This is a genomic window from Streptomyces sp. NPDC002896 (assembly GCF_040295225.1).
Lineage (GTDB): Bacteria > Actinomycetota > Actinomycetes > Streptomycetales > Streptomycetaceae > Streptomyces.
On sequence record NZ_JBEOVA010000039.1, the window covers coordinates 1 to 54304 of the forward strand.

The 54304-nt window shown below is 69.1% G+C and carries 56 protein-coding genes and 6 pseudogenes (1 of these 62 cut by a window edge); 35 read left to right on the forward strand and 27 right to left on the reverse strand.

Going from position 1 to position 54304, the window contains the following annotated elements:
- Positions 1 to 84: pseudogene (locus ABT009_RS40290) on the forward strand (transposase); the annotation flags it as partial.
- Between the two features lie 172 nt (positions 85 to 256).
- Positions 257 to 652: a hypothetical protein gene (locus ABT009_RS40295; protein WP_351306460.1), complete on the forward strand. Its 396-nt coding sequence runs from the start codon at positions 257 to 259 to the stop codon at positions 650 to 652.
- Between the two features lie 535 nt (positions 653 to 1187).
- Here ABT009_RS40295 and ABT009_RS40300 read toward each other — a convergent pair.
- A complete protein-coding gene (locus tag ABT009_RS40300; protein WP_351306462.1) occupies positions 1188 to 1316 on the reverse strand; it encodes a hypothetical protein in 129 nt (42 codons plus the stop codon).
- Positions 1313 to 1486, reverse strand: coding sequence for a hypothetical protein (locus ABT009_RS40305; RefSeq protein ID WP_502990055.1), 174 nt, complete (start codon positions 1484 to 1486; stop codon positions 1313 to 1315). Before ABT009_RS40305 ends, ABT009_RS40300 begins: the two co-directional genes overlap by 4 nt.
- Before the next feature lie 329 nt (positions 1487 to 1815).
- On the opposite strand from ABT009_RS40305, the gene ABT009_RS40310 reads away from it, so the two are divergent.
- The 5 genes from ABT009_RS40310 to ABT009_RS40330 all read left to right on the forward strand — a co-directional run bounded on the left by ABT009_RS40310 (position 1816) and on the right by ABT009_RS40330 (position 4367).
- Entirely contained in the window at positions 1816 to 2853 is a 1038-nt protein-coding gene (locus tag ABT009_RS40310) for a DNA-binding protein (protein WP_351306466.1), read from the forward strand.
- Complete coding sequence (locus ABT009_RS40315; RefSeq protein ID WP_351306468.1) at positions 2850 to 3380, forward strand: flavoprotein; 531 nt, start codon at positions 2850 to 2852, stop codon at positions 3378 to 3380. The genes ABT009_RS40310 and ABT009_RS40315 overlap by 4 nt, the downstream gene beginning before the upstream one ends.
- A gap of 134 nt (positions 3381 to 3514) precedes the next feature.
- Positions 3515 to 3889, forward strand: coding sequence for a hypothetical protein (locus ABT009_RS40320; protein WP_351306469.1), 375 nt, complete (start codon positions 3515 to 3517; stop codon positions 3887 to 3889).
- An 86-nt stretch (positions 3890 to 3975) separates the two neighbouring features.
- Complete coding sequence (locus ABT009_RS40325) at positions 3976 to 4158, forward strand: hypothetical protein (RefSeq protein ID WP_351306471.1); 183 nt, start codon at positions 3976 to 3978, stop codon at positions 4156 to 4158.
- An 80-nt stretch (positions 4159 to 4238) separates the two neighbouring features.
- Entirely contained in the window at positions 4239 to 4367 is a 129-nt protein-coding gene (locus tag ABT009_RS40330) for a hypothetical protein (RefSeq protein WP_502990056.1), read from the forward strand.
- A gap of 59 nt (positions 4368 to 4426) precedes the next feature.
- Here the strand turns inward: ABT009_RS40330 and ABT009_RS40335 are convergent, their stop codons facing one another.
- Positions 4427 to 5086, reverse strand: coding sequence for a response regulator (locus ABT009_RS40335; RefSeq protein ID WP_351306473.1), 660 nt, complete (start codon positions 5084 to 5086; stop codon positions 4427 to 4429).
- A 2-nt stretch (positions 5087 to 5088) separates the two neighbouring features.
- Positions 5089 to 6036, reverse strand: coding sequence for a HAMP domain-containing sensor histidine kinase (locus ABT009_RS40340; protein WP_351306475.1), 948 nt, complete (start codon positions 6034 to 6036; stop codon positions 5089 to 5091).
- A gap of 276 nt (positions 6037 to 6312) precedes the next feature.
- Here ABT009_RS40340 and ABT009_RS40345 point away from each other — a divergent pair, with 276 nt between their 5' ends.
- The 3 genes from ABT009_RS40345 (at position 6313) to ABT009_RS40355 (ending at position 9520) form a co-directional block, all read left to right on the forward strand.
- On the forward strand, positions 6313 to 6723 hold the full coding sequence (locus ABT009_RS40345) for a DUF3040 domain-containing protein (protein WP_351306477.1): 411 nt from the start codon (positions 6313 to 6315) through the stop codon (positions 6721 to 6723).
- Positions 6724 to 6726: 3 nt separating this feature from the next.
- Complete coding sequence (locus ABT009_RS40350; RefSeq protein WP_351306479.1) at positions 6727 to 8043, forward strand: cation:proton antiporter; 1317 nt, start codon at positions 6727 to 6729, stop codon at positions 8041 to 8043.
- A gap of 244 nt (positions 8044 to 8287) precedes the next feature.
- Positions 8288 to 9520: a PP2C family protein-serine/threonine phosphatase gene (locus ABT009_RS40355; RefSeq protein ID WP_351306558.1), complete on the forward strand. Its 1233-nt coding sequence runs from the start codon at positions 8288 to 8290 to the stop codon at positions 9518 to 9520.
- 27 nt (positions 9521 to 9547) lie between these two features.
- Here the strand turns inward: ABT009_RS40355 and ABT009_RS40360 are convergent, their stop codons facing one another.
- Both ABT009_RS40360 and ABT009_RS40365 read right to left on the reverse strand, forming a co-directional pair.
- The gene (locus tag ABT009_RS40360) at positions 9548 to 10027 is read right to left on the reverse strand and encodes a universal stress protein (RefSeq protein WP_351306480.1); all 480 of its coding nucleotides are present in this window, start codon (positions 10025 to 10027) and stop codon (positions 9548 to 9550) included.
- Between the two features lie 56 nt (positions 10028 to 10083).
- Positions 10084 to 11091: a PP2C family protein-serine/threonine phosphatase gene (locus ABT009_RS40365; RefSeq protein WP_351306482.1), complete on the reverse strand. Its 1008-nt coding sequence runs from the start codon at positions 11089 to 11091 to the stop codon at positions 10084 to 10086.
- A gap of 523 nt (positions 11092 to 11614) precedes the next feature.
- On the opposite strand from ABT009_RS40365, the gene ABT009_RS40370 reads away from it, so the two are divergent.
- Together ABT009_RS40370 and ABT009_RS40375 are read left to right on the forward strand one after the other, a co-directional pair.
- On the forward strand, positions 11615 to 12106 hold the full coding sequence (locus ABT009_RS40370; protein ID WP_502990057.1) for a TraR/DksA family transcriptional regulator: 492 nt from the start codon (positions 11615 to 11617) through the stop codon (positions 12104 to 12106).
- A gap of 439 nt (positions 12107 to 12545) precedes the next feature.
- Positions 12546 to 12929, forward strand: coding sequence for a DinB family protein (locus tag ABT009_RS40375; protein ID WP_351306484.1), 384 nt, complete (start codon positions 12546 to 12548; stop codon positions 12927 to 12929).
- Positions 12930 to 13040: 111 nt separating this feature from the next.
- Here ABT009_RS40375 and ABT009_RS40380 read toward each other — a convergent pair whose 3' ends face one another.
- Both ABT009_RS40380 and merB read right to left on the reverse strand, forming a co-directional pair.
- On the reverse strand, positions 13041 to 13505 hold the full coding sequence (locus ABT009_RS40380) for a DUF5990 family protein (protein ID WP_351306485.1): 465 nt from the start codon (positions 13503 to 13505) through the stop codon (positions 13041 to 13043).
- Between the two features lie 8 nt (positions 13506 to 13513).
- On the reverse strand, positions 13514 to 14515 hold the full coding sequence (merB, locus tag ABT009_RS40385; protein ID WP_351306487.1) for an organomercurial lyase: 1002 nt from the start codon (positions 14513 to 14515) through the stop codon (positions 13514 to 13516).
- Between the two features lie 62 nt (positions 14516 to 14577).
- Here merB and ABT009_RS40390 point away from each other — a divergent pair, with 62 nt between their 5' ends.
- Entirely contained in the window at positions 14578 to 14985 is a 408-nt protein-coding gene (locus ABT009_RS40390) for a heavy metal-responsive transcriptional regulator (RefSeq protein WP_351306489.1), read from the forward strand.
- A gap of 395 nt (positions 14986 to 15380) precedes the next feature.
- Here the strand turns inward: ABT009_RS40390 and ABT009_RS40395 are convergent, their stop codons facing one another.
- Together ABT009_RS40395 and ABT009_RS40400 are read right to left on the reverse strand one after the other, a co-directional pair.
- A complete protein-coding gene (locus ABT009_RS40395) occupies positions 15381 to 16490 on the reverse strand; it encodes an FAD-dependent oxidoreductase (protein ID WP_351306491.1) in 1110 nt (369 codons plus the stop codon).
- A 346-nt stretch (positions 16491 to 16836) separates the two neighbouring features.
- A complete protein-coding gene (locus ABT009_RS40400; RefSeq protein ID WP_351306493.1) occupies positions 16837 to 17787 on the reverse strand; it encodes a Clp protease N-terminal domain-containing protein in 951 nt (316 codons plus the stop codon).
- Positions 17788 to 17876: 89 nt separating this feature from the next.
- Here ABT009_RS40400 and ABT009_RS40405 point away from each other — a divergent pair, with 89 nt between their 5' ends.
- A complete protein-coding gene (locus ABT009_RS40405; protein WP_252841671.1) occupies positions 17877 to 18236 on the forward strand; it encodes a hypothetical protein in 360 nt (119 codons plus the stop codon).
- Positions 18237 to 18609: 373 nt separating this feature from the next.
- Here the strand turns inward: ABT009_RS40405 and ABT009_RS47590 are convergent, their stop codons facing one another.
- A complete protein-coding gene (locus ABT009_RS47590) occupies positions 18610 to 19284 on the reverse strand; it encodes a GbsR/MarR family transcriptional regulator (RefSeq protein WP_502990058.1) in 675 nt (224 codons plus the stop codon).
- Positions 19285 to 19465: 181 nt separating this feature from the next.
- On the opposite strand from ABT009_RS47590, the gene ABT009_RS40420 reads away from it, so the two are divergent.
- Positions 19466 to 20656 (forward strand): cytochrome P450, encoded by a 1191-nt coding sequence (locus tag ABT009_RS40420; RefSeq protein WP_351306495.1) that lies wholly within the window; start codon positions 19466 to 19468, stop codon positions 20654 to 20656.
- 1002 nt (positions 20657 to 21658) lie between these two features.
- Here ABT009_RS40420 and ABT009_RS40425 read toward each other — a convergent pair.
- Positions 21659 to 22390 (reverse strand): GbsR/MarR family transcriptional regulator, encoded by a 732-nt coding sequence (locus ABT009_RS40425; RefSeq protein WP_351306497.1) that lies wholly within the window; start codon positions 22388 to 22390, stop codon positions 21659 to 21661.
- 251 nt (positions 22391 to 22641) lie between these two features.
- On the opposite strand from ABT009_RS40425, the gene ABT009_RS40430 reads away from it, so the two are divergent.
- Genes ABT009_RS40430 through ABT009_RS40440 form a run of 3 tightly spaced genes read left to right on the forward strand, consistent with a single transcriptional unit; the run spans position 22642 to position 25094 of the window.
- Positions 22642 to 23307, forward strand: a complete 666-nt coding sequence (locus tag ABT009_RS40430) for a DUF4097 family beta strand repeat-containing protein (protein WP_351306563.1) — start codon at positions 22642 to 22644, stop codon at positions 23305 to 23307.
- Between the two features lie 27 nt (positions 23308 to 23334).
- Positions 23335 to 24312, forward strand: a complete 978-nt coding sequence (locus tag ABT009_RS40435; protein ID WP_351306499.1) for an ATP-binding cassette domain-containing protein — start codon at positions 23335 to 23337, stop codon at positions 24310 to 24312.
- Positions 24309 to 25094: an ABC transporter permease gene (locus ABT009_RS40440; protein WP_351306500.1), complete on the forward strand. Its 786-nt coding sequence runs from the start codon at positions 24309 to 24311 to the stop codon at positions 25092 to 25094. The genes ABT009_RS40435 and ABT009_RS40440 overlap by 4 nt, the downstream gene beginning before the upstream one ends.
- On the opposite strand, the pseudogene ABT009_RS40445 reads toward ABT009_RS40440, so the two are convergent.
- Positions 25075 to 25306 (reverse strand): annotated as a pseudogene (locus ABT009_RS40445) (hypothetical protein); the annotation flags it as partial. The gene ABT009_RS40440 and the pseudogene ABT009_RS40445 sit on opposite strands and share 20 nt — an antisense overlap.
- Before the next feature lie 87 nt (positions 25307 to 25393).
- Between ABT009_RS40445 and ABT009_RS40450 the strand changes: the two are divergent.
- Together ABT009_RS40450 and ABT009_RS40455 are read left to right on the forward strand one after the other, a co-directional pair.
- The gene (locus ABT009_RS40450) at positions 25394 to 26530 is read left to right on the forward strand and encodes a beta propeller repeat protein (RefSeq protein WP_351306502.1); all 1137 of its coding nucleotides are present in this window, start codon (positions 25394 to 25396) and stop codon (positions 26528 to 26530) included.
- 143 nt (positions 26531 to 26673) lie between these two features.
- Complete coding sequence (locus tag ABT009_RS40455; protein WP_351306503.1) at positions 26674 to 26814, forward strand: hypothetical protein; 141 nt, start codon at positions 26674 to 26676, stop codon at positions 26812 to 26814.
- A gap of 48 nt (positions 26815 to 26862) precedes the next feature.
- On the opposite strand, the gene ABT009_RS40460 is transcribed toward ABT009_RS40455, so the two are convergent.
- The gene (locus tag ABT009_RS40460; protein WP_351306504.1) at positions 26863 to 27558 is read right to left on the reverse strand and encodes a class I SAM-dependent methyltransferase; all 696 of its coding nucleotides are present in this window, start codon (positions 27556 to 27558) and stop codon (positions 26863 to 26865) included.
- A 435-nt stretch (positions 27559 to 27993) separates the two neighbouring features.
- On the opposite strand from ABT009_RS40460, the gene ABT009_RS40465 reads away from it, so the two are divergent.
- Positions 27994 to 28659 carry an ArsR/SmtB family transcription factor gene (locus ABT009_RS40465; protein ID WP_351306506.1) on the forward strand — a complete coding sequence of 222 codons (666 nt, stop codon included), beginning with the start codon at positions 27994 to 27996 and terminating at the stop codon, positions 28657 to 28659.
- Positions 28656 to 29993, forward strand: a complete 1338-nt coding sequence (locus ABT009_RS40470) for an MFS transporter (RefSeq protein WP_351306508.1) — start codon at positions 28656 to 28658, stop codon at positions 29991 to 29993. Before ABT009_RS40465 ends, ABT009_RS40470 begins: the two co-directional genes overlap by 4 nt.
- A 61-nt stretch (positions 29994 to 30054) precedes the next feature.
- On the opposite strand, the gene ABT009_RS40475 is transcribed toward ABT009_RS40470, so the two are convergent.
- Positions 30055 to 30255: a hypothetical protein gene (locus ABT009_RS40475; RefSeq protein ID WP_351306510.1), complete on the reverse strand. Its 201-nt coding sequence runs from the start codon at positions 30253 to 30255 to the stop codon at positions 30055 to 30057.
- 2 nt (positions 30256 to 30257) lie between these two features.
- Here ABT009_RS40475 and ABT009_RS47595 point away from each other — a divergent pair.
- Positions 30258 to 30374 (forward strand): annotated as a pseudogene (locus tag ABT009_RS47595) (RNA polymerase subunit sigma-70); the annotation flags it as partial.
- 678 nt (positions 30375 to 31052) lie between these two features.
- Here the strand turns inward: ABT009_RS47595 and ABT009_RS40480 are convergent.
- From ABT009_RS40480 to ABT009_RS47600, 3 genes and pseudogenes are all read right to left on the reverse strand, one after another.
- The gene (locus tag ABT009_RS40480) at positions 31053 to 31274 is read right to left on the reverse strand and encodes a helix-turn-helix domain-containing protein (protein WP_010981499.1); all 222 of its coding nucleotides are present in this window, start codon (positions 31272 to 31274) and stop codon (positions 31053 to 31055) included.
- Positions 31274 to 31759, reverse strand: coding sequence for a DUF2975 domain-containing protein (locus ABT009_RS40485; protein WP_351306512.1), 486 nt, complete (start codon positions 31757 to 31759; stop codon positions 31274 to 31276). Before ABT009_RS40485 ends, ABT009_RS40480 begins: the two co-directional genes overlap by 1 nt.
- A gap of 114 nt (positions 31760 to 31873) precedes the next feature.
- A pseudogene (locus ABT009_RS47600) lies at positions 31874 to 32137 on the reverse strand (hypothetical protein); the annotation flags it as partial.
- Positions 32138 to 32346: 209 nt separating this feature from the next.
- Between ABT009_RS47600 and ABT009_RS40490 the strand changes: the two are divergent.
- Positions 32347 to 33078 (forward strand): DUF7873 family protein, encoded by a 732-nt coding sequence (locus ABT009_RS40490; protein WP_351306514.1) that lies wholly within the window; start codon positions 32347 to 32349, stop codon positions 33076 to 33078.
- A gap of 997 nt (positions 33079 to 34075) precedes the next feature.
- Here the strand turns inward: ABT009_RS40490 and ABT009_RS40495 are convergent.
- The 3 genes from ABT009_RS40495 to ABT009_RS40505 form a co-directional block, all read right to left on the reverse strand.
- On the reverse strand, positions 34076 to 34336 hold the full coding sequence (locus tag ABT009_RS40495; RefSeq protein ID WP_351306516.1) for a hypothetical protein: 261 nt from the start codon (positions 34334 to 34336) through the stop codon (positions 34076 to 34078).
- A gap of 278 nt (positions 34337 to 34614) precedes the next feature.
- On the reverse strand, positions 34615 to 36033 hold the full coding sequence (locus ABT009_RS40500) for an MFS transporter (protein ID WP_351306518.1): 1419 nt from the start codon (positions 36031 to 36033) through the stop codon (positions 34615 to 34617).
- A 145-nt stretch (positions 36034 to 36178) separates the two neighbouring features.
- The gene (locus ABT009_RS40505) at positions 36179 to 37411 is read right to left on the reverse strand and encodes a M20 metallopeptidase family protein (protein ID WP_351306520.1); all 1233 of its coding nucleotides are present in this window, start codon (positions 37409 to 37411) and stop codon (positions 36179 to 36181) included.
- A gap of 154 nt (positions 37412 to 37565) precedes the next feature.
- On the opposite strand from ABT009_RS40505, the pseudogene ABT009_RS40510 reads away from it, so the two are divergent.
- Together ABT009_RS40510 and ABT009_RS40515 are read left to right on the forward strand one after the other, a co-directional pair.
- Positions 37566 to 37922, forward strand: a pseudogene (locus ABT009_RS40510) (Lrp/AsnC family transcriptional regulator); the annotation flags it as partial.
- Between the two features lie 175 nt (positions 37923 to 38097).
- Positions 38098 to 38586, forward strand: coding sequence for an Lrp/AsnC family transcriptional regulator (locus tag ABT009_RS40515; RefSeq protein WP_351306522.1), 489 nt, complete (start codon positions 38098 to 38100; stop codon positions 38584 to 38586).
- A 446-nt stretch (positions 38587 to 39032) separates the two neighbouring features.
- On the opposite strand, the gene ABT009_RS40520 is transcribed toward ABT009_RS40515, so the two are convergent.
- Positions 39033 to 39188 carry a hypothetical protein gene (locus tag ABT009_RS40520; RefSeq protein WP_351306565.1) on the reverse strand — a complete coding sequence of 52 codons (156 nt, stop codon included), beginning with the start codon at positions 39186 to 39188 and terminating at the stop codon, positions 39033 to 39035.
- A 68-nt stretch (positions 39189 to 39256) separates the two neighbouring features.
- Between ABT009_RS40520 and ABT009_RS40525 the strand changes: the two genes are divergently transcribed.
- Positions 39257 to 39421, forward strand: coding sequence for a hypothetical protein (locus ABT009_RS40525; RefSeq protein WP_351306567.1), 165 nt, complete (start codon positions 39257 to 39259; stop codon positions 39419 to 39421).
- A gap of 39 nt (positions 39422 to 39460) precedes the next feature.
- Here the strand turns inward: ABT009_RS40525 and ABT009_RS40530 are convergent, their stop codons facing one another.
- On the reverse strand, positions 39461 to 41806 hold the full coding sequence (locus ABT009_RS40530; RefSeq protein ID WP_351306524.1) for an ABC transporter permease: 2346 nt from the start codon (positions 41804 to 41806) through the stop codon (positions 39461 to 39463).
- Complete coding sequence (locus ABT009_RS40535) at positions 41803 to 42495, reverse strand: ABC transporter ATP-binding protein (RefSeq protein WP_351306526.1); 693 nt, start codon at positions 42493 to 42495, stop codon at positions 41803 to 41805. Before ABT009_RS40535 ends, ABT009_RS40530 begins: the two co-directional genes overlap by 4 nt.
- 206 nt (positions 42496 to 42701) lie before the next feature.
- Here ABT009_RS40535 and ABT009_RS40540 point away from each other — a divergent pair, with 206 nt between their 5' ends.
- From ABT009_RS40540 to ABT009_RS40560, 5 genes are all read left to right on the forward strand, one after another.
- Entirely contained in the window at positions 42702 to 43997 is a 1296-nt protein-coding gene (locus ABT009_RS40540) for a sensor histidine kinase (protein WP_351306528.1), read from the forward strand.
- Entirely contained in the window at positions 43994 to 44707 is a 714-nt protein-coding gene (locus ABT009_RS40545) for a response regulator (protein WP_351306530.1), read from the forward strand. Before ABT009_RS40540 ends, ABT009_RS40545 begins: the two co-directional genes overlap by 4 nt.
- Positions 44708 to 44815: 108 nt before the next feature.
- Positions 44816 to 44965 carry a hypothetical protein gene (locus tag ABT009_RS40550; RefSeq protein ID WP_502990059.1) on the forward strand — a complete coding sequence of 50 codons (150 nt, stop codon included), beginning with the start codon at positions 44816 to 44818 and terminating at the stop codon, positions 44963 to 44965.
- 248 nt (positions 44966 to 45213) lie between these two features.
- Positions 45214 to 45438 (forward strand): hypothetical protein, encoded by a 225-nt coding sequence (locus tag ABT009_RS40555; RefSeq protein WP_351306532.1) that lies wholly within the window; start codon positions 45214 to 45216, stop codon positions 45436 to 45438.
- A 486-nt stretch (positions 45439 to 45924) separates the two neighbouring features.
- Positions 45925 to 47676: a SpoIIE family protein phosphatase gene (locus tag ABT009_RS40560; RefSeq protein ID WP_351306534.1), complete on the forward strand. Its 1752-nt coding sequence runs from the start codon at positions 45925 to 45927 to the stop codon at positions 47674 to 47676.
- A 243-nt stretch (positions 47677 to 47919) separates the two neighbouring features.
- Here ABT009_RS40560 and ABT009_RS40565 read toward each other — a convergent pair whose 3' ends face one another.
- Positions 47920 to 48420, reverse strand: a complete 501-nt coding sequence (locus tag ABT009_RS40565) for a DUF1203 domain-containing protein (RefSeq protein WP_351306536.1) — start codon at positions 48418 to 48420, stop codon at positions 47920 to 47922.
- A 624-nt stretch (positions 48421 to 49044) separates the two neighbouring features.
- Between ABT009_RS40565 and ABT009_RS40570 the strand changes: the two genes are divergently transcribed.
- Complete coding sequence (locus tag ABT009_RS40570; protein ID WP_351306538.1) at positions 49045 to 49722, forward strand: DUF5701 family protein; 678 nt, start codon at positions 49045 to 49047, stop codon at positions 49720 to 49722.
- Positions 49723 to 49732: 10 nt separating this feature from the next.
- On the opposite strand, the pseudogene ABT009_RS40575 reads toward ABT009_RS40570, so the two are convergent.
- Positions 49733 to 50026 (reverse strand): annotated as a pseudogene (locus ABT009_RS40575) (IS5/IS1182 family transposase); the annotation flags it as partial.
- A 673-nt stretch (positions 50027 to 50699) separates the two neighbouring features.
- On the opposite strand from ABT009_RS40575, the gene ABT009_RS40580 reads away from it, so the two are divergent.
- Positions 50700 to 51677: a hypothetical protein gene (locus tag ABT009_RS40580; RefSeq protein WP_351306540.1), complete on the forward strand. Its 978-nt coding sequence runs from the start codon at positions 50700 to 50702 to the stop codon at positions 51675 to 51677.
- Positions 51678 to 51801: 124 nt separating this feature from the next.
- Here the strand turns inward: ABT009_RS40580 and ABT009_RS40585 are convergent, their stop codons facing one another.
- Complete coding sequence (locus ABT009_RS40585; protein ID WP_351306542.1) at positions 51802 to 53742, reverse strand: pentapeptide repeat-containing protein; 1941 nt, start codon at positions 53740 to 53742, stop codon at positions 51802 to 51804.
- A gap of 373 nt (positions 53743 to 54115) precedes the next feature.
- On the opposite strand from ABT009_RS40585, the gene ABT009_RS40590 reads away from it, so the two are divergent.
- On the forward strand, positions 54116 to 54304 hold the start of the coding sequence (locus tag ABT009_RS40590; protein WP_351306544.1) for a hypothetical protein. 243 nt of this gene lie beyond the right edge of the window; 189 of the gene's 432 nt are visible here — the first part of the coding sequence; its start codon is at positions 54116 to 54118; its stop codon lies beyond the right edge, outside the window.

The following is a 54304-nucleotide window of genomic DNA, read 5'->3' on the forward strand; positions in this document are numbered from 1 at the left end:
ATCCGCCGCTACATCATCTGGCGGAACAAGCACGCCGCCGACGAGCGGCTCCGCGAGGTCATCGACAGGGCGAACGTTGCTTGATGCGGCACTAGTGAGGGCGGCGAAGTTGCACGCCGCCAAGCGGTGGCTCCCGTTCACCCTGCCGAGAACAGCCCGTCAGTGCCAAGCCCGCGGGGTGTGTGGCCCGCGCGCTCGTCAGGTTCTCGACGGCCCCGTCGATCGGTGGGTCGCCGCGATCTGCGAGGGTGGTCTGGTGCTTCTGACTCCTGAGAAAACGCTGTTCGTTCGAGGCTCTACCCCTGTGCTCCTGCTGGCTGACGTGCCCATCCACGACGTCCTGCCGGTTCTGAACGCGCCCGACGGGGCGGTGCCTAGGTGCGAGGGGTGGAGCATCGTCTCCAAGCTCACCCTGTGTGTCGTGGACGGTCCCGGGGAGGCTGGACTCGTCGTCCCCGCCGTCGGCGCGGCGGTGCTCGACGGCGAGGGCGGGATCAGCCGCCCGGGGGATATGGCCGACTGGTGTGCGGACACCGAGCAAGCCGGTGGCGCGGTCGTCTTGTCTCTCGACCAGCTGCCCGAGGTACTTGATTGGGCCCGCTTGCTGGGCTCGGGCTCCGCTCGCGGCGGCTTCGTGCCAAGCCTGGCCTGAGTCGCCCCGGCTGGCTCGGCGGGAGCAGCGGCTGCCTATGCGCGATGCATCCGCCAGCCGTACCTGCCAGGACGCACGTGCCTTGCTACTTGCGCTGTTCAGCCTCGAGCGTCGCCAGCAGCACGGCAAGTGCTGTCTAGCTGTCTGAGGCCTTGCCGTGAGCCACAACCGGGACGTCCGTTGCGCCGCACTCCGTCAGCCCCAGGACGCTGGCGAGTTCATCACGCGCCTGATCGCCTCCGATCCTCCTCGGGTTTGTAGTCAGCTCGTGGATGCGGGCCGTGCGGCCGTCGGCGCGCTCGTCGACGAGGCCACGACCCCGATGTCGCCGAGGCCGCGCTCGTCGCTGGACTGGGTGGCATACGCGACGTGCAGGCAGTCGAGGGGGGAGAGCCCTCTCCCTGGTGCCGAACGCCTGTCGAGTCCCGGGGAGAGGGTCTTGCGGCCCGGCGCTCGGCCCTTCCTGAGGCCGGGCGCGGCGGGGGCCTTTTCGGTGACCGCCCCGTCGGCGTAGGGGTGGCCACCTGCTCAGGGGTCAGCGGCGTTGGCGGCAGCCGTCGCGGTGGCTGTAGTTGATCACCGGAGGGCCGGACGGCCGGTCGTGGACGTGTGTCCGGTACGGCTCGTCGGGCTTGATGCCCTTCTGGCAGCGGCAGCAGATCATGATGGCAGCGCCTCCCGGTTGAGCGCGCACGTAGGGCAGGCGCGGGGGAACCAGAAGATGCGGCCGTCGAGGCGCCTGACGGCTTGGGGGCCGAGGTCGACCGCGGTCCCGTTGTTGAGCGTCACGGCGCACCATACGCACGCGGTGCCGCGTACCTGCTGTTCGCTCAAGCCCTTCACTTCGGGCAATTCCTGGACTGGCATGCTGCCCCCGGCATCTCCGTGTTCGACGGTGTACGCACCGTAGGGCGCGGTACAACAGACAGGGGCACGCAAAGTGCGTGCCTCGTCGTGGGAGTTGCGATGGACACTGGGCGCATCGGCCGCAGGATCGCCTACTGGCGCGAGCGCCGTGGCTTCACTCAGGCGGACTTCGGACGGCTCATGGGCCAGTCGAAGCGCTGGGTGCAGGACTTCGAGGGTGCAAACGCCAGGCAGATCCCAGGCTTTCGGTGCTCGAGAGGGCGGCCGACGTCCTGCGCATCTCTCTGGAGCAACTCTTGATCGATGGCCCGCCCGACCAGCCTCCGGCCACCGGGGCACCTGCCGAAGTCCTCGCCGTGGTGGACGCCATGTACCGCCACGACTCGCTCGCCGGCATCGTCCATCCCGACGAGGAACCGCCGCCCCTCGCGGAGCTGCGGCGCAGACTCACGTACTGCTGCGAAGCGTTCCAGGCCTGCCACTACGCCACGCTGGGCAGGCAGCTGCCCGACCTGATCGTTCACACACAGCAAGCTGCAGCGAGCAGCGCCGTGGATCGAGAGTGCGAGGCTCAAGGGCTGCTCTCGCGCGTGTTCCAGCTGACCGCGTCGTTCCTTCACAAGTACGGGGAGGACGCTGCCGTGCAGGCGGCAGTGGTCGCGGACCGCGCTCTGTCCGCGGCCGAGCGGTCTGCAGACCCTGTGCAGATCGGCGCGGCTTCCCGCAGGGTGGCCAAAAGCCTCGTCTGTCAGAACCGTCCGCAGGCCGCCGTGGACTTCGCCACCGCAGCGGCCCGCCGGTTAAGTGATGACCTGACCACACGCGGCCCGCTGGGTCTATCCACGCTGGGCATGCTGTACCTCAACGCCGCGATCGCCGCCGCCGCGCAGCAGCGCTCTACCGCCGCGGTGAACGCAGCGACCGGATACGTCGACGAGGCCGGTGACGTCGCGGAGCAGCAGGGCCGCGACCTGAACGAGGACTGGACGATGTTCGGGCCGACCAATGTCGACCTGTACCGGGTGGACGTACTGGTGCGGTTCGAGGACGGCTGGTCGGCACTCGACGCTGCCGACGCAGTGGACGACGGGGCCCTCGCGGAAATGACTCGGGAGCGCCGAGCCCAGCACCACATTGCGAAGGCACGCGCCGCGCTCTTGACACGACGCAAGGACGCAGCCATAAGCGAGCTCATCGAGGCGGAGCGGCTCGCCGAGGAAGAGGTCCATGGCAGGCAGAGCGTCGTCCGCCTGATCCAGGACCTGGTAGGGGCAACGCCGGTACCGAGCAGCCAGTTGCGTGGACTTGCCGAGCGGTGTGGACTCCGGGCATGACTCAAGTGCTCTATCTCATCGCATGCGCTGCAGGCCCTACCCAGTACATCGACGACGGCGTCCGCCAGGCGCAGGACGCAGGCTGGGACACCTGCCTCATCCTCACCCCATCCGCCAAGCGCTGGTGGGCCGAACGGATAGGCGAGCTCGAGGAGTTGACGGGACACGCGGTGCGCTCCCAGTACAAGCTGCCGTGGGAGAGCGACGCCCTACCGAAGGCTGACGCCATGCTGGTGGCGCCGCTCTCATGTACGAGCCTCAACAAGTGGGGCGCTGGGATCGCGGACACGCTCGCAATAGGGCTGGTCTCGGAGGGAGTGAACATGGGCGTGCCAGTGGTAGCGATGCCGTACTTCAACCAGGCACAGGGCACACAGCCGGCCGTCCCCCGTAGTGTCGCGGCGCTACGAGAGCAGGGCGTGCGAGTCCTGGACGGTCCAGACGGATACGAGTCACATCCGCCGAAGCAGGGGAACCCTGCTGGCTTCCCATGGCACCGGGCGCTGGCGGCGCTGCCGAAGGAATGAGCTTCCGCCAGGAACGACGAAGGGCCCCCACCCGCCCGACCCGCGCTCAGTGACGGGTGGGCGGAGGGAGCGGGCGCACACGTATCCGCGGCGGCAGACTTCCTCGAGCAGACACGGCAGACGGGAGCGTGAGCGTGGACGGGCGCGACTGGAACGCAGGGACGCGGCGGGACTCTGTGGGCGGCAACCTTTACATCGAGATCGACGATGAGCAGACCGGCTGCCTCTTCTCCGAATGGGATCCCGACGACGTGGCGGTCCTCGATGCGGCCGTCGGACATCACCCCACCTGGCCAGTGCAAATCGATATCTCCGGACGGATCGACGGCACGGCAGAGGTTCACCAACTGGTCGAACTGCTGCTTGAGCATGGAGGCGTGGCGACCGACGACTATTTGGCCCGCCCCTGGACCTTGCAGGAGATCAAGTCTGGAGCAGCGAACGACGGTCTGCGCTTCTTTGACTTTCGTGCCTACCACGAACTCAACCGCGAGCAAGAATTTTCCTGACTCGACCACCGCGTAACGGCAAGTTTAGAGAAGCCTGCGTTCGCTGTTCTCTCCTTCGCCCCGGTCGCGCCCAGCCTGGGCGGCTGGTGGAGATCCGGGTCAATCTCGTTGACCGAATTGCCGAGGCGGAAAGGGAGGGCTGGCTTGGTGAGCTCGAAGGGCTCCGCGTCAGCCTGGCCGGCGCCGAGTCCAAGATCAGCCAGATCGACACCGCGCCCTTCGGCGGACCGGTGAATCTCGGTCTGCCAACTCGGTGGAAGGAACGGTGACGCGTGTCGGCGTGCTTGAGAAAGTGCTCCGAGGCCGAGAGGGCGCTGTTGCACGTCCCCCCGAACAGTAAGGGGCAGCATTGGCCGCCTATCGAGCGTGGGGCTACCGCAAGATCGGCGAGGAGAGGCCATGGGAGGGACCGGACCTCTATGACGCCATGCTGCTCGACCTGCTCGAGTTCGGGTCAGGCGCCGCGTCATCACGGTGATGAGTGCCCAGTTCAGGTGGGCTTCCGAGTACTGAGGAAGGCGTTCGCAGAGGGACGGGCTATGGCTCGATGAGTCCGGAGCGGATGGCGTAACGGGTGAGTTCGAGGCGGTCTTTGAGGCCGAGTTTCTGTAGCAGGTTGGCGCGGTGGCGTTCGACGGTCTTGATGCTGATGAGGAGCATGTCGGCGATCTGCTGTGAGGTGTGGCCTTCGGCGACGAGTTTGAGGACTTCCTCTTCGCGGTCGGTGATGGCCCGCTCGGGCAGGGGCTCGCCGTGCCGGGATCGGTCGAGGTAGTTGCGGATGAGGGCGTTGACGGCGCCGGGGTAGAGGAAGGGCTCGCCGCGCATGGTGGCGCGGCAGGCTTCGACGAGGTCGCGGTCGGCGACGGATTTCAGGACGTAGCCGGAGGCGCCGGCCGCGAGGGCTTCGAAGAAGTACTGCTCGTTGTCGTACATCGTCAGCATCAGGAGGCGGATGTCGGGCTGTGTGCGGGATAGCTCGCGGGCGGCCTGCAGGCCGGTCATGCGGGGCATGGCGATGTCGAGGATCGCCAGGTCCGGGTGGTGGGCCAGGGCGGCTTCGAGGGCTTCGGCGCCGTTGCCCGCTTCGGCGACCACGGTCAGGTCGGGCTCGGCGTCGAGGATGAGGCGCACTCCGCGGCGGACCAGTTGGTGGTCGTCGGCGAGCAGGATGCGGGTTTCGGTCGCCTCGGGCATGGTCAGTGGCTCCCTTGGTGGATGGGGACGACGAGACGTACCTCGGTGCCCCTGTCGGGGCTGGGGCCGAGGATGAGGTCGGCGCCGATGAGCAGGGTGCGTTCGCGCATGCCGCTGATGCCGGCCCCTTCGGGAGCGTCGTGGATGCCGTGGCCGTCGTCGCGGACGCTCAGTTCCACGCCGGCGGCGGTGTGGTTGAGGGTGAGGTCGACGAGGCGGGCGCCTGAGTGGCGGGCGGCGTTGGTCAGGCTTTCCTGAGCGACGCGGTAGAGGACGAGTTCGGTGTCCCGGCTCAGGGGCGGCAGGTCGGCGTCGATGTGGTGGCGTACGGTCAGGGAGGGGCTGGCGAACTCGCCGGTGAGGGCTTTGAGGGCGCTGGTCAGTCCGAGTTCTTCCAGGACGCCGGGGCGCAGGCGGCGGGCGATGCGGCGGATTTCGTCGAGGCTGGCGCGGGTGGTCTCCTGCACCTGGTGGAGTTCGTCGCGTACGGCGGGCGGTGCGTGGTCGGCGACGCGTTTGAGTTCGAGCAGGACGGCGGTAAGGGTCTGGCCGACCTCGTCGTGGAGTTCCTGGGCGATGCGGTGACGTTCGGCTTCCTGCGCGGACAGGGCACGGGCGGCGCTGGTGGCGCGTTCGGCCTCCAGCCGGTCAAGCATGGCGTTGAAGGCCGTGATCAGTTCGGCGACCTCGCCGTGACCGCCGACGGCCGGTCGCGTTCCCGGGCGCAGCAGGTCGGTGGTGGTCATGGCACGGGTGAGGCGTTGCAGCGGGGCAAGGCCGATGCGCAGCAGCACGCCATTGGCGATCAGCATCGCGGCTAGTCCGGCGGTGAGGATGGCGGCCTCGGTGAGCAGGACAGGGGTGGAGACGGTGACCGGTCCCAGCAGCAGGGCGGTCGCTGCGGTCAGTACCACGGCGTTGAGCAGGAAGATCCGCCAGAACAGGGGCATCGACACCGCCTCCATCCCGTTGGTCTGCCAGCGGCTGTGACCGGCCCGGCTCACACACCGGCGTCACGTGTCCTGGCTGCTGGCGAGGGGTCTTCGGTCTTCATGGTCAGCCTGCGGGGTGCGGTGCGCTGGTGTCCATCGGTGTCGGCACCCACGTGCCAGCCGGTTGTGGGGTCGGGCACCTGCGGAAATGGGTGCTGGGCCCGATGGTGATGCCGCAAGGCTGCGTGTGACGGTGTCATTGCCCCGACTTACCGGTTTCCGGAAGGAGGAGTCATGACGCAGCCCGACACCAATCCGCTGCACGCCCTTGAGGCGCAGATACAGCGAAGCGACCCTCATTTCGCCCGCGGTCTGCAAACAGGGCGCCCGCGCCAGCCGCGCGAATACCAGCGACGCCGTGGCCCGGCCTGGGCGCTGCTGGCGCTGTCGTTGGCGATGCTGGTCATGGGCATGGTGCTGCCGCAGGGTCTGCTCCTCGCATCGGGACTGGTCACCGCAGGGGTGGCGTTGTATCTGCTCGCGCCGCCGTACGACCTGGACCGCCCCGATCTTCCCTTACGCGCGCCGACGCATCCCCACCCCGGCAGCGATCATCAGTGCCTGCCAGGCTCGGGAACAAAGGAGGACTATCGGCTCCCGTCGGTTGCGACACGCTACGCCCACCCACGCTGCGGAAGGTGGTGACTCGTGGGACATGCTGACACTCTGCTCGCCATGGGCGGCGCCTTCCTGGCCGCCGCCGTCTTCGCCCGTCTCGGCAGGCGGATCGGCCTGCCGACCATCCCACTGTTCATGCTCGCCGGCATCCTGCTCGGCCCTCACACCCCGGGCCTGGTCCTGGTCGAGGACGCGCACGACTTCGAGATGCTCTCCGCGCTCGGGCTGGTGCTCCTGCTGTTCTACTTGGGCCTGGAGTTCCACCTCGACGACCTCAAAAGGGGCGGCCGGCGCCTGCTGGCCGCCGGCGGGATCTACCTCCTGCTGAACGTCGGTGCGGGCCTGGGATTCGGGTTCGCCCTGGGCTGGGGCGCGCGGGAGGCCCTGGTTCTTGCCGGTGTCCTGGGCATCTCCTCCTCGGCGATCGTCACCAAGGTCCTCGTCGACCTCGGCCGCATCGCCCGCCCCGAGACCCGCCTGATCCTGGGCGTCACCGTCGTCGAAGACATCTTCCTCGCGCTGTACCTCGCCGCGCTTCAGCCCGTCATCAGCGGCGCCCAGGGCATCGTGGAAACGATCCTCCAGGCGGCCAAAGCGTTCGGATTCCTGATGGTGCTGGCCATCGCAGCCCGCTACGGCACTCGCCTGATCGGGCGCCTGATCGCGGTCCGCGACAACGAACTGCTGGTCATCAGCTTCCTCGGCGCCGCGATCCTCATCGCCGGCGTCTCCGAGGTCCTCGGTGTAGTCGACGCGATCGGCGCCTTCATGGTCGGCCTCATCCTCGCCGGAACCCCCTCCGGGCCGCGGATCCGCGAACTGGTCCATCCGCTGCGCGACGCCTTCGCCGCGATCTTCTTCTTCGCCTTCGGCCTGGCCATCAACCCGGCAGACATCGCCTCCGTCGTCGTGCCCGTCGCCGCCGCAGCAGCACTGACCATCGCCATGAACGTGGCCGCGGGACTGTTCGCAGCACGCCTGTATCACTACGGCCCTCAACCCACCGCGAACATCGCCACCACGCTCCTGGGACGCGGCGAGTTCGCGCTGATCCTGGCCGCCATGGCCGCCAGCGCCGGACTCGACGGCCGCCTCGCCCCGTTCATCGCCAGCTACGTCCTCGTCCTCGCCGTCCTCAGCCCCATCGTCGCCGCGCGCGCGCACCTGCTCGCCCGCGCCCTGAAGGCCGCACACTCCCTCCTGCCCGGAGGCCGAGCCCGCCACCCCACGGCCGCCATCCCGCACGCCGACCCGGCACCGGACGCGCCCGAGGCCACCACCTCTCGTCCCGCCGGCGACATCACCCCGTCGGAGTCGTCCGCCCTCTCTGCGGAAGCGAAGCGATAGCCCCGGCCCAGAAACGGGCCATGCCGCCCGCCGGCTGGCCACACGCAGGCGCCTGGACCGAACGGGTGACGGGCTTGGCGCTCAGGCTTTCAACATTGACGCGTATCCGGGTCACACCCCGGGTTGTTTCGTCCGCGCCCACGCCTGGCGGCTGCGGTGCCCTGGGGTGCTGACCTGCCCGGAGCGCCGCTGGTGCTTATCGTGAAAGAGCACATGTGATCGGCATGGCGTCGCGGGCAGGTGGATCGTGAACGCATCCGAGATCGACTACGAGGCGGTGTTCCAGGCGCTGCCGAGCGCGGTGGCCCTGTTCACCACCGACCTGGTGTACGCCGACGTCAACGAGGCGTTCTTGAGCAGCATGGGGCGTACCCGTGACCAGGTGGTAGGCCGCTACCTGTTTGATGCCTTCCCCGACGACCCCAAGGACCCCGCCGTGACCGGCATGCGCACGCTGCAGGCGTCGCTGCGGTGGGTGGCTGCCACCGGGGAGCGTGACGCCATGACGCTGCACCGCTACGACGTGGAGTACCCGGACCGGCCCGGGGTGTGGGAGGAGCGGTACTGGAGTCCGGTCAACGTCCCCGTCTTCGGCCCGGACGGGCGGGTGGCGCTGCTGCTGCACCGGGAGGAGGACATCACCGAGCTGATCCGCACCCGCAGTGGCCGAGGCAGCGGCGACCGGGCGACGATACTGGAAGCCGAGCTGTACACCCGGGCCCGGGAAATGCAGGAGGTCAACGAAAGGCTGCGCGAGGCCCATGCCCGCGAACGCGAAGTCGCCCTGAGCCTGCAAGAGGCGATGCTGCCCGCCCCCGGTCCGCTGAGTCACCACCGCGCGGCAGTACGCTACCGCCCGGCGGTCGGGGCCCTGAACGTGTGTGGGGACTGGTACGACCTCGTCGACCTGCCTGGCGACCGCATCGCGGTGGCCGTCGGCGACGTCGTCGGCCACGGTCTGGCCGCCGCCGGCGTCATGGGTCAGCTGCGCAGCGCCCTCAGCGCCGCTTCCCGCGTCGCCCACGGCCCCGCCCAGGCCCTGGACGTCCTCGGCCTGTACGCCCGCTCGGTCGACGGCGCGGAGTCGACCACGGCGGTCCTGTCCGTCATCGACGCCACCAACCGCACCATCGCCTACAGCAGCGCCGGCCACCCTCCACCAGCCCTGCTGCACGCCGACGGCACCGTGGACTTCCTCGACCAGGCCACCGACCCCCCGCTCGGCGCCCGACCCGACCACATCCCCCGCCCCCAGGCCGAGACCACGTTCACCGAGGGGGCCACCCTTGTGCTGTACACCGACGGGCTGATCGAACGACGCCGCGAGGACATCGATGCCGGCCTGACCAGGCTTGCCGACTCCCTCACCCGCCACCAGAGCGCCGACCCCGAAACGCTCGCCGACGCCCTCCTGGCCGACCTGACCCCACCTGCCGGTGCCACCGACGACACCGCCCTGGTCGTCCTCCGCCCGTGACAGAAGCCGCCACCACAGGCCCTCACTTCACGACGGCTGGTCCGGCCGCTCGGCCGGTACGACGACGACCGGGAGATGGGCGTGATGCACGACCTCGGTGCTGGTGGAGCCCAGGGTGAGGCGCCCCCATACGCCTGAGCCGCGGCTGCCGACCACCAGGAGGCAGGCGTCATTGCTGGCGTCCAGCAGGACCTGCGACGGGCGGCCCCGTTCGACTCTGATCTCTACGTCCACCGGTGCGCCGCCGACCTGCTCCCGCGCCTCCTGAAGCGTCTTGGTAACCGCCTCCAACGTGGCGTCGCGCAGCTGCGTGTCCAGATCGTAGAAACCCGAAGCGGCAGGCCACTCGAAACCGCTGTACCGGGCGGCGAAGTCGTACGCGCATACGGCGCGGAGCCCGGTACCGCGTAGTTGTGACTCCTGAAGGGCGAAGCATACGGCCCGCCCGGAGCCGGGGGAGCCGTCGGTGCCGACCACGATCGGTGCGGGAGGGGCGGCGTTCGTCATTGAGGATGCCTCCAAACCGTGTCGTGTTGTGTGCTCCCTATGCGGGAGGCACCTGCTCAGGCTGCCCTGCGGACCACGAGCGCGGTGATGTCGTCCCGAAGCTGCCCTGCGGTGTGGGAGCTGAGGTCGTCGACCAGGTTGCTGGCGAGCTCCCATGGGGAGCCATCCGCCCAGGCCCGCAGGCGCTCTTCGAGGGGATAGAAATCACCGGTGATGCTGCGGGCCCCGGTGACGCCGTCACTGCAGGCAACAAGGGTCGCGCCGGATGGGAATGGGAACCAGGCGACGATCCTGGGTAGCGCAGCGAGGTCCGCAAGACCAAGTGGCACGCCCGGGTCGCCGAGCGGCACGGGGCTCACCGGTCCGGCATTCAACAGGTAGGGCGGAGGATGCCCGCAGTTGACGGCCTGCGTCTCGGTCGAATCGTCGATCCCCAGGATCAGAGCGGTGACGAACCGCTCAGGTTCGCCGATCTGTTCCGCGAAGGTGTTGTGCCGGACGACTGCTCTCTCCAGGTCATCCACGAGTGCCGTGAGCGTCGGCTCACGCAGGGCAGCCTCTCGGAACGCTCCGAGCGCGGCGAAGGCGGCTCCGATCGCCGGCAGCCCCCTGCCCTGGACATCGCCGAAAAGCAGCCGCGTACCGTACGGCGAAGCCACCGCTTCGTAAATGTCTCCGCCTACCAGCCGGTCCTCCTCCACCGGCAGGTACACGCCGTCGACGATCACCCGGTCGGTGAGAATCGGCAGGGGCCGCAGCACCTGTCGCTGGAGGGCGACAGCCGTGGACCGCACTCGGCTCAGTTCCCGCTCACGGCGGATCCGCCAGTGGCAGGTCAGGACGCACAACACGCCAAGCACTGCGGCCAGCACCATGATGATCACGTAGTTGTACCAGGAGGGGAGCGGCCGGTAGATCAGTACTCCCGTGATGACGATCAACACCCAGCCCACTGCGTAGACGGTCTGGCGCACGGTGCCGACCGCCGCAGGGAAGGCGGGCAGCAGGATCAGCAGGGGGACGAGCCGCACCGTGCGGTCGTCGATCACCATCTCCAGTGCCACGATCGGCACTGTCAACGCGGCGATATACGCCATCGGGGCCTTGACCGTGCTTGTGGGCGATGGCTCGGCCTTGCTCTCGGTACGCGACCTCTGCGGCGCGTCGGGCGCCCGGAACGACACACGCCGACGAATCACATATCCAGGCTCCCGCAGGCCACCCGCCCGGGCAAACTCCGGGCATGCGCGGCTTGCGAGCACCATCTCCTGCCGTTCGTCTCGTCGGCACGGCCCACATCGGCTACCTCGCCTGCCAGTGCATTCCGGGCCTGTCGAAACTCGCCCGCGTCCCCCACGCCGGGGCCCAACCGCCGCTTCTTCTCTGGCGCCTACATCTTCGGGCCTGCCGTAAATGGGTGCTGCCGCCGATGGCCCCCCGTGACCGGGCCGAGCAGGGTGGGAGCCATGAACCACACAGCTCATCCAACGCCCCGGTCGCAGGCAGCCGTGGCCCGCAGCCCACCACCACTACAGACATCCCGCGGCCGCTCCCGGACACCGACCTCCTGGAAAGGACTGCATCCCCATGTCGCTCGATACCGCCCGACCCGAATCCCGCCCCAAACGTCTTATGGGGCATGAGGCCCGCCAGCGTCGTGCGCATGACTCGCGACTTCTCCAGCTCGCTCGCGCAAAGCATGAAGAAGTGAACAGTCAGGTCATCGGCGTCGACAACGCGGGCCTGAGCCCCGAGAACCTTGCCGCGTTGCGCGAGAGCCTGCACGAGCAGCGCCTCTTCCGTCAGGAGCAGCTGCAGCAGATCGGAGGGACCTCGCAGGCACGGGCAGACCAGGTGCGCGGGCAGCAGTCCGCTTCGCAGATCGAGGTCCACATCAAGCTCGCCGCCGCCGCGCGCATGGTCCTCGCCGAGGTGGAAGCGGCATTGCAGCGCATCGATCAGGGCCGGTACGGCAGGTGCCAGCTGTGTACACGGCCCATCGCTCTGGACCGGCTGCGCATCGTGCCGCAAGCCAGCTACTGCACCCGCTGTCAGCAGGTCAGAGAGGCAGGACGGTGACCAACATGGATACGAAAGCCGCCTCCGTGCGCCGCTCCAAGGTATGGCCGGCGTGCTGGCTGCGCCCGGGAAGCGCACTCGAATTGGGCAGCCACCGTAGCCGGGCCTGGACCGGGCCGCGAATCATCCTCGACGTTCCCACCGTGACCTTTCCGGGTACCGGAGCCGCCTACCCCATTCAGCGGACAGGGTTTGAAGTTGTCCGTTGTCCGCAGAGAATCGCCCTTCAAGTCTGGTACCGGATGCCACTGCGAGCGACATCATGAAGCAGCCGCTCCACGGACTGTGGCCAGGAGGAACGTATGGACAGAGAGCTCGTCCACGCAGAACTGCGGCAGGCCAGTGCTGCGTTCCACCAGTTTTTGGAGTCGGCCACTGCCGCGGACTTGCGTCGCCGGAGCGAGGGACCCGTTGGACCAACGAGCAGCTGCTCTACCACATGCTGTTCGGCTACATCGTCGTGCTGGCCTTGCTTCCGTTGGTGCGCCTGTTCGGTCGCCTTCCGGCGGGAGCAAGCCGTGCGTGGGCGCGTTTGCTGAACGCTGCCACCCGCCCCTTCGATGTGATCAACTACCTTGGAGCCGTGGGTGGCGCCCGGTTCTGCAACCATCGGCGCATGGGGGCGAAGCTCGATCGGACGCTTGCGGCCCTTCATCGCCATGTGGATGCCGAGCCGGACGCGAAGTTGGCACGGACGATGGCGTTTCCGACGGGGTGGGATCCGTTCTTCAAGGACGTGATGACCCTCGAAGAGGTGTATCGCTACCCGACCCAGCACTTTGACTTCCACCGCGCCCAGCTCACTCTGGGGGCTCAGCCCTGACGTGCACGCCCTGTCCCCGGCAGACACGGCAGTGTCCGACGACTCCGCGCAGGCGATGGCCGTGCGACCCGCGGGGCGGCCCAGCGTTGGCCGTCCGGGTTGATCGGGGTTCTAGTCGCCGATTGCGGCGGTCCAGGTGATGGCCGGGGGCACGACCCGTGCGCACAGGGGGTTGCCGCATGCGTCGGTGAGGCCGAGGCGCCCTACGAGCAGTCCGGATTGCGTGGCTGCGGTGAGGGTTTCGGCGGGGATGACGTCGAGCATGAGCTTGGCACGGCGGAACATCGTGAAGGTGCCCGGCTCGTCGGCGGTGCCCCACGACAGGTAGATGAACCGGTTGCCCGGGCGGCCTTGCACGTGGGGGCCTTTCACGTCGGTGCCGGCCGGCGACGCGGTCGTTGTGCACTCCAGCGTCCAGCTTGCCAAGGGGGCGTTACCGGGTTGGGGGTCGAGGAGTTCGCTTGGGCGGTCGCGGCGTTGCACGGCGACGTGGATGTTGCGGTACGCCTGGTCGCTGCCCTCGGCCGGTGCGCAGGTGAGGCCGGGCAGGTTGTCGGCGTCGATGCGGATGCGCATGCCGGTCATCATCCTCGCCCTTCGGCGGGCTCCGCCGCGGGAAACAGGGATCCGAAGATGGACCGCCCGAGGGCTTCGGCGCGAGCCTGGTCGACGGTCCTTCCGGTGTTGTCGGGGTGCTGTCGTGCCCAGGTTCGGGCGGTGCGGCGGCTGGTGAAGAAGTTCAGGGCGCCGCAGGCGACGTCGGCGGCGGGTCCGGTGCAGGAGCGTTGGCCGACGTAGACCACGGCCGTGGGCGGCTGCCAGGTCATGTGCCCGTCGGCGGAGGTGACGATGATGGTGTCGGCGGTGACCGGGTCGGCGGAGGTGATCACGGCGTCGGTGGAGAGCATGTCCGGGATGCCCAGCGCGTCGATCGCGCACATCGCCCAGACTTCGACGCCGTCGGCGAGGCAGACGCGATGGGTGGTGGATACGGCGGAGAACGGGTACGCGGCCCGGATGCGGCCGTGGTCATCGAGGACGAGGAAGTCGTCGGCCGCCAGGTCGGCGACGACCTTGGCGGCGGTACGGCCATCAGCGGCGGCCGCGGCGTCCAGATCCTCCATCGCGGGGCTGTGTCCGGTGGCCGCGAAGTGGCGGAGCAGGGCTTGCTGAATGGCACGCAGTCCGCCGGCCACCGGGGCGAGTCGTCCCCGGCCGCCGCGGCCGGCAGCATCCATCGGCGGGCAGTCGCAGTCCACGGCGGCGTCCGCATCGGCCAGTACACGCCGCAGGTCGGCGACGCTCGGTGCTCCCTCGACGCGGCCGTCCGGCCCCCGGTACAGGTGGCACGACAGGGACACGGGCGCACCCGGCGATGCGAAGGGATCCACGTTGTCGATCAACACCGTGGGGGACCCGGTCATCCCGAGGCGTTCGGCCTGCCCGGTATCACGGACCTCGACCAGTTCCACCTCCGCGCGGCGGCCCTCAAGTGCGCGGGCGAGCCGTTCCTCGACCACGGGGGCGTTGGGGCAGTCGGGCACGGTCAGCACGGTGATCCGCATGGCGTCGTCCTCCCAGCTCACATCTCTGCACCCGACCGTAGACCTTCCAGTGCGCTGGAAGGTCAAGGCGTAGCCTCGGCGGTATGCGCACAGGAGAACTGGCCAACGTCTGCGGACTGACGGCCAAGACGATCCGCTTCTACGAACAGGCCGGGCTGATGCCCGAGCCACCGCGCACTGCAGGCGGCTACCGCGACTATCCGCCGCAGACCGCGCACCGGCTGGCCTTCATCCGCCAAGCGCAGGCGGCCGGGCTCACCCTCGCCGAGATCCGCTCCGTCCTGGCTCTGCGTGATTCCGGCGAAGCGCCCTGCACGCATGTCGCGGGTCTGATCGAGAAGCATCTCGCGGACATCGAGCGCCGCATGGCCGAACTGCGCAAGACCCGCACCGCCCTGCGGGCGCTGTCCGAACGGGCCGTCGCCACGGACCCGAGCACCTGCACCGAGGCGGACATCTGCCGGATCATCGACACCCCGGCCATCAAGTGACAACAAACGATTGTCACCAGGCGGCCCACGCCCGTGCCACCAGTGACGACCCGCTCGACCTGCTCGACGCCGTCCTGGCCCTGACCCGCGACGTGTCCGGCCGTGCCGACGCGGCCGTCGACCAGGTCGTACAGCAGGCCCGCGACGCCGACTACTCCTGGACCGTGATCGGCGAGCTCTGGTCCGCCGGTCTTCTCCGCCGAGGCCCAGACGGCCCTGGTCAGCGCCGAGCAGCCGGCCACCGAGCGCACCCCGGCCTGCGGCATACCGCAACTGCTTGCCGTCATCGCCACCAACCCCGGCTCCCGCGCCCGCCGCGTCCTCAACGACCTCGGCGTGGACCCCAGGCGGGCCGGTGCAGCTTGGCCTGGCTACTCGGCGGATTTTGGTTACCTTCAGCCAGGTTGGAAGAATGCGAGCAATTTCTGGGCGGCGTCCGGCGACGTCAGCAATTCCTGCATGTCCGCGGACATCCGGGCGGCAGCGCTGGTGCGTTCGAACATCTCGCGTTCGTATTCTTTGACGGCGGCGGGAAAGTCGTCCGGGTGCGCGGCCAGCGCGAGACCGAGCAGGGCGCCGTCGAGCAGCGCCATGTTGGCGCCCTGCCCCACCGGCGGCATCAGGTGCGCGGCATCGCCGAGCAGCGTGACGCCTGGCGTCGACGGCCAGGTCAGGCCGACCGGGAGAGTGGTGATCGACCGCGGCACGACCGTGTCGTCGCAGGCCGCGATCAGCGCGGTGAACCGTGAGTCCCAGCCGGGGAGCAGGTCGATCAGCCGCGCCCGGGCGGCGGCCGGGTCGTCGAACGGGATCCCGCTGGTAGCGAACCAGTCCTCGGCGGTGTTATAGAAGCTGAGGCCGATGCGAACGCGGCCGTCGCCGTTGCGCTGCGCCGCCAGGGATAGTCCGTTGCCGAGCACCCAGTAGTTGCCGCGCCCGACCATCGCCGCGAGGTCGGGGTGCGTGCGGTCGATGTCGGGAATGCCGATCTCGACGACGTTCTGGCCGATATGCGCCGGGCGGGCGTCGGTGAGCAGCGCGCGGACCCGGGACTGCGCGCCGTCCGCGCCGACCAGCAGGTCATACGTCGCACTGCTGCCGTCGGCGAAGTGCAGCAGGCCGTTGTCGGCGGATTTGAACGCGTGCCCCCAGCGCACCACGTCTTCGGGGAGGGAGTCCAGCAGCAGGTTGCGCAGATCGGCGCGGTCGACTTCGGGTCGATCGAGCGGGGCGTCGTCGGGTGTGTCCTCCTGGAGCAGCAGGGTGCCATCCGGCTCGAGAAGACGCATGTCCTGGCCTTCGCCACGGGCAATCGCGTAGAACTGGTCGATCAGACCGGCCTCGCGCAGCGCCCGCTGGCCGGAGTGGATGTCGAGCATGCCGCCCTGACCGCGCGCACCGCGTGACGATTCACGTTCGTACACGACGGCGTCGATGCCGTTCACGTGCAGCACACGGGCCAGGGCCAGACCGCCCAAGCCGGCTCCAACGATGGTGATGGTCACGGTTGCCTCCGATTCACCGTATTGCCTGCTCGCGGGAGATCGACCCGTGGTGCGCGCGGGCCACCACCGGCGGGGCGCCGAACGCGATCCCGGACTCGCCGATCGCCTCGGCCGGGAATGTGGTCAGCTGGCCAGCCTCGGTTGGCTCGGCGAGGGGCGACTACCAGCGCGTGCTGGCCGGCGGCGACGGCCTGCCAGGCGCCGCGCTGCGCCTCGGTGGGCGCGGCGAACGCGCCTGTGAACCACGCCCTGGTCGCCGGCGAGAACGACGCCAGCGCATCGTCGCTCACCACGCCCCCGTCCTCGCCTGTCCCACCGACAGTTTCCGGCCCGCTGATCAGCCGGTTCACCGGCGGAGCCGGGGCGCGAGCACCGTGCGCACGACCTTGGCCACGTTGCTGGCGACGGATCCGCCCTCTTCTTCGGGTTCCGGTTCCAGCACGCGCTGGATCTGCAGCAGCAGCTGGTTGGTCGACCGCCAGAGCGGGACAAACATGCCGGCCACCGGCCCGACGCCCTGGATCGGGCCGTCGGACAGCTCGGTGACCTTCTTGGCGATCGTGACTGTTGCCGGGTCCCGCAGGATCAGGTGCACCTCATCGTCGACCAGCCGGATTTCCATCTTGCGCGCGGCGGCCTCCTCCGGGTTCGCGTCCGTGGTCGTCTCCGGATCCAGTTCGTCGATCTTGGCGGCGACCGCGTCTGGGTCGACCCCGAGTTCGCGCAGCGCCCTGGCCGCCATGCTGTTCTCCGCCCGCAGCATCGCCTCAAGCAGGTGATGGCTGCCGACCGGTGCGCCACCGGCCAGCGCGCTGGCGGCGGACACGGTGTCCTCGGTGGCAGGTGTGCCGGCCGGCCATGGGCTGGCCGCGACGTCCTGCGATCCCTTCACTGATGCCAGCACCGCGGCACGGATCTTGCTGATCGGATTGATCCGCTCGGCAAGCACCTTCGCGCCGACGCCCTCACCTTCCCTGACCAGGGCGAGCAGGATGTGTTCCGTACCGATGTAGGTGTGGTGCAGCTGCTGCGCCTCGCGCAGGGCGAGGTCCAGCGTCTTCTTCGCGCGCGGCGCGAACGGGATATGGCCGCTTAGCTCCTGTGTGCCGGGCTTGACCACCGCGGCGATATCGACCTGCGCCGTCTCCTTGTCGTACCCGAGCTGGTGCAGAACTTTCGCCGCCATGCTGTCCGGCGCGTCGAGCAGCCCCAACAGGATGTGCTCCGTGCCGATGTGGTTGTGCTTGAGCAGCCTCGCCTCCTCCTGAGCCGTGACGACCACCTTGCGGGCTTCCACCGTGAACCTTTCAAATGGCATGGCTCCATGGTCTCAACCATGTCAATACACTGTTATTGATAGGGTCACCATGCTGAAGGGAGGGTGTGATGGAGACACCGTCGGACTGGGAGGACCGGCTCGCGCGCTGGCAGAATGAGCTGGAGCTGTTCGAGCAGCTGGACGAGACACCCTGGGTCACGCTGGCCAAGGCGGAGGCCGAGACCGGCGTTTCCCGCTCCGCCCTGCGGTCCTGGTACCGCAATGGCGAGATCCAGTCCCGGCTGGTGGACGGCCCGAACGGGCCGCAGCGCCTGGTCCAGCTGGACGCGGTGATCGAGCGCGCCGCCGCGTCACCGCGCATTCAGCGCAGGGCGGAACGAGAAGTCAGCCTGGAAGCCCAGGTCACCCTGCTACGGCACCGGGTTGACCAGCTTGAGCTGCGGCTGGCCGCGCTGGAGCGGAAGTGACCGGCGCGAGCAGCACCATGCCATCGTCGGCCCGGAACGGTGCGACCGTCGCCGGATCCGCCTGCTCATCCACGACCAGGATGTATGGCCGGTCCAGCGGCGCCCAGTAGGGGAACGGGCTGGCACCGAGCTTGGAGTGGTCGGCCAGCACCACCGCGGTCCGTGCCGCGTACAGCATCACGGGTTTCAGCTGCGCCTGCTCCAGCGTCGGCACAAAGGCCAACAACCTGTGGGGTCTCAGATTGCCTGGCCGAATCTCACGGCCGGTGGCCACTCTGCGGCCGATCGGCCATGGATCTGAGACTGGCTGGTAAACCGATCACCCGCCTGAAGTTCGAGAGTGCCAGCTCCAGGAGGAGAGCCACGAGACCCATCACGCCAGGAGGGTGCGCCAGCGGCCGGCCGACTCCATCATGTCCTCGATGACTCGCTCCAGGAACGTCCCCACCTTGGCCAACCGCTGCCCCACGGGCGTGTCCAGCCCGAGCGTCTCGGCCGCCGCCATCGCGGCCTGCGCCGACTCGAGCGTCTGCCGCGAGCTGATCACGATCGAGTGGTACCAGGCGTCGTCGTCGACCACGTAGATGTCGCGACGCCGCTGCGGATCGCGCTCGCGCCGGACATACCCCTGCTGGACGAGGAAGTTTACGGCCACGGAGACGGAGGCCGGGCTGACCTTCAGTCGGCGGGTCAGCTCGGCTGCGGTGCGCCTGCCGTCCTCGGACAGCAACAGGTCGACGTGCACGCGCGCTGTCATCCTCGGCATCCCTGACCTGACCGCCAGCTCGATGATCTCCTCTTCCATCGTGCCGCCCGGCACTCCGGCCGCGCGTGGGGGTGCCGGTGTGCCGCGCTGCGCCCGCTGGGCCGTCGCCCGGTGCGCCTGCTGGGGCCGGTAGCCGCCGGGGCCGCCGTTGCGCGCGACCTCCCGGCTGATCGTCGAGGTCGGCCGGTCGAGCCGCCTGGCGATCTCGGCGTAGGAGAGCCCGTCCGCGAGTCCGGTCGCGATGCGCTGGCGGTCCTGCTGGGTCAACCGTCCTCCTGGCATGCCACCAGTATTGCCTTCGCCTTCATTCATTGCAACGCAGCATTGCATTCGACCCCAGCGTCATTGCATCAATTTACCGCCATCTACCTGCACAAACACCTTTCGAGCGATTGACGGTACTCCGAATGCAACGTAGCTTTCGGCATGCGTCAAACACGCTGTCGCGAGATGAGGAATGGCCATGAGCGAATCCCTCCACACCGTCACGACGCTGCCAACGGAGCGTCAGCCCGGCTGCCCCTTCGACCCGCCGGCAGAGCTGATCGACGCCCGTCGGCACGGCCCCATCAGTCGCTACACCCACCCCGGCGGAAAGCCCGGCTGGCTGATTACTGGATACGACCTGGTCAGGTCGATCCTGGCCGACTCGCGGTTCAGCTCGCGCAAAGAGCTCCTGAACGTGGTCGACTTCGAGATCCCTCCGGCGCCGCCCGGCGAGTTCCTCCTCATGGACGAACCACAGCACGGGCGCTACCGGAAACCACTGGTGGGCAAGTTCACCGCACGGCGGATGCGACTGCTCACCGAACGCATCGAGCAGATCACCACCGACTGCCTGGACGCCATGGAGAAGACCGGGCCGCCGGCGGACCTGGTGACCGCGTTCGCCAAGCCCATCCCCACCATCATCATCTGTGAGCTGCTGGGGGTGCCGTATCAGGACCGGGACTCATTCCAGGAGCAGATCGACAAGTTCATGAACGGGGAGACGAGCGACGCGGACCTGGTAGCGGCCTACACCGCGACCCAGAACTACCTCGCACAGCTGGTGGCCGCCAAGCGCGCGAACCCCACCGACGACGTGCTCAGCGAACTCACCGACAGCGACCTGACCGATGAGGAGCTGCAGGGGATCAGCCTGATCCTGCTGGCGGCCGGGTTCGACACCACCGCGAACATGCTGTCCCTCGGCACCTTCGCGCTGCTGCAGAACCCGGCGCAACTGGCCGCGCTGCGCGCCGATCCCGCGCTCACCGACCAGGCCGTGGAAGAGCTGCTGCGGTATCTGAGCGTCGCCAAGTCGTTCATGAGGACGGCGCTGGTGGACGTCGAGGTGGGCGGCCAGACCATCAAGGCCGGCACGACGGTCGTCCTGTCGTACAACACCGCCAACCGCGACCCCGAGCGCTTCACCGATCCCCACGTGCTCGACCTCCACCGGCAGGACGGCGGGCACCTCGCCTTCGGCCACGGCACCCACCTGTGCCTGGGCCAGCAACTGGCCCGCATCGAAATGCGGATCGCCCTCTCCGCGCTGATCAACCGCTTCCCCACGCTGCGCCTGGCCGTACCGGCCGAAGAAGTCGGCCTGCGCCCGGAGACCGCGGACATTTACGGAGTGAAGAACCTCCCGGTCACCTGGGACGTGTGACCGCGAACTGGTGACGGGTGAGTTCGCATACGCTCGCCCGCCACCGCTGCGGTTACTCGCCTGCGATGATCGCGCCCGCGTCGCCCTAGCCGCGCCGCAGCTCGAATCGCGGGCCGCCCAAGTGCCAGGCGTCGGTGCCGGATGTCGACGGCGGCGACGTTGGAGAGGGACGCGTCGGTGCTGGCGGCCGGAACGGCAGACGCGGACACCAGAGCACACCAGCGCCACCGCACCACCCACGCCACGGCGCGGCTGGAACAGTGGACTCCGGACCAGGATCGCCGCGCGGACGTCGCGGTGCGGCTGGAGGACGGGACGCGTCTGGCGCTGGAGGCACAGCGGATGCTGATGACCGACGACGCGTGGCGGGTGCGCCACCGGGACTGCGCCCGGCAGGGGATCGTCGATGTGTGGTTCTGGCGGCCGCGGGTGCACTTCCCGCACGTGGTGCTCGACGAGGGCCTGTCGGTGTGGTTCTACGCCCCGTCAAAGGGCTCGGTATGGACGGCGTTCGGCCGACCCCACCAACGGGTGCACCAGTGGTGGAAGGCCGAGAACCTTTCGGTGTTCGGGCTGCACCATCCGCCGTGCGCGCTGGACGAGCCGGAGCGTCAGGCAATCCCGCTCGGTGAATTGGACCTGGGTCCGGGCGGCGCGGTGCTGCCGGAGGCGCTGCAGCAGAAGCTGCGCGCGCGCAGCGTGAGGCCAGCAAGGAGGCGAAAGAAGCGGCGGGAGAGCGAGGCCCGCTACGCCCGGCAGGTGCGCGACGCGGAGCGGCAGCGGGCGCAGGCAGCGGCTCGCCCGAAGCCGCCGCCCCTGCCTTCACGTGCCGGCGGGCGGGCTGCGGTGCGAGGTGTGCAAGCGGCCCTTGGCACCGGCAGCTGGCGCGGGCGGGGCGGCACATCCTGTGCTGATCAGGCCCGATTGGATCCGCTAGTTCGGTCCCGTCGCCTGACCGGCCCCAGAGCGTCTGCATCACGCAGCTCACCCGTCCGTGACGCATCACTGCACCGCAGAGGGCGTTTCGGGTTTCGTGTGGAGGATCTCGCGGGCCTGCTCCGCGGCGCGGATCGTGCTCTCGCTGACGAAGTCGAGGAAGCGGGCGACGTTCTCGAGGCGGGCGCCGGCCGGGGTGTCGGAGCCGAGGATGCCGACGCCCTGCCGTGCGGTCTCGACGATGTGGGCGGTGGAGCGGGCGCTGGCCATCATCGATTGGTACCAGACGTCGTCGTCGACGACGTAGCGCTCGCGGCGGCGTTCGTCGCGTTCCCGGCGCACCAGGCCCTGGCTCTCGAGGTAGGCGATTGCTTTGGAGATGGACGCCGGGCTGACCTGGAGGCGTTGGACGAGTTCGGAGGCAGTGAGGCTGCCGGTGTCGGTGAGGGTGAGGCAGGCCATCACCCGGGCCATCATCGTGGGCGCGCCCGAAGCCATGATGACGGTGGTGAACACCTCCTCGTACTCGCGCACCGCTTCGGCGTCGCGTCCGTAGGCCTGCACGGGTGCCTGCGCCCCCCGGGGGGCGGTCTGCCGACGCCGGTGGGTGCGGCGTTCGGTGGCGCGGTGGGCCAGGTCGGCGCGGTAGGTGGTGGGGCCGCCGTTGCGCATCACCTCGCGGGTGACGGTCGAGGTCGGGCGGTCGAGGCGCCTGGCGATCTCCGCGTAGGCGAGGCCGTCGGCCAGCCCCAGTGCGATCTGCTGGCGTTCGGTCTGGGTGAGCCTGCCTCCCGGCATCGCGGTCTCCTTCGTACTCCGTGGCGCTTCCTGGTGCTTCTCAGCGCTTCCCGACACCTCCAACATAGCGTTCACTCTCAATTCATTGCAATGTCCGAGCGGCTGACGTTGCGTTACTTTCAGGAGCGTTGCAACGATTTTAGGGCTTCTACCTGGTGCTACGTCAGTTTCTCGCAACAAGCATGTTGAGTGATCTTTGAATGCAACGTAGCTTTTCCATCGTCAGAAACGACGAGTCGCAGGAGAGCATGATGCAGAAGTTCGACACCCCCGCCCCGATCGCCGCCGTCCTCGACATCCCCGCCGGACGCATCCAGTTCATCGCCGCAGACCGCGCCGACACCACCGTCGAGGTCCTGCCCGCCAACCCCTCCAAGAGCCGCGACACCAAGACCGCTGAGCAGACAGTCGTCGCCTACGCCGACGGCGTCCTGCGGATCACGGCCTCGACGCCCGACAACCAGCTCTTCGGCCCCTCCGGATCCCTGGAGGTCACCATCCAGCTGCCCGCCGGCTCCCGCATCGAGGCCAAGGCCGCCAGCGCCGAGCTCCGCGCCGTCGGACGCCTCGGCGACATCGCCTTCGAAGGCGCGTACCGCCAGATCAAGATCGACGAGGCCGCGAGCGTCCGCCTCACCGCGACCGACGGCGACGTCGAGGTCGGCCGACTGGGCGGCCCCGCGGAGATCAGCACCGCAAGGGGCGACATCCGGATCGCCGAGGCCGTGCGCGGCACGGTCGTGCTCCGCACCCAGTCCGGCGACATTTCGGTCGCCGCCGCCGCCGGAGTCTCGGCCTCCCTGGACGCCGGCACCTCCTACGGCCGCGTCAGCAACGCCCTCAAGAACGATGGCACCGCCGAACTCGACATCCACGCCACCACCTCCCACGGCGACATCACCGCCCGCAGCCTCTGACCCGCAGCCTCCAAAGGAGCACCCCTCATGACCGACTTGGCCATCGCGGCGAACGGGCTGCGCAAGTCCTACGGCGACAAGACCGTCCTCGACGGCGTCGACCTGACCGTCCCGGAAGGAACGATCTTCTCCCTGCTCGGCCCGAACGGCGCCGGCAAGACCACCGCCGTCAAGATCCTCTCCACCCTCATCTCCCCCGACCCCGCCAGTGGCCAGATCCGTGTCGGCGGCCACGACCTCGCCACCGACCCCCAGGCCGTGCGTGCCGCGATCGGCGTCACCGGGCAGTTCTCCGCCGTCGACGGGTTAATCACCGGCGAGGAGAACATGCTCCTCATGGCCGACCTGCACCACCTGTCCAAGCTCGAGGGACGGCGGGTCGCCGCCGAGCTGCTGGAGCGCTTCGACCTGGTGGAGGCCGCGAAGAAGCCCGCCTCCACCTACTCCGGCGGCATGAAGCGTCGCCTCGACATCGCCATGACCCTGGTCGGCAGCCCCCGGATCATCTTCCTCGACGAGCCCACCACCGGCCTCGACCCCCGCAGCCGCCACAACATGTGGCAGATCATCCGCGAACTCGTCACCGACGGCGTCACCGTCTTCCTCACCACCCAGTACCTGGAAGAGGCCGACGAACTCGCCGACCGCATCGCCGTGCTCAACGACGGGAAGATCGCCGCCGATGGCACCGCCGAGGAGCTGAAGCGGCTGATCCCCGGCGGGCATGTCCGGCTCCGCTTCACCGACCCGGCCGCCTACCAGTCCGCCGCCGTCGCGCTGCGCGAGGTCACCCGGGACGACGAGGCGCTGGCGCTGCAGATCCCCTCGGGCGGCAGCCAGCGCGAACTGCGCTCCCTCCTCGACCGGCTGGACTCCGCAGGTATCGAGGCCGACGAGCTGACCGTGCACACCCCCGACCTCGACGACGTGTTCTTCGCCCTGACCGGCACCAAAGTGCCCACCCAGACCAACCAGCCCAGCCAGCCCAAGGAGTCGGTCCGATGAGCTCCCTCTCCCTCGCCGTACGCGACTCGTCCACGATGCTGCGCCGCAACCTCCTGCACGCGCGCCGCTACCCCTCCCTCACCCTGAACCTGCTGCTCACGCCGATCATGCTGCTGCTGCTCTTCGTCTACATCTTCGGCGACGTGATGAGCACCGGCATCGGCGGCGCCGACCGCTCCGACTACATCGCCTATATCGTCCCGGGCATCTTGATGATGACCATCGGCGGCACCGTGATCGGGGCCGCGGTGTCCGTCGCCACCGACATGAACGAGGGCATCATCGCCCGCTTCCGCACCATGGCGATCCACCGCGGCTCCGTGCTCATCGGGCACGTCGTCGGCAGCGTGCTGCAGTGCATCGCCAGCGTGGTCCTCGTCGGTGCCGTCGCCGTGGCCATCGGCTTCCGCTCCACAGGCGCCACGACCCTGGAATGGCTGGCCGCGTTCGGACTGCTCGCGCTGTTCGCCCTGGCACTCACCTGGATCGCGGTCGGGATGGGCATGGCCAGCCCGAACGCCGAGGCCGCCGCCAACAGTGCACAGCCGCTGATCCTCCTGCCGCTCATCTCCAGCGCCTTCATCCCGGCCGACACGATGCCGGGCTGGTTCCAGCCCATCGCCGAGTACCAGCCGTTCACCCCGGCCATCGAGACCCTGCGCGGCCTGCTCCTCGGCACCGAGATCGGCCACAACGGGTGGCTCGCCCTCGCCTGGTGCCTGGCCCTGTCCGCGCTCGGCTACTTCTGGTCGAAGGCGGCTTTCAACCGCGACCCGAAGTAACCCCCATGACAGCGCGGGCCGCCTCCCGCAACTCGCGGTCGCCCCAGGGCGGCGTACCCCGACACCGCGTCGGCGTACGCCGCCCCGTCCGCGTTCTCGGCCGCCCGCCGGGCCCGGGACGCGGACATCGTCGGCTGGAACTCCCGTAGCACGCCGAGCCGTTCGGCCAGCGCGACCAACCGCACGGCGGAGGTGTCCCCGGACGCGATCCCCGTGCCCGAGGAGTCGAGGCCGATGCGGATCGGCCTGGGTCACTTGCTCCCGCCAAGGCGGCCGCCGCCTCATGTGAGGATGTGGCAATGGCGTGGCTGAGGAAACGCGGGATGCGGACGGTCGGGCTCGTGGCCGCGGCGAGTGCGGCGCTGGCGCTGACCGCCTGCAGCCAGGGCAGCTCCGACGACGGGGACTCCGGGGACCGCGAGGCGAAGTACAAGCGCGTCATCGAAGACCCTCACCCGCGCCCCGCCGACGTCATCGAGGCGGCCGGCGCACCCACCGGCGTGGTCCGCGCGGACGACGGCTCGCTGCTCCTGACGTACGACGCCAGCAATGTCGAGGACGACGAGGGGCCGGCCGCCACCGCCTGGCGCATCGTCGGCCCCGACGGCCGTACGGTCGCCGAGCATGCGGAACACGCGGACGCGGAGGCGGCGCCGGCCGCGTTCAAGGGGATGCGCGGGGGCTTCGTGCGGGTGCCGCCGGGGGAGGGGTCCGAGGGAGCGTACGCCCTCGACGTACGCGGCAAGCGGCACAAGGTCATCATCACCGAGACCCCGTTGCGCACCCGCCCCGGCGACATCCTGCTCGCCGAACTGGAGCCGACCCTCATCTACCGCCCCGCCACGCGCACCGTGGCGCCCCCGGCCGGAGTGCCGGACGACGCCATCCGCCTCGCCGTCGACGAGCGGGGCACGGCCTGGAGCCTGGACCAGCCCCTGACCGAAGACCCCAACCGCGTCGTATGGCAGCGCGACGGTCGCACCCTTGGCTCCACGGCCGTCCCGAAGCCGTACGCGGGGGGCATCCTCGCCGCGCGGGGTGGCACCGCGGCGCTGTCCCTCACCCGGGGCGAGGGCGTGCGCGGCCTGTTGGTGACGACGGACGGCGGCGAGAATTGGCAGACGGTCCTCGCCGGCGGCATTCCCTGGAGGGACCTGAAGCGTGGCCCGGAGTCGCTGGTCCTGGAGCTGCTTGCGGACGGGCGGCTGCTCGTCGGCGAGGAAGGCGGCCGCTACTGGCTCGCCGACGACCGCACCAACAGCGCCTTCCACGAGCTGAAGACGCCGGCGAAATTCACGTCGTTCACCGTCGACGGCACGACGCTCTACGGGATCGCGGACGCGACGACGGCGACGTACGACCTGGTGAAGGGCGAAGGGCTATGGATCTCTCGCGACGGCGGACGCGAGTGGAGGCGCTACGAGCAGCGCGGATAGCGGCGGAACGGGTGCGTGTGCGCATCCGCAAGCTCCCAACCGCCACCCCGGCGCACCAGCCCTTCGCGCCACTCAATGTTCGGTGGCACGGACCTACTGTTCATGAACAGAGCCAGACGGGCAACGGCTGCTGGTCGCCCGCGGTGTCGGCGAACGCTGGACCGAATTGGGCCTGGCTCAAGGCATCCGCGACCAAGTCCCGTTCGCAGGAGATCAACCAGCTCAAGGCCGTCCTGGTCGCCGCCGACCCCGCCCTGCGCGAGGGTGCTGACCGGCCTGAGTAATCCCAAGCTCTCCGGCCCTGTCCGACGCGGTGACCTCGACGGCCCCTGTCAGCCTGCCAGCCGAGCCTTCCAGATCTCCTCGCTGGGCCATTGCCGGGCCCAGTCGGCGGAAACTTCTGCGTAGTCGCGATGTGCGGGCTGGGGCGCCTGAATCTCAATCAGGTCTTCAACGACGAAGCCGCAGGACCGAAGCAGACGGAGCATCTCGCCATGCGGCAGGACGAACTGCACGTGACTTCCCCAGTCCAGTTGGGAGAGGCCAAATTGCGCGCGGCGCAGGGTGGTGGATGCCGGCCCCTCGGGCGGTACGCACAGCGCAAACAGCGGTGAGTAGCGCGAGAACACCAGCCGGCCTCCAGGAACGAGAAGCCGGGCTGCCTCCGGGATCCACTGGTAGGGGTCGCACCACAAAGAGGCGCCGTACTCGCTGATTGCCAGGCCGAACGTGTTGTCGTCGTAGGGCACTGCCTCGGCTTTGCCCAGAACCAGGGGGAAGTCGATGCCGAACTCCGTCTGCATCGCGCGAGCAGTGGCGAGCTGCTTCTCCGAGAGGTCGATCCCGACCGGGTGGGCCCCTGCTCTGGCCAGCCAAGCGGAAACGTAGGCAGTACCGCAGCCCAGCTCAATGGTGGGCATCCCGGCTATGCCGTCGGGAAGCACGGAGACCTGCGACTCAGGGGTGGCCCACAACCCCCAGCGCGGTTCCACCTGCGACCAATGGTCGCGGGCGAGCGGCCGTGCCACGCAGCCGCCTGGTCATCCCAATAGCGTCGGTTCTGCTCCACATGGTTCACACGGCCGTCATGAGCAGTCATGGAGGCATTCGATCGAAGATGCTGATGCTTCAGCAACGGAATTACGTGCCTCTCTCGTCTTCGCCGGGAACGACCGGCTGGTACGACGATCAGGTGTCCAGGAACTGCTTGACTTCGCCGTCACGACGCTCTCCTCAGCTGCCAGCAATGAGTGCCGCACCAGCCAGCCCACGACGACGCGGTCGCCCTGCGTGACCTGCTCCGCGAGCCCACATGCACCGCTACCAAGATCGCTACAGTGCTGCGCTCCTGGCCCCAGGCTCCCTGACGGGCTGCATCAATCCCCGCGCCGGCCCCCGAACCGCAAAGAGTTATTCGCGAAGAACTCTTTGCGAAGAACTCTTTGCGGTCTACCGTGTGCGGTATGACCGACGCATTGAAGAGGCCGGATGGCCCGAACGCTGAAGAGGACTCGGTTGTTCTGGATGCCAAGGGGCTGCGCGCCCTGGCGCACCCAGTGCGCGTGCAGTTGGTCGGGCTGCTGCGGAAGTACGGCCCGTCGACGGCTACCCGCCTCGCGGAGCGGCTGGGCGTGAATTCCGGGACGGCCAGCTACCACCTGCGCCAGCTCGGCGCGGCCGGCTTCGTCGAGGAGGATGCGGAACGCGGCAACGCGCGAGAGCGCTGGTGGCGTTCGGTACACCGGACGACATGGTTCAACGACCCGGACCTGGCCGATCGAGAGCCCGAGGCCACACTGGCCTACCTGCAGTCCGTCGCCGCCATCTACACCCTGCGCACTCAGCAGACGCTGAACGAGCTGCAGACGATGCCCCGCGCGTGGCGGGACACCTTCGACATGAGCGACTGGGCCCTGCGGCTCACGCCCGAGGAAACCGCCGCCCTGCGCCGGGAGTTGAAGACAGTCATCACTCGCTACCGGCGAGACACGCCGGAGGCAGCGGCAAGTGCCCCCGAGGGGGCCGAACGGGTCGCCGTGATCACGCACCTCCTGCCGGAACTGGATGCGCCTGCCGCGCCGGCGCTCCATTCCAGTCCTCAGACAGCTACAGGAGCGGAGACGTCATGACCAACGACGCCTCGGGCGTCGACGGCATACCCAGCAAGCGGTCCTTACGGCCGCTAGGCGGGGTGCTGGCGGCCACGGCCGTGTCGCTGACTGGTACTCGGATCTCGGCCGTGGCACTGCCCTGGTTCGTGCTCGTCACGACCGGCAGCGCCACCCAGACCGGACTGGTGGCCTTCTGCGAGATGACTCCCTATGTGGTGGTCAAGGCCTTCACCGGGCCACTGGTGGACCGGATCGGCCCGCGGGCGGTTTCCTGGTCCACGGATCTGGTCAGCGCAACCACCGCCGCGGCGGTTCCCCTGTTTCACGCCCTGGATCTGCTCTCCTTTCCGCTTCTGCTGGCCTTGGTCGCGCTGATCGGCGCGGTCCGCGGCCCTGGCGACCTGGCCAAGGAGGTCATGGTCCCGGAAGCGGCTGAGCGCAGCGGGGTGCCGATGGAGCGGGCCACCGGTCTGTCCGGCGTGACCGAGCGGCTCGCTTCCACCATCGGCCCGGCGGCCGGCGGCTCCCTGGTGGCGCTGCTCGGCCCCTTGACGGGGCTTGTCGTCAACGCGTGCTGCTTTGCTCTCGGATCGGTGATCATCGGACTGGCGCTGCCCCGCGGCATGGGTCATGCGGCCGAGGAAGCCTCACCGCAGGCCGGAACGACAGGACCGGGCTACTGGCGACGATTTGGCGAGGGCTTCACCTTCCTGCGCGGCGAACTATTGCTGCTCAGCATCATCGTCATGGTGGGGATCACCAACCTTCTGGACGCTGCGTTCACCACGGTGCTCATGCCCGTCTGGGCCAGAGAGTCCGGCAACGGGCCGACTGCGATCGGCCTGATGGGCAGCGTGATGGGAGCCGCCGCGGTTGCCGGGAGCCTGATTGCTGCGGTGGCGGCACACCGGCTGCGGCGCAGGGTGGTGTTCTTCACCGGCTTCCTGTTGGCCGGGGCACCGAGATTCCTGATCCTCGCCTCCGACGCCCCCCTGGAGGCGGTACTGGCCGTCTTCGCCGTCAGTGGGTTCGGTGCGGGCTTCCTCAACCCGGTGCTGGGGGCCCTCCTCTTCGAACGGGTGCCGCGCCGGATGCTGGGCCGGGTCAACGCACTCGGTGACTCACTGGCCTGGGCCGGTATCCCGCTCGGTGGACTGATCGCTGGGGCGGCGGTGGCCTCCGTCGGACTTGTGCCGGTGCTGCTCGCCGGCGGGGCCGCGTACTTCCTCACCACGAACCTGGCTGGACTGCGGCCGGAATGGCGCGAGATGGACCGTATGGGTGGGCGAGGCGTCCTGAAGCCGCACCCCAAGGAAGACGCTCCACAAGACAGTGCGAATGTCGCGACATGACGTTCACCGGAGGGAGGAGAACCATGCGCCTGTCCTCTCCCTCTCCCTCCCGCTCCGCGGACTACGCGAACAAGAAGATCCGCGCCAGGCCCGTCGTGGAAGCGCTCATCCACGTCACGGCGAAGGAGTTCAACGAAGGCCAGCTGCGGCCGCTGGGCGGCGTCCACCGCGACCACGGCGCGGAACCCGTCGTGAACACCTGGCGGGAGGCCGAGCGGCAGTTCTCCAGCACCTCGGGCCCCTCGCTGGTGAAGGCCGCCAAGCGGCTCGGCTACATCAACGCCGGGGGCCGCAGCCTGCCGGCGGGCGGTCGAGCTGACGGGGTACTGCTACCGGATGCTCGGTTCCTCCTTCGAGGCCGAGGACGCCGTGCAGGACACACCGAACACCCGCTACGCGTCATCGACGCCGCCCAGCAGACAGCCGACGCCAACGCGGACCTGCTCGCGGCCGCCCTCGCCAGCGGAGGAGACCCGGCCAGCCCCGCCGGCGCAGCATGCGGCAAGCCGCCCGCACAGTCCTGCAGACCGCCACCGAACAGGTCACCGACTAACCGCGCGCACCGAACGGCCCCATCCGTGCACGCTGCACCCCCGCCCCCCGTCGGGGGCACCGACGAAAGTGCCCTGGCAGCACCGACGAAACGGGCTGATCGTGGAAACGATCAGCCCGTTTCTGCATGGGACAGGTGGGGCGTGAGGACACCGCCGTGCTTGCACGCGTCGAGAACTCCATGATCTTGGAAGCCCGTGCCTGTCACGTTCCCAGAACTCCGTCGAACTGACAGGTCGTCACGCGGGCGTCAAACGTCTACGGCGAAGCTCTGACTGCCCGCCCAACGACGAACCCCCGCTCGCGCTGGAAGGACGGGGGTTTGCGGTGGCGGGCACGTTCGCAGGTCGCGATCGTCGACCAGGACGGTGCGGTGCGGGTGAACCGGAATCTACCCAACGGGGTCGGGACGGTGTTGCGGGTGAGGGTGATCCACGTCCATGCGGTCCACGTGCCGTGTCACGGGCCGGTGGTGGCAGGCGTTTTTACGCCCGCCCCGGGGGCACGTCATCCGCCGGCGGCGTCCTCGGCCTCCCAGCGCAGCAGGTCGCCCGGCTGGCACTTGAGCACCTCGCAGAGCGCGGCGAGGGTTGCGAAGCGTACCGCCTTGGCGCGGCCGTTCTTGAGTACCGCAAGGTTGGCGGGCGTGATCCCTACGCGGTCCGCGAGCTCGCCTACGGACATCTTCCGCCTGGCCAGCATCACGTCGATGTCGACGGCGATCGGCATCAGATCACCTCGTCCAACTCGGCCTGTATCTGCGCCGCTTCGACGTCGCGCGCGACGGCTTGGGCGAGCAGCATCCGCAGCACGAGCACGATGAGCGCGACCCCCAGGATGGCCACGCCTACCCCGCCCATGATGACGGTGACGCCCGGGTCGTCCCGCTGGCCCGGCGCATTGATGGCCGTGACCGCGAACCACACGAGGGCAGCCGCCACGATCGCGCCGATCACGCCGTCCACGTACCGGAAGGCGGCGTGGGAGAACACGGTTCCGCGTCGCACCATCGTCACCAGCCGCCATACGCAGACCAGGGCGACCTGGACCGACACCATGCCCAGGATCGTGATCACGCGCAGGGGGGTCAGTGGGAGCGACCCGTCCTCCGGGTCGGTGGCCAACGCCCACACCATCAATGCCTGTACGAACACGGTGCCGGCGAGCACCACCACGAGCACGGCGCGCAGCGCACGCACTGTCAGCTTTCCCATGACTCATCCTTCCATCGAGTTGCGATGGGAATCTATCGAAATTCGATAGGTGAAACAAGTGCTGGGGCGGAGGGTGGGCGGCGGTTTCGCACCGTGGCGGGACGCCGCCGCCTCTCATGGCATGGCGGTTGCGAGAACCGTCTTGATCTTGTCGAAGTCGGCCTTGCTTGAGCACAAATCGGACGCCACCCGACTACGCCGAAGCCCTGGGGGTGCAGTGACCGCCCGCCAGCGGGCCTGAGCGGCCTGGGCGGCCTGGGCGGCCTGGGCGGCCTGGGCGGCCTGGGCGAGCTTGAGCACCATCGCGAGGGCTGCGGCCGGGCTGCCGGCTGCGCGGGTGACCTTGGCACGGAGCTTGACCGTGGAGAACGTCGACTCGAAGCTCTCTTGTCAACCTGCGGACCCTGAAACCCCGAACTGCGTTGCGGTGGACAGCGCCTGGCAAGTTCGCCTCCGGCAAGGGAGGTAAATGCGCCACCCACTGTGATCACAACGCCACCTGACAGCTGGGGGCAGGGTCCATAAAGGGAGTGCAGGCGTTCGAGCCGGTGAGGTACGTTCCTGCCTGTTCGAAGGGGGGGGACCAAGTGGCGAAGCTGAACCAGATCATCGCTGTCGAAAAGGGTGTCAAGAGCAAGTCGCTCCAGGACATCACCGTGGCGCACCACAAGGTGCAGAAGCCCGCGCTGCTGGCCGGTATCTCGCGTACGTACCAGCCGAAGGACGAGGAGGGCGAGCAGCTGCCGCCGGAGTCCACGCGCGTGCAGGTGCAGGCAGAGGACGTGCTGCGTGAGATGTCCGCGTCGCTGACCCGGCTGTTCGACGTGACCGCCACGAAGGACTGGGCCAACTGCACGGCGCGCGCCGACGTCACGGTCGACGGGCGGACGATCGTCGCCGACGTTCCGGTCAGCTACCTCCTCTTCCTGGAGAAGCAGCTCACCGACCTGCACACCTTCGTCAAGAAGCTCCCCACGCTCGATGCTGCCGAGTCCTGGTCCCACGACCCGTCCACGGACTGGTGGAAGACGGACCCGGTCCGCACGATCCGCACGAAGAAGGTCCCGCGCAACCACGTCAAGGCGGAGGCGACCGACAAGCACCCGGCGCAGGTCGAGGTGTACTACGAGGACGTGCCCATCGGGTATTGGACGACCGTGAAGTTCTCCGGGGCGCTTCCGGCGCGGCGGGTCAATGAACTGGTGGAGCGCGTCGAGAAGCTCCAGCAGGCCGTGAAGTTCGCCCGCGAGGAGGCCAACGGTGCAGAGGTCACCGACCAGCGGGTCGGCGACGCGGTGTTCGGCTACCTGTTCGGCTGACGGCGGCCGCGGGTAGCATCCACGATCGCCCCCGCGTGCGAGCGCGGGGGTGCGCAACAGGCGCGGGCCGGATTGAGGACCGGCCCGCGCGATGAGCGCAAGCTGACACTGAAGTTCAGCCTGAAAAAGCGGTGACAGTGAAGGTTCGAGTCCTTCCCCCGGCATTACGAACACCCATCCGGGCCGGGGTAGCCCAACATGGCAGAGGCAGCCGCAATCAATCTCAGACTCTCGCTCCAGTCTCAGCATCGCCGCCGATCGCCGGATCGACCGAGGCCGGACGAACGCCGTCGGATGCGAGTTCGACTCTCGCCTGCACCTCTTGCGCGGTGCGGTAGTTCAAAGGAAGAACACGACGGCATGATGACTGATCCGTCCTCTTAAACGCCGCCGGCGTGTGCAATTGGGTGGCATCCCCAGGGGCCCGGGAGCTGGATACGACTCCCGGGCTCCGCCACGTTCCGGCTGCGCCGGGCGACCAGCTTCCCGACGAGGGCGAGTACGACGACTGGCGCGTGTGCGTGACCGACCCCGCCGAGGGCGCGGACGTAAGTCATCGGCCGGTGGTGAGGCAGCGTGCCAGGAGAGGCCGCGGCCGTCGCCCGTGGGGGAATCATTCCGTTGACCGTGGTGGCGGTGAACTTGTAGCCGCTGGTCTCGTCGGCTTCGAGCCGGCCGTAGATCTTCTCTGCGCGGGCGTAGGCGCGTTGGATGATCGCGGCTCGGCGTGCCTCGGCGTCGATGGCGCGGGCCTGCGTGGCGACGGCGGTCGCGCTGCGGTCGAAGTCGAGCTGCAGCTCCTCGGCGATGGTGCTGATCGTGCGTGGCGAGCGCTGCAGCTGGCGGGCGATTGCGCGCGGCCGAGGCCTTCGGCGTGGCGGCGGCGCGGTCCTCGTCGGTGACTGGGCGCTTGTTCTTCTTGACGGCCACGGTTCACCTCCGGGCGTGCGAAGGCCCGGCCGCCGGGGAGGTGGAGGCCGGGCCGGTCAACAGGTGTTCAGCGGCGACGGAAGAGGCAGACGAGTGCCGTACGCTCGCCGGTGAACGCCTTGGCTTCGGCGGCCGCCATGTTTGTCAGCGCCCAGCCCTGCGCTTCGATCGCTTCGATCTGCTCGCCGACGCCGGGCATGATGCCGGTGGTCCGGTGATTAGCGTTCGCTTCGATGATCTTGAAGGTGAGAACCTGTCGCCCGCTGGCGTAGGCCTCAGCTGCGACTCTGGTCGCCTCGTTGGCTTTGGCGTTGTTGATGAAGCCCATGAGTACCCCCCTGGTACACGATGATCAGAAAGGCTCAGGTTCTCAACGGGGCGGCGTGTGCGGAAGTCTTGTGGCTGTGCTGTGACGAACGTGTGGGCCGCGCAGGGCGAGCGCCAGCACGACCGGGTCGAGCGCGACCAGCGCCGTCATGTGGGCTTCCGCGACGGCCCGTGGGCTCGCTGTCGCGGTGCGAGCCGGCGAACTCGGCTCTGTGAATCGGGGGTTATCCAGCACCGTTCGGACTCCGTGGGCTTGGGCAGGACGGTGTGTCGGGGGCGTCACTCGCGGGGCCGGGTGATCAACGTGACCAGCAGCGCGGCGGCCGCGCCGGCCGTGCACAGGCCCCACACGAGGAGGTAGGCACTCAGCGTCGGGATGTCGGTACCGCTCGTCACCAGCGTTCCGAGCAGGGTGGCGAACAAGCCGCCGGCGATAGTGCCGCCGATGGTCTTGACGTTGCTGTAGACGGCCACCGCGCTGGCAGAGCGGTCCGTCGGGCTCGCTTCGACGATCACTGTGGGCAGGCCGCTGATAGCCAGGCCCATCCCCGCTCCGGCGACCGAGTAGGCCAGGGCGAACAGGTACAGCGAGGAGTGCGCGGCGATGAGGCCGGCTTGACCGGCTGTGAGCAGGACCAGACCGATCAGCAGCAAGCGGCGCATGCCGATGCGCTCCGCCAGGGCTCCGGATCGGCTGGCGGCCAGGAAGGCCAGGATGTGCGGAATGCCTCCCCAGATGCCGATTTCCAGGGCCGAGAGGCCGAATCCGTAGCCGTCCTCGTCCGGGGCGGCTTCGAGGTAGGTGATGGAGACGACGGGCGCGGCGAGCATGATGACGCCGAGCATGAACGTCGTCAGCAGATGCGGGGCGACCCGACGGCCGGCGACGGCGCGGACGTCCACCAGCGGGGCAGGGTGGCGCAGTTCCCAGCGCACCCACCCTGCGAACAGGGCCAGCGCCACCAGGATCGTCCCCAGCGTGCCCGGCTGCAGCCAACCCCAGTCGCTTCCCCGGGAGATGGCCGTGAGGAACAGCACCAAAGAGACGCTGAGCATCCCGGCACCGGCCCAGTCCATCCGCCCCGACGCCCGCTCGCGGCTCTCTGGCACGCCGAGGTAGGCGACCGCAGCGCAGAGCGCGGCCAGTACGGCGAACGCCCACAGCGTGAAACGGACGTCTCCCAGCAAGTGGTGGAGCGGGCTGGAGAGGAACGAGCCGATCATGGAACCCAGCGCGAGCGAGGCCACCAGCATGCCGACCGCCTTGCGGTTGTCCGCGGTACTCAGCCGGTCCCGGCACAGCCCGATCTCCAGCGGGAGCAGGGCCGCCAGCGGCCCGAGGAGGACCCGGCCGAGCAGCAGCAGTCCGAGGTTCGGAGCAAGCGCCACGACCACACAGCCGACCGTGATGCACAGGACGGCCACCCGCAGCATCCGCCGGTGCCCGTACCGGTCGCCCAGTCTCCCGAAGACGGGCACGGACACCGCGGCCGCGAGGAACTGGACGGCCGTGATCCACTGGGCGTCGCCGGTGCTCACCCCCAGCGCGTCCCGCATCGCGGGGATGAGCGGAGTGGTGCCGCCCTGGATGAAGCCGCTGGTCAGCTCCACGAAGACGAGCAGCCCGACCACGGCACGCACCCGTGTTCGGCTCTCCTCGGGCACGACGTCGTCCGGAGTGGCCTCGGTAACGCTCATCTACTGCACCTTTCGGATGGCGACGGGGATAGCTGCCAGGCGGGGGCATGACTCTCACGTCTTCTCAACCAGAGGCCGGCGGGCGCGTATCACGCCCGCTCGGCCACGGGGGCGTGATACGCGCCCCGTGGTCAAGGGACTTCGGTCACGTCCCCTCGCGCGTACTGACGGGGTCCGCGATCGGTAGCGTGCGGGAGAGGCGCGCGGTGGCGAGTTCGGTGAGGAGCGCTGCCTGCCGGGGCAAGACCGCGTCGTCGAAGACGGCCTGCGGCGAGTGGTTCATCGGCGCCGCCGCTGGATCGCATCCCTGCGGTGCCGCGCCGAGCAGCAGCATCGCGCCGGGCACTTGCTGGAGCACCAGGGAGAAGTCCTCCGAGCCGCTGGCTGGCTGCGGGGAGACCCACACCTGGTCGTCCCCGACCAGGTCTCGCGCGGTCTCCAGCGCGAAGCCGGTCTCCTGCGGGTCGTTGACGGTGACCGGGTACAGCACCTGGTAGTCAACGTCCGCGTCGAGTCCGTGGGCCGCGGCGATGGAGTGCACGAGTCGGGGCAGGCCCTCGGCGAGCCGGTTGTGGTTCTCGTCGGAGTAGCTGCGCACCGTCGCTTCGAAGGTCGCGGTCTCGGGGATGACGTTGTGCTGGGTTCCGGCGTGGAAACTGCCGACGGAGACCACGACCGGGTCGAAGATGTCGAAGGTGCGGGTGGTCCAGCTGTGCATGGCGGTGACCATCTCGCACGCGGCCGGTACCGGGTCGAGAGCCGAATGCGGTGAGGACCCGTGCCCGCCACGGCCACGCACGGTCACCCGCAGGACGTCAGCGGCGGTCATGACCGTGCCGGGTCGGCTGACGACCAGGCCCTGCGGGACCCGGTTGGCCGAGACGTGGATGGCGAAGGCCGCGTCCAGCGGCTTGCCAGCGGCCTCAAGCACCCCTTCATCGATCATCATTCCGGCACCGTTGTGGCCTTCCTCGCCGGGCTGGAACATGAACACCACGTCGCCGTGCAGCGATTCGCGTCGTTCCGTGAGCAACCGAGCAGCGCCCACCAGGCCGGCCGTGTGCAGGTCGTGGCCGCAGGCGTGCATCCGCCCCGCCACGCGGGAGGCATAGTCGACTCCGGAATCCTCCTGCACCGGAAGCGCGTCCATATCGCCCCGCAGCAGCACCGCACCGCCCGGGCGGCCCCCGCGCAGCACCGCCGTCACCGAACTCAGGTTCTTCCCCAGTTCGATCTCCAGCGGTAGCCCGTCCAGGGCCGCCAGGACCTTCTCCTGCGTGCGCGGCAGCTGAAGCCCCAGCTCGGGCTCGCGGTGCAGCTCCCGCCGCAACGCCACCAGGTCTGCCCGCAGTTCCTCAGCATCCGCCAGTACCGACATCCGTCCGTCGCCCTCTCGTCATGTTCCGCACACCGGCGCGTCATGCGCCTCTTCCGTGGGCCCACCATGAAGTGACAGCCTCAGACTTGGCCAGAAGACGCCGGAAAACCGCAGAAGGGCTCTCAGGGTGAAGGAATACAAGGTGCTGGATGAGGTGGACTCGTCACTCATCCACGCTCTCCAGATCAGCCCTCGGGCCAGCTGGGCCCGGATCGCCAAGGTGCTGGGACTGGACGCCGTGACCCTGGCCCGGCGCTGGGCACGGCTCGCTGACCAAGGCGCCGCGTGGATCAGCTGCTACCCCGGGCCCGCTCTCGCGACGTCCGGGCAAGGCTGCCTGGCCTTCGTCGAGGTCGACTGCGCGGGCGGCCGCCTGCTGGAAGTCGCCGACCAACTGGCACAACTGCCCATGGTCACCACCGTGGAACACGTCACCGGAGACCGCGACCTGCTGCTTACCGTCATGGCACCTGACCTGGGGACGCTCTCACGCTGGCTCACCCACGTCCTCGCCTCCTTCCCGGCCGTCACAGCCGCCAGGACCCAGGTTGCGGGCTCCATCTACACCGAGGGCAGCCGGTGGCGCCTGCGTTCCCTCACCGCCGCCCAGGCCGCTCAACTCGCGGACGACGGCCAACCCCCACCACACAGGCACGCTCCAACTCTCGGAACGCGATCGCCGCATCATGGTGGCTCTCTCAGCAGACGGCAGAGCCTCCTACACCACCCTGGCCAAACGCTGCGGCACCAGCGCGGACACCGTACGCCGCCGCATCGACAGCCTGATCGAGGCGAAAGCCCTCCATCTGCGCTGCGAAGTCGCCCGCCCCCTGTCCGAACGGCCTGTGACCGCGGTGCTGTGGGCCCAGGTCCCCTCGGACGCCGTCGAGCGCACCACAAGCCTCATCGCCGGCTTGCGTGACATGCGGCTGTGCGCAGGCATCACCGGACGGCACAACCTCCTCGTCATCGCCTGGGTGCAATCCGCCAACGACATCCAGAAGCTTGAAACCCGGATCTGCGAGCGCATCCCCGGCCTCGTCATCGGCGACCGCGCCATCGCCCTCTGGGCCGTGAAGCTCAGCGGCCACCTCCTGGACGACAACGGCTACCGGACCAAGGCCGTACCCATCGACGCCTGGACCCCCATACCGACCAAGGCCACACTCCACTGATAGTTCGGCCCGAGGAACCAGACGTCGCATCCCCTCGGCCCGTCGAGACACCCGACGGCCCGCACCGCACTGCGGGCCAGCTCCACGACAGCAGAAACCCGCTCGGCCACCGTTGCACGGGCATCCAACAGCCGCTGAAGCGCACGTTCCCCCTCGCTGATCGCGGCCACCCTGCGGCCGAGACTCCCTAGTACACGGCACTGCGGACAGACTGCCGCTGCATGCTCCCTAGGTCGGCGACCTCCGCATGGCCGCGGTTGCGGGTGGTCTTCCGTAGGCGGGCATTGGACGAGGACGCCGTCACCGCCGGGCTGTCCACCTCCTGGAGCTCCGGCCAGGTTGAGGGCCAAGTGACGAGAGCGAAGCTCCTCAAACGCCAAGGCTTCGGCCGCGCCAACCTCGACTTCAGCGACAGAGTCGAATTCCGTGACCGTCGACAGCCATGGTCAGACTCCCTTCTCCTCCAGCGCCGTGACGCGCTTCTCAAGAGCGGTCAGCCGCTCCTCGGTCGTGGGCTTGCTCGGCGCCGGCACCGACGCGCTCGGCGACCAGCTGGCCGCGTGCTTCAGCCGCTCCGCCACGTCGGCGCGCAGCTGCTTCATTCCGAACAGGAACCGGCCGCGCGCTACCGGGACTGCTCCAGCCTCTACACGCAGGAGCCCGCGTTCGTGTGGGACAGACCAGACGCCGCACCCGCACGCGGACCACGACCCGTCGGCCGTCCACCGACACTCTGCGGCAGCAACTGGCCAACGGCACCAGCGTGGTCCGGATCTTGCCGATACAGTCCCGCAGCGGAGACACCACACGCCCTGTGCCGCCCGACCTCATCTGATCGTCGACTCTGAGCACCCGGCAGGGGCGCGTTCCTTTCCTATTCGGTCCGCAGGGCGGTGGCGGTGCGTACCCTGGCGGCCCAGCTCGCGGGCATCAGCGCGCCCAGGACGGCGATGAACAGGCCGCCCAGGACCAGCAGGGCCAGTTCGGTCGCATGGTAGACGGCGAGCACGGAGTCGGGGAGGTTGAGGCCGGCGCTGTGACCCATGGCGGGGATGACCCAGCCGTGCAGGGTGACGCCGAGCGGAACGCCCAAGGCGCCGCCGACCAGTCCGGTCACGACGATGGAGGTGATGACCATCGCGATCATCTGCCGGGGGGTCATGCCCAGGGCTTTGTGGACGCCGAGTTCCCGAACGCGTTCGCGAGTGTCGAGTACGACCGCGTTGAGCACACCCAGCGCTGCGACGGCGACAAGCATCAGCGTCAGAAGCGCGGACAGTGCGTTCAGGGTGACGACCATGTCGCTGCCGCCTTCGGCCCCGCCGGTCCGGGCGGTGACCCCGAGGGGCTTCAGGCCCTTGTTCAGCGCGTCGACGTAAGTGGCCACGTCGGTACCGGATTTCACCGCGATGTGCTGCGTGGTGTCCGTCAGATCCGGATGCGCGGGTGCGAGCGTCGCGGCGTCGGTGAACACCTGCATGCCGTCGTTGCGGGGGTCGAGGACCTCGCCGACGATCCGGACGTTGACCGCCTCGCCCAGGCCGTTGAGCGTGACGGTGTCCCCGATGTGTTTACCGGTGGCGGTGAGGAAGGCGGTGGGTACCACGGCCTCTCCGGGCTCGGCAATCCAGCGGCCGGAGACCATGGTGTAGCCGCCCCAGGAGGCGTCGCCGGCGAAGGCGACCACCGCAGTGGTGCCGGCCACGCCGGGCAGAGTGGCCCGGGCCGACGCGGTGCTGTAGTAGGTCCGGGTCGCGGGCTGGGCCTCGATCACGGCGGCGACGGCGGCCGAATCGGGCGCAGGCTGCGTTGTGGCGATCGGACCGTCGGGGCCGAGTTTCGGCAGAGGTGCGGCGACAGTGACGTCGGCGGCGGCGTGGGCCTTGGCCTTCGTCACTTCGCCGAGCGATGCTCCCATCCCCACGGTGAAGGTGATGGCGGCGGCGCCGAACAAAACCGCCGTCCCCATGGCCAGAGCACGGGCGGGGCGTGCGAAGGGACGGGTCAGCCCCAGGGCGAGTGGCCGCGGCAGCGGCAACCGCCCGGCCAGGCGTGCAGCCCACCGGCCGCGCTCCGTCTGCGCCACACGCCCGACAGCGATCGCGTCGACCGTGCGCAGCCGCCCGGCCCGCCAGGCGCTCGCCCACGCGGTCACCGCGACCAGGCCGAGCACAGCGGCGACCACGGCCGCGTCGACCCAGGGGACGACGGCCAGGGAGGCGGTGCCGTAGACGTCCGAAGTCTCGGACATCACCGGCACGGCCAGCAGGTGGCCCGCGAGGAGGCCGAGTGCCGTGCCGACCGCCGCCGGGATCAGCGCCTGGCCCACGTAGGCCCGCACGACCTGCGCCGGGGTGAAGCCGATGGCCTTGAGGACGCCGATCCGGCGCAACCCCGCACCCACGGTGCTGGCAACTACGTTGCCAACGATGAGCACCGACATGACCAGGCCCAGGACGCCGAACGCGAGGAGGAACGGTACGTACAGCGCGGTGTCGCGCTCGGCGGAGGCCCTGATGGTGAGCCAGGACTGCGTCCCCGTCACCGCCTTGACTCCCGCTGTCACGGCCTTGCGGCCTGCCGAGACCTGTGCGGCGGTGTCGGCGGCGGTGAAGCGGTAGAGCATCTGGTAGCCGCCGGGACGGTCGGGCGTGCTGAGCTCAGTGACCTGGGCCGGTGTCACCCACGCGTCGGCGCTCTGGGTGACCGAGCGAGCAGCGCCGACCACCTTCAAGGTGGGGGAACTCGGCAGGCCGGGGAAGGTGAGTTCAAGACCGAGGGTGGGGAACAGCGAGGCGTCTGTGTTCAGCACGATCTCGCCGGGGCGAGCGGCCCAGCGCCCAGCGGTCAGAGTGAGGTCGTCGACCGCTCCATCGGGATCGCCGCGTCCGACGATGGTCATCGGCCACGCATCCGCAGCCTCGTGGATGCGTGGGTTGACCGACACCGCGCGGAACGGGCCTGCCGCAGCTGCCACGCCATCAGCGCGCTCGGTCGACCTCGCCTGCCCGGCGCTGGTGCGGGCCGCGTCGTACTCGACGGACAGGTGCGCGCCGTGCTGCCGGGCGAAGGCGTCGTCGAACGGCGCGCCGGAGACCACCAGCAGCGAGCCTCCCAGGACGGACGCGGCCACCGCCACCATCGTGGTCAGGACGATCACCAGCGTCTGCACCCGGCGTCGTCCCACGCCCGAGCGCACCACCCGGCCCAGCGCGCTCATCGAGCCACCTCCGCGCTGATGTCCTCGGCGATCCGACCGTCGACGATCCGCACCGTGCGGTCCGTGCAGGAGCGGGCCAGGGCGAGATCGTGAGTGACCACGACGAGGGTCTGGCCCTCGGCGTTGAGGTCCCTGAGCAGGCGGCTGACATCCTGACCTGCTGCCGTGTCGAGCGCACCGGTGGGCTCGTCAGCCAGGATCAGCGGCGGCCGGTTCATCAACGCCCTGGCCACCGCGACGCGCTGGCGTTCACCACCGGACAGCCGCCCCGGGTAGGCGCGGGCGTGCCGGTCGATGCCGAGGGTTTTGAGGAGTTCCGCCGCCCGGCGATGCGCTTCGTCTCGGGCCGTACCGGCCAGCTGCGCGGGAAGCACGATGTTGTCCGCGACGGTCAGGTCGTCGAGCAGGTTGAAGAACTGGAAGACCATGCCGATCTTGGATCGCCGGTAGCGGGCCGCCACGGCCTCGCCCAACTGGTCGACTCGTACACCGTCCACCGTGACGGTCCCCGTGTCCGGCCGGTCCAGGCCCGCGATCAGATTGAGCAGCGTGGACTTGCCGCTGCCGGACGGCCCGAGGATCGCGACGGCCTCACCGGGCCACACGGTCAGCGACGCGTCGCGCAGGGCGGGCGGCCCGTCGTCGTATCTGCGGCTCACGTCACGCAGGTCGATCAACGCCTCGGTCATGAAGGCTCCTTGGGTCCTTGGGTCCACACATCTGGCGCCCTGGACGCTAGGCGGGCTCCCGCCTCGGCCACGTCCTTCGCCCGAGCCGTTTCCGGTCCTCCGACGGAACGAGGGCCTGCCGGCGTCATCCCTGAGAAGTAGGCGGCTGATGTACGCGGTCGCCAAGACGGATCCCACGAGGACGGGGTGGCGGTGAGAATGTGCCGGTGACGAACAAGACGACAGCGGTGGACCGGCTGCGGGAGGCGGCCCGCCGTGCGCTGCGCCCGACCGGACCGGCACCGCGCCTCACCCGGCGCGGCTGGCAGTTCGACCTGGTCGTGGCGGCGGCCTTCGCCGTCGCCACCGTGTACTACGCCATCGATGTCGCCGACAATCAGATACGCGAGGTCCTCCCCGGTGTGGGCAGGGCGATCCACCCGTCGGGAACGGATGCGCGGGTCGCCCTGAGCGTCCTCGCGCTCGTCACTTCAGGTGCCCTGGTACTGCGCCGCCGCCACCCGCTCGCCGTGTTGTGCATCGTGACCGGCGCAGCGCTGCTGACCCCGCAGGACGTTCAGCGGCTGACCTTCTATCCCCTCGTCGTCGCCGTCTACAGCGCCGCGGCCTACAGCCCGTACAGGATTCCCACCCTGGCGGCCGTACCGACGGCGGTCCTCCTGGTCTACACGTCGGGCGCCTCGACCAACCACGTCTATCCGTATCAGCCGGGCATCGTCCCGAACGAGTATGTCGTCCTGTGGGTCCTCGGGCCGCTGGCGATGGCTGCCAACGGCCTGCGCACCTGGCGGGTACGCACCGACGAGGGGCGCGCCCGGCTGACCGCCGTGGAACGCGAGCAGGCCGAGGCGCTGCGTCGCGCCGTTGACGAGGAACGCGCCAGAATCGCCCGCGAACTGCACGACGTCGTCACCCACAACGTCAGCGTCATGGTGATCCAGGCCGGCGCCGCCCGCAGGGTCATGAGAGCCGTCCCCGACGAGGCCGACGAGGCACTTCTCGCCGTCGAGGCGAGCGGCCGGGCGGCCATGACCGAGCTGCGCCACGTCATGGGCCTGCTCACCATGGACAGCGGCAACCAGGATGCAACCTGCGCCGAGAACCTGACCCCACAGCCGGACTTGGAGCAGCTGGAAACACTCATCGGACGGGTCCGGGACACCGGCCTCCCGGTCGACCTGAAGATCACCGGAGCGGCCCGCCCCATGCCACCCGGCATCGGACTCACCGCCTACCGCGTGGTCCAAGAGGCACTGACCAACACGGTCAAACACGCGTCCGGGGCGCATGCCACCGTCTGCGTCGAGTACGCCCCCGACCGGCTCCGGGTGGAAGTCTCCGACATCGGCGGCCCTCCCGGCCCCGGCGCGGCCACCGGAAACGGCCGCGGACTGCTCGGCCTGCGCGAGCGGCTCTCCGTCTACGACGGAACCCTGCACACCGGCCGGCGCCTCACCGGCGGCTACCGTGTCGAGGCACTCATCCCCCTGGAGGCACCGTGACCGAGCCACCGCTGCGCGTGATGCTCGCCGACGACCAGACCCTTGTCCGCACCGGATTCCGGATGATCCTGCGCTCCGACGGCATCGAGGTGGTCGCCGAGGCCATCAACGGGTGCGAAGCCGTCGACGCGGTCCGCCGTACCCGGCCCGATGTGGTCCTGATGGACGTCCGGATGCCGGAGATGGACGGGCTGGAGGCCACCCGCCGCATCCTCACCGGCACCCCGGGCGAACCCCGCGTGATCATCCTGACCACCTTCGACCTCGACCAGTACGTCTACGCGGCGTTGTCCGCCGGGGCCAGCGGCTTCCTCCTCAAGGACGTCACCCCCGAGCAGCTGATCTCCGCGGTCCGCACGGTCCGCTCCGGCGACGCCTTGCTCGCACCAGCCGTCACCCGCCGCCTGGTGGAGCGTTTTGCCGGAGGCGAACATCGACACAGCACGCAGCAGGACAGCCACACCACTGCAATCCACCGCGACCTCGCCTCGCTGACCCCGCGCGAACGCGAAGTCCTGGGCCTGGTGGCCCGAGGGCTGAGCAACATCGAAGTCGCCGACCGCCTGCACCTGGCCGAGACGACGGTGAAAACCCACGTCTCCCGCATCCTCGCCAAGCTCCAACTGCGTGACCGCGTCCAGGCCGTCATCGCCGCCTACGAGACCGGGCTGGTCAGCGTGGGCAGGCAGGAGCCCGCCGAGCACCCGTGAACCGACCCGGCGCATACACGTTGTGCAGCACCTCGGCGACGGAGTGGCGCGCCGCCAACGGAACCGACGACCGGGAGGAACTGCTGGCGTTCCAGGAGGGCGCGCGGTATGGCTGGGCCTGGTCACGACCCCGAGGCCGCCGAGGACATCGCTGCCTGGGGCGAAGCTGGCGGTCCCGGGCTCGGCGACCCGCCCGGCGTACTCGACCTGTACGGGTTCACTCGCTCGCGTCGCATCCGCCAAGCCATCCACGTCTGATCAACTGCCCGTACCGGTGAGGCACAGGCGCCCCGCCACCGATGGTTCGGCACGCGAGGGGTTCAACACGCTCTTGACAGAGAAGATCAGATGGGCCGGCTGCTCCCGGGCCAGACGCGCGGCCGTCGCGGGCTTGCGGTTGACTCTCTGCTGCATCGGCTCAAGGGGCGGAGTGAGCACCACGCCCACCCACCTACCCGGGCAAAAAGGGGACAAATCAACACTAAGCAGTGGGGCTGGAGGGACGGGTGGGCCTGGACGCTGTCGCCGACGAGCTGTACAGGATGCCGCCGGGCGGCTTCACCACCACCCGCGACGAGCGGGCGAAAGTCGCGAGCGCCTCCGGAGACCGCGAGCTGGCCGAACAGATCCGCCGTCTGCGCCGTCCGGCCTTGGCCGCTTGGGCGAGCAACCTGTGGTGCGCGAGCAGCCAGACGAAACCGAGCGACTCCTTCGCCTTGGACAGACCCTGAGGCAGGCCACCGGGACCTGGAAGGCAAGCAGTTGCGGGAGCTTCCCGTGCAGCCGGCGTCCGGCTGATCACCGACCATTCCGGTGATCTGCCGAGACTCGATCCGCAGGTGCCCGACTCCCCGGCCTGAGCAGGGTGCACTTCCTTCAGTGCATCCCCTGCAGAACGGACCTGCTTACGCTGCACGTTCCCCGATGCGTCGACGGCATCTGCTGAGGCCCCTTCTCCCGGTACCCATGTAGCGGACGGCTGCACCCACCGGTGCCGGGCCCGTCCCCGGCCGGCCGCCGATCCTGCACGCGCACCCCCGGCCCTCGCGGCATGGACGGCCGGGTCGGTGCGTACACAATGAAGATCATCCAAGCCTCCGGATGACGCGAGAGTTCTACCTCGGAGTGGGGGCATACGGGAAGACGTGAGGGCATCATTCGCCACACGCGCGAGCAGCGAGCCGGGGACGGCTGCTCGACAGCCAGGAGGCGAGGACATGACGGGGCCGGAAAACACGGAGACCGACCAGAGGCAGTCCCGGGAAGTGCCTACCGCGCAGCTCGCCGGCGCGCTCGAGGCTATCGGGGCCGGAGCCTACGTCGTGGACGAACAGGGCCGCATCGTCGCCGTCAACACTCGCGCCGAGCGGATGCTGGGCCGGCCCGCTGAAGACCTCGTCGGCCATGATGCCCACGACCTGCTGCACCGCGGACCTCAGGGCCAGCCGCTGCCCGCAACTCAGTGCAGCATGCGACAGGCGTTCCACGCCGGACGCCCGGCACAGGTCGACGAAGACTACTTCGGCCGCGCCGACGGCTCTCTGCTGCTCATCTCCTGGCTGATCACCCCGTACGAGATCGGCAACCAGGAAACCGGCACGCTTGTTGTCTTCCACACTCCCGAGCAAGCGCACAACGCCGGCCCGCGCCCGGAGCAGGCCGCCGAGCCGCTGACCGAGTTCGAACGACTGGCCCTGCTGGCCGAGACCACCGCCCAGTTGACCTCCACCCTGGACGTCGACGAGGCGCTGCGCCGGCTGGTGGCCCTGGTCGTACCCCGGCTCGCGGACTGGGCCGTCATCGACCTGATCACCGAACGCGACGAGGTGTGGCGCACCGCCGTGGTCCAGGCCGACGGCAACACTCTGGTGCACAGTGAAGATCTCCAGGGGCCGATGCCGCCGGTGCCGGAGGAATCTCCGATGCCCCTGTCCCGGGCCCTGCGGGGCGTCGCCTCCGCCCTGGCCGGACCCGAGACCTACCAGCAGGCCCCGGATTCCGGAATCGCGGTCGAACAGCGCCGTCTGTTCGAGGCCACCGGCATCCACTCCGCGGCCATCGCCCCCATCCGCAGCACCCGCGAAGTCCTCGGCGCCCTCACCCTGGGCCGCGCCAAGAAACCGGGAAAGTTCACCACCACCGACCTCCCTCTGATCGAGGACATCGCCCGCCGCGCCGGGCTCGCGCTGGACAACGCCCGCCTCTACCAGCGCCAGCGCAAAGTCGCCGAGACCATGCAGAACCATCTGCTGCCCCAGATGCCACGCGTGCCGGGCCTGCAGATGACCGTCCGCTACCTGCCCGCCCCCGACGCCTCACAGGTCGGCGGCGACTGGTACGACGCCTTCACCCTGTCCGACGGCGCCACCGCCCTGGCCATCGGAGATGTCGTCGGCCACGACCTGGAGGCCGCGGCCGGCATGGCCCAGCTGCGCAACGTGCTCCGCGCCTACGCCTGGTCCCAGCAAGAGCCCCCCAGCCGGATCGTCGAACGGCTGGATGAGGCGCTGACGCCCATCACCGACGTCGGCATGGCCACCCTCATCTTCGCCCGGGTGACCGAGACAGACGACGGCCACTGGCAGCTGTCCTGGACCAACGCCGGCCACCCACCGCCCCTGCTTGTCACCCGCGACGGCCTGGCCAACTACCTCAACGACGGGCACGGAATCCTGCTGGGCAGCGGAATCCACTCACCCCGCCCCAACGCCACAGCCCCGTTGCCGCCCGGCTGCATACTGCTGCTGTACACCGACGGCCTCATCGAAGCACCCGGCCACACCCTCGACGACGGCCTGAACCGACTGCGCCAACACGCCGCCGCCCTCGCCCACCGCCCCCTGGACGCCTTCACCGACCAGCTCCTGCGCCGAGTCCACCCAGCCGGCGTCGACGACGTAGCCCTCCTCGCGCTGCAAACACCTCCACGAACGCACACCAGGCGGACGACCGGAAGCACTCGCGATTGACTCGTAACTGATCCGCTGCGCCTTCGCACGGATCGCCTCACTGAAAACAGCACTCATGCCGACACCATCGGCCCGAGTAGCTGAGCGTGTAGGAAAGTTGGACAACTCCGCGTCCACACACCCCACGAGTGACAGGGCCGGCCTGCCACCCGGAATTGAGATCTAACGACGGTGTCGGCAGTTGTCGGCGTGATGGTGCTCTGATGCCTGGGGTCCGGCGACCCGCACCGAGTTCCGACTCGCCTACCGGCGGCGGATCTCGACCATGAAACAGCCGAATTCCACTGCGCGGACGTGTACCAGTGCCACTGCCGGATCGGCGAAGACATCGCGCAAGGCGTGATCCACCTCGGTGGCCCGCTCCTTGGGGATCTCGATCAGTCTCCCGCCGAGGATGTGCCCCTGGGCGCTGTAGGCGCGTAGCATCCGGCGCGCACCGTGCAGTTCGGCTGGATAGCCGGGGCCGGAGGTCGGCCCGCCGCACTCCTCGGCGTGAACGAATACCGGACCGCACTCGTCGTACGGACCGGGCTCAGCGCCTGTCTCCTCCGCCCAGCGACGCAACGGCGCGTACGAGACGAGGACAATCCGCTCACCTGCTTCGCTGTGCCGCAGACAGCACCGCAGCGGGGCACCGCCCTCCGGATCAATGACGGGTGCCCGGGTGCAACCGGCGTCGTCCCGTTCCCGCAGCTGTTTCAGCACGGCCGGATCGATGGCCTGCACCTCATAAGTCGTGGTCATGGCTCCAGCATCCGCAGATGCTCGTCCCCGCGCTGGCGGAAATCAGACATCGCCATCTGGAAGCCGCCGGACACCGTGACCCGATGAGGGCCGCACCGGCGACCGCGACTCTTGCTCACGGTTTCGTGTAGCCCTGGCGTAGGCCTGAGTGACGTGCCGGGTGCGCAACCGTTGTGTATGGCGGTGCACCCCGCGTTGACTCAAGCGTCGTCGGCTCCGGCCAGATCCCGTAGGCAAGCCCCCGGTGTCGTCGAGCTCCAGACGCCATGTGTGTCCCGACGAGGTCCGGGGACGACGCCAATGGAGAGCTCTGCCTCGAGGGCGTCCCGACTCCAGTCTTCCGGAGGAACGACCCCGACCAGCCGTGCGCACAGCCCGACCAGGCCGATGTTGCGCGCCACCATGCTGTGTGCCCCGTATGCCCACGCGGCCAGCGCCGTGTCGCCGCACCGCTCCGCATAGGCCGCGGCGGTCCCCAGATGGGTGCGGGCGCCGGACGGGTCCTCCAGGGCGTGTACGGAGTCGTGATCACGGCAGGGCGCGGGGGCAGCAGCGGCGGGAACTGTTCCGGTGGGCTGTCTCGTTGCCTCTGGGCCCGTCCACGTCGCTATCCCTTGGAGCATCGTGTCCGAAACCACGCCCGCCACCTCCACCGTTCTTCCCTTACTCCCGGGCCTGAGCGCGCAGGCCGAGCGACTGATCGAGCTGGGGGTGCAGGAGATCACCGGGCTGCCCGCCGCCGAGATTCGTACCTTCGCCGCGGCTGCCGAGGCCCCTGCGGGCGGCGACGGCGCCCTGCTTGCTGTTCACCCAGACCGAGCCCCTGCCTCCGCCCTCGCGCCGCTGCTCCGCCACGACGGCAAGCCGGGCTTCGTCGTCGCCGACATGCCCGACGTCGACCTGTTCACCCCGCTCGACGCGGTCGCGCTGCCCGACGCCCCGCTCTACCTCCTCACCGGTATCAACCGCGGTGACCACATGGCCAATTGGAGCCCGAACGAGGTGTTGCCCGCTCTCACCGCCGAGGCTCGCACCCCGTTGCTGCTAACCGAGGGCATCCACTGGGTGCTGCAGCAGCCTGCCGTCCTGGAGCGCAACCACTGCTTCATGACCATCGGCTCCCGGCTGCGTAAAGCCAACGGCGCCCTGGACACCCGCACCCCGGCGATCTGGATCAGCAACGGCACCGGGCGGGACGGCCGCGAGCGCCGCAACGCCCCCAAGGTCGGCTGGTGCTGGGCGGGCAACCGGCACACCTGGCTGGGCTTCGCCTCCGCAACGGGCCGCCGGGTCCACCTGTAAGGAGCCGTGATCAAGTGGCGGGGCGGAGGCGGATCCAGATGATCGTGCCCCGGAGCTGGAGTCCGGCCAGGTAGCTGTCCGGTGTCGTGTCGTATCGAGTGGCCACGCCCCGCCACGCCTTCATCTTGTTGATCAGCCGCACGACCGTGTTGCGGTCCTTGTGCAGCTCGGCGTCGTGAGAGACCGGACGCCCGCCGCTGCGGCCCTTGTTATTGCGGTTGGCGGCCTGGTCGGCCTTCTCGGGGATCACTGCCCGGATTCCGTGCCTGCGCAGGTAGGCGCGGTTGACGCGGGAGGAGTAGGCCTAATGGCACGCGAAGGACAGTATCGAGTCCTGTTCCCCGCGTTTCGGAGTCACGGCGAGGGCGGGCTGGAGCTGGCCTTCAGGGCGCGGGCCGAGCCTTTGAGTATGCCCGAACCGCAGAGTCCTTTGACAAGACGAGGTTGGCTCCGCGCCCATCGTGAGACATCGAGACAACCGAGTTGGGACACGACCTCGTCGGCAGAAGGCCCAGGCGGTCGCGATGGTGCACGTGGAGGCGTCTTCCGTCGTGGCCAGATCTGCCAGGCCGTGATGCGGTTCGCTGTCCGCAGTCCGAGCCGGTTGTGCGGATCACCTCTCTCCACTGCCTGAGCCCCAGCTCGTCCCCATCGCCGAGCCCGGAAAGGTCGAGGTCGCCCATGCCGTCGGCTCGGCGCACCGCGAACACGGCGTCCCCACCCGCGCTGTACGGTTCCTGACGAACTGGGCCATGGACGGTCTCGGTGCGAACAAGTGGCTAGCGAAACGACTGGCCAACTACGGCGCTCAGCGTGGCCAACTATCCTATCTGGCCACTGAGCACGACAGTTGGCCGCCTAGAGCACGCAGTTGACCTGTGCGTAATTGGCTCGGCAAGTCCCGCTGCGAGCGCGTAACGGCGATCGCGCACGGGCCCCGGCTATGGTCGGCCTGAGCTGGGGATTAGCCTCGGCGGATGATTCCTGTGCGGCCTCCGAAGGTCATCACGCGCCACCGCGACGGGCGGATCCATGCCTACGTGAACGACTCTGGCGCTTTCGGGACGCTGGAACCCGCCGCGGTGTTCCAGCCGCAGGCCGGCGAGAAGATAGTGGAGTCGGCGGTCCGGCCCGATCTGGAGCGCGTCGTGTACACGACGCTGAACAGGGTCGTCTGCCTCACGCGCGCTGGTGACCTGGTGTGGGCGTCGGACTTCGAGCCGCACTCCGAGGTGCTCCATGGCCACCGGCCTGGCTGTGCGCTGTCCCTGGATGGCCGGACTGTGTGGGTCTACCGGCCGGACGCGATGGCGGAACGCGGCGGCGGAGACCAGTGGGTCGTGTACGACGCCGATAGTGGGGTGGTTCTCGTCCGACGGGAGTTGGAGACGGTCGGGCACGGTGCTGACCACCGCGTGCACCCCGTGGACGGCAGCGTCTACCTCGACATCGGTGAGGGCCAGGATGGCTCCGTCATTCTCCGGGGTAGGACCGGGGCCGACGGCGAGCCGGAGTTCGTGACGTACCCGTGGCGCGATCGGTGCCTGATCGACTTGGCGCCGGGCGGTCGGCACTTCATGACCGTCGACCACGGGCAGGGGGACGTCGCGTTCCACCGCCACCCCAGCGGGGACGTGCTCTTCACTCTTCCCGTCGAGGCCTTCGGGTACGACCCGGAGGAGGCCTTCGTGGAATGGAGCGGCGGCTACCTGACCCCGGATACGGCTGTCGTCACCCTGGGCGGTGAGAGCCAGGCCGGAGAGGAGTGGTTCCGCTACCACCTGATCGACGTGCGCAAGGGCACGCTCAGCGGCGAGATCGCCATCGAGGTGACCAGCCCGTACGAGCTAGAGCCCCTGGGCGACGGCTCCTGGCTCACCGACGGTCCTGACGGCCATCCCGTCCGGTGGTCCCGCGCTCCGCTGCCGTCCCCATCGCCGCACCAGGAAGGTTGACGGGCGGCGCTCCGGCGGGCGTTCCCTCCCACACGGAACTGAGCGTTCTATGGTGCTCAGTCACAGCTGTGACTGACGTGTCTCGCTGCAGGTGAGCTGGTCTCGGTCTACCTGAGGGGAGGGGTCAGCGTTTGACGCGGTTGCGGACGGCGAGGATGGCCAGGCCGAGCAGGAGCGCGCCGAGGAAGCGGGAGGCGAAGGCGATGACCTTGCCCCAGCCGGTGAGTTCCTGCTCGTCGGCGTTGAACAGGGACACCGAGGAGACGACCTCCAGGGCGTTGCCCGCCCGTTCGGCGGTGAAGCGGTCGACCAGGGCGTTGGTCGGGACGGTGGGATCGACCGACTCGCCGGCCGTCACCACCACCCGGCACTCCGGGTGTGACGGGTCGTCGGCGGTGCAGCTGTCCGGGAGTTTCAGACCGGCGTCGGCCAGGGCGGCGGCGTCGGCGCTGATGTAGCCGACCGTCGAGGTACCGGTCTCCTTCGCCGGGATCCCGAACAGCAGGAGCAGCGCGAACGAGACGCTCATGACCACCAGGAGCGCGCACAGCGCGCGGGAGGCGCGCAGTCCGTAACCTGAGATCGCCCAGTACAGGGTGAGCAACCACCGCTCGGCCCGCAGGCGGGTGACGTCCAGGCGGCGCATCTCCATCTCGCCGTAGTAGAAGTCCGCCGCCCCCGGGTCGTCCTTGCCGTCCTCCAGGGCCTTGCGCAGGTAGCGGTAGACGGGGGCCAGGGACGCCGGCTGCGCGATGGACGCCGCGTTCGCGGGAGCGTCGTGCACCGGTGTGCTGCTCGTTTGTGGTGTTCGGGCACGGCGCCAGGTGTCCTCGGCCACGATGATGTTCCGGGCGGTGTGGCGCCAGGTCCCGCGGCGCTTCCAGCCGGGGCGCGGGGTGCGCAGGTAGCGGCAGCGGCCCTCCAGACGGATCTGGTCGAGGTTGAGCGCGTTGACAAAGTTGGTGCGTGACACGTCCACGTTGGTCAGGACCATTCGCGTCGTGTCCGTACCCGATAGATCCTCCAGGACCACGGCCCGCACGGCGCTTTCCACGTCTTGCGCACCGTCGAGGGCGTCCTCTGGGGCTAGAGCCTCGCCGGGTTCAAGGAAGGGATCAGGGGCCAGGACCAGGAACGGGTACTCCGCACTGCGCACCATATCCGCGAGGCTGAGCCGCGTGACGGCGCGGCGGCCTGCCACCCGGTGGGCGAGATTGACCTCGTGGGCGCCATCCAGCCGCAGTGTGACGCTGTGCTCCCAACGCGCCATGGTGCAGTCAATGTTCCGTGCCTGGGTCCTGATGTCCACCGGCCCATCAAACCTGGCACGGAAGAGACTGAGGTCGGTCGCACAGCGTAGATCGGCCGCCACCCAGCCCTCCCTGAAAGTCGCTCCGCTGAAGTACGCATCCTGCGCGAAGGTCACCCCGATGAAGTTGGCGTCTTGGGCGAAGGACGCCATGTTGAAGTGCGCGCCATGAGCGAAGAATGCCTGATAGAAGTTCGCGTCCTTGGCGAAGTTCGCTTCGACGAAGCCCGCGTCTTGGGCGAAGGTCGCCCCGACGAAGTCCACGTCTTGAACGAAGGCCGCCCCGTAGAAGTGCGCATCCTGCGCGAAGGTCGCCCCGCCGAAGCGCGCACCTTGGGCAAAGGTCGCCCAGGAGAAGCGCGCGTTTCGGGTGAAGGCCGCCCCGAGGAAGTTCGCGTACTGGGTGAACTCCGCTTCGAGGAAGTCCGCGTCCCCGAAGCGGTTCTGGAGGCATTCCCGCAGCTTGTGCAGTGTTTCCTCGGTAAGGCGAGTGCGCCGTAGGTCGACGGGGGCACCGGGCACGAGTCGGCCCCAGTAGGCGTCGCGCTGGTCGGGGTCGGCGTGGTGGAGGCAGGCCTCGGCATCGTTGCCCGCGGTACGGATCGCCTCCCAACTCCCCATGGCGGGGTTCCAGGTGGCCAGGCGCCGACCGAAGCAGTCCGTGGCACTGCACTCCAACGCCTCGCTCCAGTCGTCGAACGTCACCTCCGGCGACTGCGCGAGGGGGGGGTCGGCGGGCGGTGGGGGTGCCGTCATGGACTCATCCAAGAACACGTGTCCCTGCCGTCACCAGCTTTTTGAGTGATCCGCCGTCCCGTTCTTCGGCTCGTGGCCAACGGGCCTGCGGCGTCGGCTGGTTCAGTCCGCCTCAGGGATGAGGTCAACCTCCTCGGTCTTGGCGCAGTCGAGCAGCATGTGCCGCACAGCCGTGCCCCGACCTGCGCGGCAAGCCGCACGGGCCGGGGCATCGGCACGTCACGGGTTTGTGGCCAACTGCCATGCTCACTGTGGCCAACAACTATCCCGCTCACTGGCCAACCAGAGCGCTCGGTCACGTCTCGTCGCTGATTCGGGTGGATCAAGGCGGGTCTCAGATTGGGAGTCGGCGCGGAGCGCGTCTTCTGGCGTGGTGGCACAGTCGAAGAAGCCGCGTCCGAAGCGTTCTGCGATCCGTCTCGGTGAGATCAACACCGTCGCGCTCGCGGACCGGCTCCGGGAGCTGGACCAGGCTGGTGGAGATCCCAAGTTCGAGCGCTTCCCGGCCTGCGACGAGCTGCTGCTCGTACTGCGGCACGCGGAGCGGATGGCCGGCGAGCTG

Bases quoted from the DNA above. Each gene is read 5' to 3' on its own strand.
- ABT009_RS40300 (WP_351306462.1), bottom strand. From the start codon at position 1,316: ATGATCTGCTGCCGCTGCCAGAAGGGCATCAAGCCCGACGAGCCGTAC.
- ABT009_RS40315 (WP_351306468.1), top strand. From the start codon at position 2,850: ATGACTCAAGTGCTCTATCTCATCGCATGCGCTGCAGGCCCTACCCAG.
- ABT009_RS40335 (WP_351306473.1), bottom strand. From the start codon at position 5,086: ATGCCCGAGGCGACCGAAACCCGCATCCTGCTCGCCGACGACCACCAA.
- ABT009_RS40340 (WP_351306475.1), bottom strand. From the start codon at position 6,036: ATGCCCCTGTTCTGGCGGATCTTCCTGCTCAACGCCGTGGTACTGACC.
- ABT009_RS40345 (WP_351306477.1), top strand. From the start codon at position 6,313: ATGACGCAGCCCGACACCAATCCGCTGCACGCCCTTGAGGCGCAGATA.
- ABT009_RS40360 (WP_351306480.1), bottom strand. From the start codon at position 10,027: ATGACGAACGCCGCCCCTCCCGCACCGATCGTGGTCGGCACCGACGGC.
- ABT009_RS40370 (WP_502990057.1), top strand. From the start codon at position 11,615: ATGTCGCTCGATACCGCCCGACCCGAATCCCGCCCCAAACGTCTTATG.
- ABT009_RS40375 (WP_351306484.1), top strand. From the start codon at position 12,546: ATGCTGTTCGGCTACATCGTCGTGCTGGCCTTGCTTCCGTTGGTGCGC.
- ABT009_RS40380 (WP_351306485.1), bottom strand. From the start codon at position 13,505: ATGCGCATCCGCATCGACGCCGACAACCTGCCCGGCCTCACCTGCGCA.
- ABT009_RS40390 (WP_351306489.1), top strand. From the start codon at position 14,578: ATGCGCACAGGAGAACTGGCCAACGTCTGCGGACTGACGGCCAAGACG.
- ABT009_RS40405 (WP_252841671.1), top strand. From the start codon at position 17,877: ATGGAGACACCGTCGGACTGGGAGGACCGGCTCGCGCGCTGGCAGAAT.
- ABT009_RS47590 (WP_502990058.1), bottom strand. From the start codon at position 19,284: ATGCCAGGAGGACGGTTGACCCAGCAGGACCGCCAGCGCATCGCGACC.
- ABT009_RS40420 (WP_351306495.1), top strand. From the start codon at position 19,466: ATGAGCGAATCCCTCCACACCGTCACGACGCTGCCAACGGAGCGTCAG.
- ABT009_RS40425 (WP_351306497.1), bottom strand. From the start codon at position 22,390: ATGCCGGGAGGCAGGCTCACCCAGACCGAACGCCAGCAGATCGCACTG.
- ABT009_RS40430 (WP_351306563.1), top strand. From the start codon at position 22,642: ATGCAGAAGTTCGACACCCCCGCCCCGATCGCCGCCGTCCTCGACATC.
- ABT009_RS40435 (WP_351306499.1), top strand. From the start codon at position 23,335: ATGACCGACTTGGCCATCGCGGCGAACGGGCTGCGCAAGTCCTACGGC.
- ABT009_RS40440 (WP_351306500.1), top strand. From the start codon at position 24,309: ATGAGCTCCCTCTCCCTCGCCGTACGCGACTCGTCCACGATGCTGCGC.
- ABT009_RS40450 (WP_351306502.1), top strand. From the start codon at position 25,394: ATGGCGTGGCTGAGGAAACGCGGGATGCGGACGGTCGGGCTCGTGGCC.
- ABT009_RS40465 (WP_351306506.1), top strand. From the start codon at position 27,994: ATGACCGACGCATTGAAGAGGCCGGATGGCCCGAACGCTGAAGAGGAC.
- ABT009_RS40470 (WP_351306508.1), top strand. From the start codon at position 28,656: ATGACCAACGACGCCTCGGGCGTCGACGGCATACCCAGCAAGCGGTCC.
- ABT009_RS40480 (WP_010981499.1), bottom strand. From the start codon at position 31,274: ATGCCGATCGCCGTCGACATCGACGTGATGCTGGCCAGGCGGAAGATG.
- ABT009_RS40485 (WP_351306512.1), bottom strand. From the start codon at position 31,759: ATGGGAAAGCTGACAGTGCGTGCGCTGCGCGCCGTGCTCGTGGTGGTG.
- ABT009_RS40495 (WP_351306516.1), bottom strand. From the start codon at position 34,336: ATGGGCTTCATCAACAACGCCAAAGCCAACGAGGCGACCAGAGTCGCA.
- ABT009_RS40500 (WP_351306518.1), bottom strand. From the start codon at position 36,033: ATGAGCGTTACCGAGGCCACTCCGGACGACGTCGTGCCCGAGGAGAGC.
- ABT009_RS40505 (WP_351306520.1), bottom strand. From the start codon at position 37,411: ATGTCGGTACTGGCGGATGCTGAGGAACTGCGGGCAGACCTGGTGGCG.
- ABT009_RS40515 (WP_351306522.1), top strand. From the start codon at position 38,098: ATGGTGGCTCTCTCAGCAGACGGCAGAGCCTCCTACACCACCCTGGCC.
- ABT009_RS40520 (WP_351306565.1), bottom strand. From the start codon at position 39,188: ATGAAGCAGCTGCGCGCCGACGTGGCGGAGCGGCTGAAGCACGCGGCC.
- ABT009_RS40530 (WP_351306524.1), bottom strand. From the start codon at position 41,806: ATGAGCGCGCTGGGCCGGGTGGTGCGCTCGGGCGTGGGACGACGCCGG.
- ABT009_RS40535 (WP_351306526.1), bottom strand. From the start codon at position 42,495: ATGACCGAGGCGTTGATCGACCTGCGTGACGTGAGCCGCAGATACGAC.
- ABT009_RS40550 (WP_502990059.1), top strand. From the start codon at position 44,816: ATGGCTGGGCCTGGTCACGACCCCGAGGCCGCCGAGGACATCGCTGCC.
- ABT009_RS40560 (WP_351306534.1), top strand. From the start codon at position 45,925: ATGACGGGGCCGGAAAACACGGAGACCGACCAGAGGCAGTCCCGGGAA.
- ABT009_RS40565 (WP_351306536.1), bottom strand. From the start codon at position 48,420: ATGACCACGACTTATGAGGTGCAGGCCATCGATCCGGCCGTGCTGAAA.
- ABT009_RS40580 (WP_351306540.1), top strand. From the start codon at position 50,700: ATGATTCCTGTGCGGCCTCCGAAGGTCATCACGCGCCACCGCGACGGG.
- ABT009_RS40585 (WP_351306542.1), bottom strand. From the start codon at position 53,742: ATGACGGCACCCCCACCGCCCGCCGACCCCCCCCTCGCGCAGTCGCCG.